Origin of the sequence: Kitasatospora sp. NPDC059747 (genome assembly GCF_042732955.1) — a bacterium.
Classification (GTDB): domain Bacteria; phylum Actinomycetota; class Actinomycetes; order Streptomycetales; family Streptomycetaceae; genus Kitasatospora.
In genome coordinates, this window is the sequence record NZ_JBHWGV010000002.1 from 136066 (window position 1) to 178242 (window position 42177).

The following is a 42177-nucleotide window of genomic DNA, read 5'->3' on the forward strand; positions in this document are numbered from 1 at the left end:
TGGTGTGTCTGTGTTCCCCCTTCCCCCCATCGGGTGGTGTTTCTCTCTCTCTCGTTGTGGGTGTGCTATCGTCCCCGGCCCCCCCTTTTTGGGGGGGCCCCCCCCCTTCACTTGTGAACATGGGGTGGTGGAGATGCCGGGAATCGAACCCGGGTCCAGTGGAGTTAATTCAGGGCTTCTCCGAGCGCAGTCCGCTGTGCTTTTCTCGGCCCTGGCGGTCACACGGACGAGCCGCCAACAGGCCCAGCTGCTGTTTGATTTCCCATCCACCCTCGCAGCCCGGGCGGACGGTTGAGTTCCCTAGATTATGCCAGGGTCCGGGTCGGGAACTCCCCGGTCTGACACCCAAGCGCTATCGGTGCTTATTAGGCAGCGAGAGCGAACTGCTGGGAATCGCGCTTAGAGTTGGCGATTATTTTTTTGCGACACGTGGTTAACGAGATCATTGCCGCGTTCCTCGGCTCGCTTCCCCTGTTTCAACATCCCCTGTCGAAACCGATCATCCCCATGTTTTTTTGAGAAACAGCTCGGACTGTGACCGTCCGTGTTGCTGGCGCCATAGTACGCGAGGCGACGGGCGAGGGTCCAGCGGATTAACCCTGGCGCCGTCGGGCGGCCGCCACGGCGCGTGCCGTCTCGCGGGTGTCCTGCTTCTCGCGCAGCGTCTGACGCTTGTCGTACAGCTTCTTGCCGACCGCGAGCGCCAGTTCGAGCTTCACCCGGCCGTCCTTGAAGTACAGCGAGAGCGGGATGAGGGTGTGGCCCGCGTCGCGCACCTTGGTCTCGATCTTGTGGATCTCCATCCTGTGCAGCAGCAGCTTGCGCTTGCGGCGCGCGGCGTGGTTGGTCCACGTCCCCTGGGTGTACTCGGGGATGAAGACGTTGTCGATCCAGGCCTCGTGGTTCTGGATGTAGGCGTAGCCGTCGACCAGGTTGGCCCTCCCCTCGCGCAGTGACTTCACCTCGGTCCCGGTGAGCACGAGGCCGCACTCGTAGGTGTCGAGGATCGAGTACTCGTGTCGCGCCTTCTTGTTCTGCGCGATCAGCTTGTGTCCGGTTTCCTTTGCCATAGCGCCGTCATTCTCGCACTTCGGGCCCGGCGGGGCAGCCCCTTTAGGCCCGGGTGCCGAGCCCGGCCAGGACGCGCAGGGCCAGGGCGTCGGCGTCCTCGGAGCCGGACGCGGGGACGTCGGGGGTGAGGCCGGTGCCGTCGAGGGAGCGGCCGGCCGGGGTGTGGTAGCGGCCGACGGTCATCTCCAGCACGGCGCCGTCGGCGAGCCGGCTCGGCTGCTGGACAGTGCCCTTGCCGAAGGTCCGCGAGCCCACCACGACCGCGCGGCTGCGGTCCTGGAGCGCGCCGGCGAGCAGTTCGGCGGCGCTCATCGTGCCGCCGTCCACGAGCACCACGAGCGGGGTGCGCTGGTCACCGCCGGCCGGGGCGGTCAACTCCCTGGTGTCGCCGCGCTCCTGGTACGAGCCGACCGCGCCGCCGTCCAGGAAGGCCCCGGCGGTGGCGACGGCCTCGTCGACCAACCCGCCGGAGTTTCCGCGCAGATCGAGCACCACGCCGGCGTGCGGGGCGCGCAGCGCGGCGCGCACCTGGTCGGCCACGCCGGTGGTGAAGGCCCGCACGACGATCCGCAGCACGCCCTTGTCCAGGTGCTCCGCGGTGACCTGCTGGCTGTCCAGGAGGGCCCGGCGCAAGCGCAGTTCGCGCACCTCGCCGTCGCCGCGCCGGACGTCGACGGTGACCTCGGAGCCGGCCCTGCGCTCGCCGTCGCGGCCGCGCAGCCGGGCGACGACCTCGGTGACCGGCAGCCGGTCGGCCTGGTCGGCGTCGATCCTCAGCAGCCGGTCCCCGGGGGCGATCCCGGCCGCGGCGGCCGGACCGCCCGGGGCGACCTGGGACACCTCGGTGACGCCGTCCTCGCCGCGGCCCACCGACAGCCCCACCCCTAGGTAGCGGCCGTCCAGGCCCTGGCTGAACTCCGCGTACTCCTGCGCGCTGTAGTACGCCCCCCAGCGGTCGCCGCTGGCGCCGAGCAGGTGCTCGGCCTGCTGCTCCGAGAGCGCGGTGCCGGCCGGGTCCGCGGTGACACCGGGGACGACGGACGCGGGCCGGACAACGTCCGCGGACGGGCGGCGCGGCGCTTCGCTCGGGTCCCCCCAGGCGCCGGTGGCGGCCCCGGCCAGCAGCACGGCGCCGAACACCAGGCTGAGGGTGGCCACCTGACGTGCCCTGCGCGGAGTTTCCAGCATGGCATCGGAGTGTAGACACCGCGCGCGGCGCCGCGGGCCGGAACGGCCGAGCGCGGAACGACGGCGGCCCCGGACGGCGCAGTGCCGTCCGGGGCCGCCCGGGGCCCGGAGGATCAGACCTTGAGGTACTTGCGCAGCGTGAAGAACGCCGCGACGCCGGCCATCGCCATGCCGACCACGACCAGCAGCGGGATCACCGCCAGCACCGAGCTCAGCCCGATGAAGTGGATGAACTGCACCCGGTCGGCCAGCCAGTTCTGGACGAAGAAGTGCCCGCCGAGCAGCAGTCCGGAGGCCATCACGGCCCCGAGCAGCGCGGAGAACGCGGCCTCGGCGATGAACGGCATCTGGACGTAGAAGTTGGAGGCGCCGACCAGGCGCATGATGCCGGTCTCACGCCGCCTGCTGTACGCCGACACCCGGACGGTGTTGACGATCAGCAGCAGCGCGACGAACAGCATCAGCACCATGATGACGAAGGCCGCCGTCTGCAGACCGTTCAGCAGGCCGAAGAGGTTCTCCAGGATCTTCCGCTGGTCCTCCACCGACTTGACGCCGGGCTTCCCGGCGAAGGCGCTCTGGATGACGTCGTACTTCGTCGGGTCGTTGAGCTTCACCCGCCAGGACTGCGGCATGGCGTCCGGACCGAGGACGGAGATGAGCGGGTTGTCCGGGTTCATCTCCTTCCAGTGCTTGTACGCCTCCGCGGAGCTCTCGAAGGTCGACGACTGGACCACCGAGTCCATCTTGTCCAGCTGGGCCTTGACGTCCTGCACCTGCTGGTCGGTGGCCGCGCCCTGCCCGCACTGCGGGGAGTTCCGGGCGTCGGACTTGGTGCAGAAGTAGATGCTCACCTCGACCTTGTCGTACCAGTACCCCTTCATGGAGTTCACCTGGTCGCGGACCAGGAGCGAGGAACCGGCGAGGGCGAGGGAGAGCGCGACGCTGACGACGACCGCGATGGTCATGGTCAGGTTGCGGCGGAGACCCACACCGATCTCCGACAGGACGAACTGGGCGCGCATGCGTGTAACAACTCCAGGGTCGGTACTGCTGGGTCGGACGGCTCGGGCCGGCGGCCCTACGGTTCAGCGGGGGTGGGTCAGTGCTGGTATCCGTAGACGCCGCGGGCCTGGTCGCGGACCAGCAGGCCCTTGTCGAGCTCGATGACGCGCTTGCGCATCTGGTCGACGATGGCCTGGTCGTGGGTCGCCATCAGCACCGTGGTGCCGGTGCGGTTGATGCGGTCGAGCAGCTTCATGATGCCGACCGAGTTCTGCGGGTCGAGGTTGCCGGTGGGCTCGTCCGCGATCAGCAGCATCGGCCGGTTCACGAACGCGCGGGCGATCGCGACGCGCTGCTGCTCACCGCCGGAGAGCTCGCCGGGCATGCGGTCCTCCTTGCCGCCGAGGCCGACCAGCTCCAGCACCTCGGGCACCACCTTGTTGATGGCGCTCTTGGGCTTGCCGATCACTTCGAGGGCGAAGGCGACGTTCTGCGCGACGGTCTTGTTGGGCAGCAGGCGGAAGTCCTGGAAGACGGTGCCCAGCTGGCGGCGCATGTGCGGCACCTTCCAGTTGGACAGCTTGCCCAGGTCCTTGCCGAGGACGTGCACCTCACCCGTGGAGGGGCGCTCCTCGCGCAGGCACAGGCGCAGGAAGGTGGACTTCCCCGAGCCGGACGAGCCGACCAGGAAGACGAACTCACCCTTCTCGATCTCCAGCGAGACGTTGTCCAGGGCGGGACGGTTCTGCTTGGGATAGGTCTTGGAGACGTTGTCGAATCTGATCACGGCTGCATCACGGAGGCCATCCTAGGCGGCGCCAGTCCTCGGTCGGTCCACCCCTGTGGGCCCGGTCCGGGGGCGGGCGAAGGGAACGGAAAGGGCCGCTCCCGGCTTGGGACCATACGCGAATCCACCGTCGGCCCGCAGGGCCCGGAGCGGACGGTTACCGGAGACTGGGGGACAATGTCCCCTTATGCCCCGAAAATTGCGAGGCATCTCACAGCCCGGGAGCCGGAACGGTCGGAACCTGGCAGAGTGGAGTGAGCGACCGTGCCCGGCCGCTCCCCCGCACAGGGCACGCGAAGGAACCAAAGCCCCGTCCGGTGCGTTGGTTCTAGCAGCGAGGAGGAGATCGCATGACCTGCGACCATCTGGTGTGCGCCAACTGCAACGGACGCGTGAGCGAGGGCCGTTGCCCGGTCTGCCGCGCCAACCGGGCCCGGCTGCAGGAGCAGCAGGGTCCGTTCGCCGCGCTCTCCCCCGCGGTGCTGCTGGCCCTGCTGGCCGGACTGCTCGCGGTGGCGCTGATCGCCCGGCAGGCGCTGGCCTGAGGCACGACGGGACGTACCGAACGCGAAGGGCCCCCGACCGATCCCGGTCGGGGGCCCTCCTGCGTCGTCGCCCGATTACTCGGCGCTGGTCTCGCGCTGCTTGCGCCGGCGGATCCCGGCCTCGATGCTGTGCTTGATTCTCATCGAGGCCGAGCTCCTCACGCCTCGTTCGCGGTCTCGCGCTGCTTGCGCCAGCGGATCCCGGCCTCGATGCTGTGCTTGATTCTCATCGAGGCCGAGCTCCTCACGCCTCGTTCGCGGTCTCCCGCTGCTTGCGCCAGCGGATCCCGGCCTCGATGAAGCCGTCGATGTCGCCGTCCAGGACGGCCTGCGGGTTGCCGGCCTCGAACGCCGTCCGGACGTCCTTGACCATCTGGTACGGGTGCAGGACGTAGGAGCGCATCTGGTTGCCCCAGGAGCTGCCGCTGTCCTTGAGGGCGTCCATCGCCGCGCGCTCCTCCTGGCGGCGCCGCTCCAGCAGCTTCGCCTGGAGGACGTTCATCGCGGAGGCCTTGTTCTGGATCTGCGAGCGCTCGTTCTGGCAGGAGACCACGACACCGGTCGGGATGTGCGTGATGCGCACCGCCGAGTCGGTGGTGTTGACGCCCTGGCCGCCGGGGCCGGAGGCGCGGTAGACGTCGATGCGCAGCTCGGACTCGTCGATGTCGACGTGGTCGGACTGCTCGACGACCGGGAGCACCTCGACGCCGGCGAAGGAGGTCTGGCGACGGCCCTGGTTGTCGAACGGCGAGATGCGGACCAGGCGGTGCGTGCCCTGCTCGACCGAGAGCGTGCCATAGGCGTACGGCGCCTTCACGGTGAAGGTCGCGGACTTGATCCCGGCCTCTTCGGCGTACGAGGTGTCGTACACCTCGGTCGGGTACCCGTGCCGCTCGGCCCAGCGCAGGTACATGCGCATGAGCTGCTCGGCGAAGTCGGCGGCGTCGACGCCACCGGCCTCGGCCCGGATGTTGATCAGCGCCTCACGGGCGTCGTACTCGCCGGACAGGAGGGTGCGGACCTCCAGCTCCTCGACAGCCTTCTGGAGCGACTTGAGCTCGGTCTCGGCCTCGGTGCGGGTGTCCGCGTCGTCCTCGGCCTCGGCCAGCTCGAACAGCACGCCCAGGTCGTCGATGCGGCTGCGCAGGCCCTCGACCCGGCGCAGCTCGCCCTGGAGGAAGGAGAGCCGGCTGGTCACCTTCTGCGCGTTCGCGACGTCGTCCCACAGGGTGGGGGCGGCTGCCTCCTCCTCCAGGACCGCGATGTCGGCCCGGATCTTGTCCAGGTCGAGGACGGCCTCGATCGACCCCATGGTCGATTCGAGGTTCTTGAGCTCTTCGGAAGGATCGACGGCTGCCACGCCCCCAGCGTAATGGTTCCGGGGGTGGTCATGACGACACCGGGGTCCCCCGGCCGCCCTGGAGCGGTTCTAGGGGGCCCGCGGGGCGGTGCTGTGGACGGCCGGACGGGCCGGGTGGCCGCGGTCCGGGGCGGTGGCCGCGAAGGCCGTCCAGGCCGCGGCGGCGCCCGCCAGCAGCAGGACGGTGGCCAGCACGACGGCGAGCAACCGGCGGCGGCGCAGCAGGGCCTGGCGGTCGCGGCGGTGGCCCGCGCCGGGGGCGGTGCGCTGGGCGCGGGACTCGGCGGCGTAGGCGGCCAGCTCGTCCGCGGACGGACGGCGCAGGCTGGTGTGGGTGTCCCGGGTGGAGTCCGGGGCGACGCCGGGCACCAGCGGGACGGCCGGGCCGCGGCGGCGCTTGTGGGCGCCGGGGGCGGCGTCCACCTCGGCGTAGACGGCCTCGCCGGGGGTGATCGCCTCCTCCGCCGGGGCGCGGCCCTGCGAGGGGACGGCGAGCACCGGCAGGCCCGCCAGCGCGGGCAGCTGCTCGCGCAGCCTGGCGGCCAGCTCGGCGGCGCGCAACCGGGAGGCGGGGGCCTTGGCCAGGCACTCGGAGATGATCCGCCACAGCCCGTCCGGCAGGCCGGGGATCGGCGGCACCTGCTCGGTGACGTGGCGGCGCAGCACGGCGCCGGTGTGGCCGCCGCCGAAGGGGGTGAAGCCGGCCAGCAGCTCGTAGAGCACGGTGGCGAGGGCGTAGATGTCGACGGCGGCGCGCGGCTCCAGGCCCTCGATGATCTCGGGGGCGAGGTAGTCGGGGGTGCCGATGATCCGGGTGGCCCGCGTGCGGCGCGGGGCGTCCACCAGGCGGGCCACGCCGAAGTCGGTGAGCTTGGCGCGCGGGGCTCCGCCGGGGCCGGGGGCGGCGGCGAGGTCGAGCAGGACGTTCTCGGGTTTGACGTCGCGGTGGACGATGCCGGCCGCGTGCGCGGCGGCCAGGCCGTCGGCGACGTCGGCGATGACCGAGGCGGCGGTCTGCGGGGGCAGGGCACCGTCGCGTTCGAGCCGGGAGCGCAGGTCGGTGCCCTGGACGAGCTCCATGACGAGGGCGAGGTCGCTGCCGTCCACGACCATGTCGCGCACGCCGACCACCCGGGGGTGGTCGAGGCTGGTCAGCGCGGCGCGCTCCTGCACGAAGCGGCCGACCAGCACCTGGTCGGCGGCCAGGTCCTCGCGCAGCAGCTTGACCGCCACCGGGCCGTCCGGCCCCTCGCCGAGCCAGACCGTCCCGGCCGAACCCCGGCCGATCACCTGGTGGACGGTGTACCGGCTGCCGATCTTGCGTGCCAATGCTGCTCCGTGGGCGGCGCGGGAGCGCGCCGGAAGGTCCGGTGCGCTCGGTGGGGCGGGACAACACCGACCAACCTACGCGCCCCGACCCCCCTCGCGGGCCGCCTGAGGGCCCCGGGGCGGCACTCGCGGGCGAGAAATCTTCCAAATTGTCGACACAGCGTCAATCCCGCCGTCCGGGCGGCCGCCGGGGGGCGGCCGGACCCGGCGGGGCGTCAGTTCCTCGCGCTGTCGAAGACGTTGGTCACCCAGTCGTAGGCCGTGTGGTACCAGCCCTGGACGTTGTCCCAGTAGTGCGGCAGCGGCGTGAAGTTCCACAGCGCCACGGCGGCGACCGCCAGCACCAGCAGCACCATCAGGCAGCCCTTGAGGCAGCCGAGCCCCGGGATGTACATCCGGTTGCGGCTGCGCGGGCGCCGCTCGCGCGGCGGGGCCGGCTCGCGGCGCGACGGCGCCGGCGGCGCCTCCCGGCGGGCCGGCGGCTCCTCGCGGCGTTGCGGGGGCTCCCGGTGCTGCGGCGCGGGCGGCTCGGCCCGGCGCACCGGGGCGGGCGGGGGCGGCGGCGGGTAGCCGGCCTGCGACCGGCCGTAGCCCTCCGGGGCCTGCCGGTAGCCGCCGGGCGGCTGCGGACGGCCGCCCTGGCCCGCCTGTCCCCCCTGGTTCGCCTGGTTCGCCCGGTAGGGCGGCGGGGCGACCGGCGGGCGCTGGGCGTACCCGGGCGGCGGCGGGCCCTGGCGGCGCTGGTCGGGCCGGGGGCCGCCGGGCTGCTGGGGCTGGTACGCCCCGGGGTGACCGCCCTGGCCCGGGTATCCGCCCTGACCCCCCTGGCCCGCCTGGTAGGGCTGCGGGGCGACCTGCGGCTCCTCGAAGTCCTCCGGGCCGAAGTAGCCGACCTGCGTCTGCTGGTTGCGGTCCCGCGCGGCGCGCAGCTGCGTCTGCCACGGGTGCGGCGCCTCCTCCTGCGGCGGGCCCGGCGGGGGCGGCGGCACCGCGGTGGGCGGCATCACCTGCGTGCGGTCCGCACTGCCGTACGGGGGCGCGGGCGGCGGCTGGGTGCCCATCACCCGGGTCGCCGCGGCCGGGTCGAACTGCGGGGCGCCGGGGCCGCCGGCGGGCAGCACCTGGGTGCGGTCCTCGCTCGCCGGCGCGAACGGCGCACCCGTGGCCGTGCCCGGCACCGAGGCGGGCTGCGGGTCCGGCTGCAGCAGCGCGCCGACCGCGATCGCCGCGTCCACGGCCGCCGGGGAGGCGTGCACGCCGACGCCCGCCGCCACCACGCGCAGCGCCCGCGCCAGCGAGGTCGCGGACGGCCGCTGCGCCGGGTCCTTGCGCAGGCAGCGCTCGATCACCGTCCACAGCGGCTCGGGCATCGTGCTGGGCCGCTGCGGCTCCTGGGCGAGGTGCGCCTGGAGGACCGCGAGCGCGCCGTCGCCCTGGAACGGCTGGCGGCCGGTGACCAGCTCGTACAGCATGATCCCGGCGCCGTAGACGTCCACGGCGGAGGTCTGGGCGCGGCCCTCGGCGGACTCCGGGGCGACGTAGGCGGGCGTGCCGACGAACTCGTGGGTGCGGGTGATGCCCGGGGAGTCGGCGAGGCGGGCGATGCCGAAGTCGGTCAGCATCGGGTGCATCTGCTCGGTGCCGTCCACCAGGACGGAGGCGAGCAGGACGTTCGCCGGCTTGAGGTCGCGGTGGACGATGCCGTCGGCGTGGCTGGCCGCGAGCGCGTCCGCGACCTGGGCCATCAGCAGGGCGCCGGCGATCGGGCTGAACGGGCCGTTGGAACGCAGGTAGCGGGCCAGGTCGGGGCCCTCGACGAGGTCCATCACGAGGGCCAGCAGCTCGCCCTCGACGACCAGGTCGCACACCCGGACGATGTTGGGGTGGGTGAGCCGCAGCAGCAGGGAGCGCTCGCGCAGGAAGCGCATCACGACGTCCGGGTCCGCGGCCAGTTCCTCGCGCAGCACCTTGATCGCCACGGCCTGCCCGGGCTCGCCGCCCGGCACGTCGGCGTCCGGGCGCACCCGCCCGCGCCAGACGGTGCCGGTGGCCCCCCGTCCGAGGGTCTCCTCAAGCACATACTTGCTGCCGACTGGCCGCACCTGTCGCACTCCTCGCCGTGCCGCCCGCGCGGGGCGCTCCTCCGCCGGTGCGGTGAGCCTGCCGGGCCCCTGTCTGCGGCCACTCTAACGGTGACCGTTCGGGTTTCGGAGGCGACCGGCAGGCCGTCCGACCGGTCTCGGGGACGGGTTGGGGGACATCCCCTAGGGAAGGGTCACGGGCACCGCCGGAGCACCGGTTGACCTGACCCTCCGCCACCTCCAACATGGCGATCATCGCAAGATCGTCAAATCCGGTACCGTGCGCGGACCGTCCGTGACGGATGGCAGGATGGACACTCGCCACCTTTGTGGCCCAGCGGCCGCCCGAGCCGCGAGGCAGCGGTACCAGGCTTCACATCAGCAGAAGGGACCCGCGGGCGAGATGCAGATCCGGCTGACCGTCCTCCGACCGCGCAGCGGCCCGACCGCCGCCGGCACCGCCATCCCCTACGTGGACGTACTGGTCACCGCGCCCGTGGGCACCGCGCTCGGCGCCCTCGCGGGCGCGCTCGCGGGCGCCGTGGGCGTGCGCGGGCCCCGGGCCGCCACCCACGTGCACCTCTACGCCGGGGCGCACCGGGTGGACGAACACACCCTGCTCGGCCATCCTCCGCTCCTCGACGGCGCCGTCCTCAGCCTCAACGAGCCGGACCCGACCGCCGACGACCCCGACGACGCGACGGCCGCCGCCGAACTGCGCGTGGTCGGCGGGCCGGACGCCGGCGGCGTGCACCGCCTGCACGGCCGGGAGATCCGGGTCGGCCGCTCCGGCGAGGCCGACGTCCCGCTCGACGACCCGGACGTCTCCCGGCTGCACCTGTCCCTGCACCTCGCCGAGGACGGCCGGGTCACCATCCGCGACCTCGGCTCCACCAACGGCACCACCCTGGACGGCCGGATCGTCCCGCCCGGCCCGCTGGAGGAGGCCGTCCCGCTCGACCCCGGAGCCCTGCTGCGGATCGGCGAGTCCACCCTCCAGCTCGCGGCCCCCGAACCCGGCGAGCCCGCCCGCGCCGCCGTCCCGGACGGCCACGGCCACCTCCAGCTCGCCGCCCCCGGCCCCGTCCGGCCCGCGCCGCCCGTCGCCGAACCGCCCGCCGCCCCCGAGCCCGCCGCGGGCCGCGGCCGCGGACTGCTCTCGCTGCGGCTCGGCCGCACCGCCGAACCGCCCGGGCAGGAGAGCGCCGAGCGCCACCACGCCGCCGTCCGGATCCGCCAGGCCGCCGCCCAGCGCGAACGCTGGCCCGACCTCGCCACCCTCCTGCTCAACGCCGTCGGCCCCGGCCCCCGGCTCTGGGAGCGCGGCCCCGGCCACCCCGACGCGCTCACCCTGCGCCTGGGCACCGCCGACCGCCCCGGCGGCCCCGGCACCACCCCCGGCACGACACTGCCCGCCGTCCCGGTCACCCTCGACCTGCAGACCGCCGGCAGCCTCGGCCTCAGCGGCCCGCGCGAGCGGCTGGACGCGCTCACCCGCGCCGTCGTCGCCCAGCTCGCCGCCCTGCACCCGCCGAGCGGCCTGAGCCTCGTCGTCGTCGACTCCGACCACGCCCGCACCCCGCAGGAGCGCGTCGACACCTGGGCCTGGGCCCTCTGGCTGCCCCACCTGCGCCCCGTCGAGGGCCAGGACTGCCGCCTGCTGCTCGGCCTGGACGACGAGCAGGCCACCGCCCGGCTCACCGAGCTCACCGCCCGGCTCAGCGGCCCGGTCGGCCTCGGCGGCCACCCCGCCACCGTCGTCGTGGTCGACGGCCGCCCGGCCACCGAGACCGCCCGGCAGGCGCTGGACCTGCTGCTGCGCCAGGGCCCGGCGGTCGGCATCTTCCCGATCTGCCTCGCCGAGCAGCCCGAACTGCTCCCCCGCGGCGTCGGCGCCACCGCCCTGATCACCGGCGAGGTCGGCACCCACCTCTCGCTCGACCGCCCGGTCGCCCGCGGCCGCGAGACCCTGCACGAGGTCTCGCTGGACGCCGTCTCCGACGCCTGGGCCGAGCGGCTGGCCCGGGTGCTCGCCCCGCTGCGCGAGGCCGCCCCGGCCGCCCGCGGCCCCCTGCCGGACGCCCTGCGGCTGCTCGACCTGCTGCAGCTCGACACCGTCACCCCCGCCAAGCTCTCCGCCCGCTGGGACGCCCACGCCGGCGGCATCGGCGCCGCCACCGCGCTGCTCGGCACCACCCGCGACGAGCTCTGCACGCTCGACCTCGCCGATCCCGAACTGGCCCTCCCCTCCCCCGACCCGGGCGGCCCGCACCTGCTGATCGGCGGCGCGCGCGGCTCCGGCAAGACGGAGCTGCTGCGCACGCTCGTCGCCTCGCTCGCCGTCTCCGAGCGGCCCGAGCGGCTGGCCGTCACCATCGTCGAGGGCCGGGCCACCGAGGACGGGCTGGACGGCTGCACCGAGCTCCCGCACGTCACCGGGCGGGTCAACGCCGCCTCCGACCCGCGCCAGGCGCTGCTCGCCGCGGAGGCGCTGGAGGACGAACTCGCGCTGCGGGAGCGGCTGTTCGACGGCCTCGACTTCGCCTCCTGGCATGCCGCCCGCATTCTTGACGGCCAGCACAGCCTGGACGGCCAGCACAGCCTGGACGGCCAGCACAGCCTCGACGGCCGACAGGGACCGGCCGGTCGGCAGGGCCTCGGCACAGGTGCGGACGCCCCGCAGGTACCGGTGCCCGCCGCCGTCGGAGCCGCCGCGACCCCCGCGCCCCGGGTCATCGGGCCGCGCGGCGCCGACGGCCCCCGGCCCGCCGCCCCGGGCTCCCCGGTCCCCGCCCGGCTGGTCGTCGTGGTCGACGACTACGACGCGCTGCTCTCCCCCACCTCCCCGGCCGGCCGCCCGCTGGCCCGCGCGCTCGCCGCCGTCGCCCGCCGCGGCGGCCCGCTCGGCGTCCACCTCGCGGTCACCACCGGCCGGCCCGAGGAGAGCGCCGGCACCGAGGTGGACGAGGCCGCCCTGCTCCGGATCGCCCTGCGCACCGAGGACCCGGCCGACTCCGACCTGCTGATCCACCTGGGCGACGCCGCCGCCCTCCCCGAGGACACCCCGGGCCGCGGCTACCTGCGGCTGCCGGACGGCGGCGTCTGCGCCTTCCAGGCCGCCCGGATCAGCGGACGCATCCCGCGCACCGCGACCCTGCGCCCGACGGTCGTCGCGATAGACCCGCTCCAGCTCGGCGCCCCGCCCGCCCGCCGCCCGGTCCGCGAACTCGGCAACGGCCCGACGGACCTGGCGCTCCTCGCCAGCGCCCTCCAGCGCGCGGCGACCCGCTGAGGGCCGGCGTCCCGCGGCACGTACGGAAAGGGGCAGGGCCCGCGTCCGAAGACGCGGGCCCTGCCCCTTTTGCCATCCTGACTTCCTAGCGCATCGAGCCGGTGCGCAGGAGGGTGCGGATGACGCGCATCGCGACCGACAGGCTGGACAGCTCGTAGTTGTCCGAACCCCTTATGTCGTCGAGCGTGCTCTTCGCGCGGTTCAGCAGCGTCCCGTTGAGCTCCGCCCAGGCGGTGTAGCGCTCCTCCGGGGTGGCGCCCTCCGGGCCGCAGACGAGGATGTCGGCGGTCAGCGCCGCGTGCGCCGCGAAGAGGTCCTCGCGGATCGCGGCCCGGGCCATCGACGACCAGCGGTCGGTGCGGGGCAGGTCGATGATGCGGTCCAGCAGGTGCGAGATCTGCAGGCGGTCGCCGAGGTCGTAGTAGAGCTCGGCGACGTCCGCGACGTCCTTGCCGGAGCGGTCCGCGACCTCGGTGATGTCCAGGGTCGGGAAGACCGAGGACAGGCCGGCGATCCGGGTGGCCAGCTCCTCCGGCACGCCCGCCGCGGCGAGCTCGCCGTGGATCGACTCGAACCACGCCAGGTCCTCGCCGCGCAGCGGCTTGGGCAGCGAGCCCCACACCTGGGCGATCCGGTCGCGGAAGAACGCGATCGTGGCGGCGATGTCCAGCGGCTGGCGGCGGTTGTTGAGCATCCACCGGGTGGCGCGCTCGACCAGGCGGCGCGAGTGCAGCCGCATCTTGGTCTGGACCCGGGCCGGGACCTTGTTGTCCAGGCCCTCGATCTCGCCCCAGATCTCCTCCAGGCCGAACACGGCCCGCGCGGCGGTGTGCGTCCGGGCGATCTCCTCGTAGGTCGCGCCGGTCTCCTCCTTCAGGCGGAAGGCGAAGGTGCAGCCACCGCGGTTGATCGTGTCGTTGACGATCAGCGTGGTGATGATCTCGCGGCGCAGCGCGTGGCCGTCGATCGCCTCGGCGAACCTGGTCCGCAGGGCGCTCGGGAAGTACTCGTGGAGCGCGGTGCGGAAGTACGGGTCGTCGGGCAGGTCGGTGGCGAGCAGCTCCTCGGCCAGCGTGATCTTGGTGTACGCGAGCAGGACGGACATCTCGGGCTGCGAGAGCCCGCGGCCGTTCTGCTGGCGCTCGCGGATCAGGCGCTCGGCGGGCAGGAACTCCAGCCCCCGGTCGAGCTGGCCGGCCGCCTCGAAGCGGTTGATCATCCGGGAGTGGACGTTGACCATGCTGTGCGCCTGGGCGACGGCGTTGGCCAGCACCACGTTCTGCGCGTAGTTGTTGCGCAGCACCAGGTGGCCGACCTCGTCGGTCATCTCGGCCAGCAGCGTGTTGCGCTGCTTGACCGTCATGTCGCCCTCGGCGACGACCCCGTTGAGCAGGATCTTGATGTTGACCTCGTGGTCCGAGGTGTCCACGCCGGCCGAGTTGTCGATGGCGTCGGTGTTGATCCAGCCGCCGGTGCTCTCCGGGCCGCCGGCCGCCGCGTACTCGATGCGGCCGAGCTGGGTGCAGCCGAGGTTGCCGCCCTCGCCGATGACCCGGGCCCGGACCTGCTCGCCGTTGACGCGGATGGCGTCGTTGGCCTTGTCGCCGACCTCGGCGTTGGTCTCGGTCGAGGCCTTGATGTAGGTGCCGATGCCGCCGTTCCAGAACAGGTCGACCGGCGCCTGCAGGATCGCCTTCATCAGCTCGGCCGGGGTGAGCCGGGCCTCCTGGATGCCGAGCGCGGCCCGGACCTGGGCACTGACCTGGATCGACTTGGCACTGCGCGGGAACACCCCGCCGCCGGCCGAGATCAGCGACTTGTCGTAGTCGTCCCACGAGCTGCGCGGCAGGTCGAACAGGCGGCGGCGCTCGGCGTACGAGAGGGCCGCGTCCGGGTTCGGGTCGAGGAAGATGTGGCGGTGGTCGAAGGCCGCGACCAGCCGGATGTGCTCGCTGAGCAGCATGCCGTTGCCGAAGACGTCGCCGGACATGTCGCCGATGCCGATGACGGTGAAGTCCTCGGCCTGGGTGTCGACGCCGAGCTCGCGGAAGTTGCGCTTGACCGACTCCCAGGCGCCGCGGGCGGTGATGCCCATGCCCTTGTGGTCGTAGCCCGCCGAGCCGCCGGAGGCGAACGCGTCGCCCAGCCAGAAGCCGTAGGACTCGGCGACGCCGTTGGCGATGTCGGAGAAGGTCGCGGTGCCCTTGTCGGCGGCGACGACCAGGTAGGTGTCGTCCTCGTCGTGGCGGACCACGTCGGCCGGGTGGACGACCTCGCCGCCGACCAGGTTGTCGGTGATGTCGAGCAGCGCCGAGATGAACGTCTTGTACGAGGAGACGCCCTCGGCCAGCCACGCGTCGCGGTCCACCGACGGGTCCGGCAGCTGCTTGGCGACGAAGCCGCCCTTGGCGCCGACCGGCACGATGACGGTGTTCTTCACCATCTGCGCCTTGACCAGGCCGAGGATCTCGGTGCGGAAGTCCTCGCGCCGGTCGGACCAGCGCAGACCGCCGCGGGCGACCTTGCCGAAGCGCAGGTGCACGCCCTCGACCTGCGGCGAGTAGACCCAGATCTCGAACGCCGGGCGCGGGGCCGGCAGGTCCGGGATGGCCTTCGGGTCGAACTTCATCGACACGTAGGAGTGCCACTCCCCGGAGCCGTCGTGCTGGAAGAAGTTGGTCCGCAGGGTGGCCTTGATGAGGTTCAGGAAGGAGCGCAGGATGCGGTCCTCGTCCAGCGAGACGACCTCGTCGAGCGCGCCGGCCAGCTCCTCCAGGATGCCCTCGGTCAGCTCCAGGGCGCCCGAGCGGTGGCTCGGGCTCAGCCGGGCCTCGAAGAGGTTGACCAGCAGGCGGGTGCTGTGGGTGTTGTTGCGGAGCGCGTCCTCCATGTAGTCCTGGGAGAACGTGGAGCCCGCCTGGCGCAGGTACTTGGCGTACGCGCGCAGCATCATCGCCTGGCGCCAGGTCAGCCCGGCGGTGAGGACCAGCTCGTTGAAGCCGTCGTTCTCGGCCCGGCCGGTCCAGGTGGCGGCGAAGGTCTCCTGGAAGCGCTCGCGCGCCTCGTCGGTGAGCTCGGTGGCCTCGCGCAGCTTCAGGCCGAAGTCGTACACCCACGCGGTGGTGCCGTCGGAGCGGCGCAGCGCGTACGGGTGTTCGTCCAGGACCTCGACGCCCAGGCGCTGGAGCACCGGCAGGACCTCGGTGAGCGAGATCGGGCCGCCGACCCGGTAGATCTTGAAGCGGCGCTCGTCGTCGCCGGCGCCGACCGGCTGGTACAGGTTGAGGCGGAAGTCGCCCGCGCCGTGCAGCGACTCGATCTGCTTGATGTCGGAGACGGCGGTGCGCGGCGGGAAGTCGGCGCGGTAGCCGTCGGGGAAGGCGTTGGCGTACTTGTGGCCGAGCTCGGCGGCCTTCTCCTCGCCCAGCTCGGTGTGCAGCTGGTCGTGGAAGCCGTCCATCCAGAACCGGGCGGCCTCGGCCAGGCGGTTCTCGATCCGCTCGATGTCGGTGTCGGTGAGCTGCGGCAGCTCGGTGCCGGGGGCCACCCGGACGACGAAGTGCAGGCGGGTCAGCACCGACTCGGTGGCGTACACCGTGTAGTCGATGGCGTCGCCGTTCAGCTCTTCCTTGAGGATGTCGGTGAGCAGCAGGCGGATCCGGGTGGTGTACCGGTCGCGCGGCAGGTAGATGAACGCCGAGTAGTAGCGGCCGTACTCGTCCTGGCGCAGGAAGAGGCGCAGCTTGCGGCGCTCCTGCAGGTAGAGCACGCTCGTGGCGATCGAGAGCAGTTCGGAGGCCGCCGTCTGGAACATCTCGTCCCGCGGGAAGGTCTCCATGATCTGCAGCAGGTCGCGGCCGTCGTGGCTCTCGCTGGAGAAGCCGGAGCCGTCCAGGACGGCCTGGACCTTGCGGCGCACGACCGGGATCCGGGTGACGGACTCGGTGTACGCGGCGGAGGAGAACAGGCCGAGGAAGCGGCGCTCGCCGATGGGCTCGCCGGCGGCGTTGAACTTCTTCACGCCGACGTAGTCCAGGTAGGCCGGGCGGTGCACGGTGGCACGGCTGTTGGCCTTGGTGAGGACGAGCAGCTTCTTCTCGTGGGCCTTGGCGCGCACCGGCGCGGAGAGGCGGCCGAAGGCCTCGCTCACGGAGTGGTGGCGGTCGTCGTGGCTGTGCGGGTCGGCGCGCAGGATGCCGAGGCCGGTGCCGGCGACGGCCTTGAGGACCTCTTCGCCCTCGTGCTCGACGAGGTCGTACTCGCGGTAGCCGAGGAAGGTGAAGTGGTCGTCGCCGAGCCAGCGCATCAGCTCCCAGGCCTCGCCGACCTCCTGCTCGGGCAGGCCGGCCGGGGGCTCCTCGGCCAGCTCGTCGGCCAGGCGCAGCGCGCTGTCGCGCATCTTGGTCCAGTCCTCGACGACCTCGCGGACGTCGCCGAGCACGCGGCGCAGGTTGGACTCGATCGAGCGCAGGTCCTCGCGGTCGGTCTCGCGGTCGATCTCGATGTGCATCCACGACTCGACGGTCGCGTCGGCGGGCCACTCGGCGCCGGCGGCCTGGCTGCGCGCGCACGCGTCGACGTCGAGGATCTCCAGGAGCTTGCCGGTGATGTCACGGCGGACGACCAGCTGCGGGTGGATCACGATGTGGATGCCGCGGTCCTGGCGGGACAGCTCGTTGGTGACGGAGTCGACCAGGAAGGACATGTCGTCGGTGACGACCTCGACGACCGTGTGGCCGCAGGACCAGCCGTTCTCCTCGACCGAGGGGGTGTGCACCCGCACCTCGGCGGTGCCCTGGGGGCGCTTGAGGCCCAGGCGGTAGTGCGAGGCGGCCGCGCCGTAGACGTCGACCGGGTCGAGGTCGACCAGGTCCTCGGGCGCGGTGTGGAGGTAGTAGTGGTGCAGGTACGCGGTAAGAGCGCCGTTGCTCAGACCCTCCCCCGGCGCCGCTCCCCCCACCTGGCTGTTCTCAGCGGCTGCGGCGGCCTTCTTGAGCAGGTCGGCCTTGGCTGCGTCCAGCTTGGTCTGCATGACTTCTTGGCTCCTGTCGCGCGCCGTTGCGTGACTCGGTCGTGTGTGGATGAACACCGACGGGTCTACCGCAATCCTGCCGCACCATCCGACTGAAAAGGGTTCATGGCGCGCATGAAACGCCTTCGCAGTGGGTAGGACGATTCGTCCTGCGGAGCCACCCGACGACGCCAGCCAGCCTAACCGGATCAATCGAAGGTGGACAGGGACAGGGAGGCGCAAAGGTGCCGGGTGACCGGTCCGTCCTGGACACCATGTCCAAACCGGAACCGGATGTTCGCTTTCAGCCCATATGCGGGTACGCATGGTGCGTCGGCGGCACGAAGGTTTCCTTGATCGAACGGGCCGAGGTCCAGCGCAGCAGGTTCTGGGCGGCGCCCGCCTTGTCGTTGGTGCCGGAGGCACGGCCGCCGCCGAAGGGCTGCTGGCCGACGACGGCGCCGGTCGGCTTGTCGTTGATGTAGAAGTTCCCGGCGGTGAAGCGCAGTTCCTCCACCGCACGGGCGATCGCGTAGCGGTCCTGTGCGATGACGGCACCGGTCAGGCCGTACGGGGCGGCGGCGTCGATCCTGGCGAACACGTCGTCCCAGCGGGAGTCCTCGTAGACGTGGACGGCGAGGATCGGGCCGAAGTACTCGGTGCGGAAGATCTCGCCGCGGTGGTCGGAGGAGACCAGGACGGTGGGCCGGACGAACCAGCCGATCGCGTCGTCGTACTGGCCGCCGGCCGCCAGTTCGATCGTGGGGTCGCGCTTGGCCCGCTCGATGGCGTCCCGGTTCTTCTCGAAGGCCCGCCGGTCGATGAGCGCGCCCATGAAGTTGGAGAGGTCGGTGACGTCGCCGACGGCGAGGGCGTCGACCTCGGCCAGGAAGTCGTCCTTGATCCGCTGCCAGAGGCTGCGCGGCAGGTAGGCGCGGGAGAGCGCCGAGCACTTCTGGCCCTGGTACTCGAACGCGCCGCGGATCAGCGCCGTCTTCAGGATCTCCGGGTCGGCGGAGCGGTGGGCGAGCAGGAAGTCCTTGCCGCCGGTCTCGCCGACGATCCGCGGGTACGTCCGGTAGCCGCCGATGTTCGCGCCGATCGTCTGCCACAGCGACTGGAAGGTCGCGGTCGAGCCGGTGAAGTGCAGGCCGGCCAGCGCCGGGTCGGCGAGCGCGACCGGGGACACCTGGAGGCCGTCGCCGGTCACCAGGTTGATCACCCCGGGCGGCAGGCCGGCCGCCTCCAGCAGCCGCATCAGGTGGTGGGCGGCCAGCGCCTGGGTCGGCGCGGGCTTCCAGACCACCGTGTTGCCCATCAGCGCGGGGGCGGTGGGCAGGTTCCCGGCGATCGCGGTGAAGTTGAACGGCGTGATCGCGTAGACGAAACCTTCCAGCGGGCGGTGGTCGGTGCGGTTCCACACCCCCGGGGACGAGACCGGCTGATCAGCCAGGACCTGCCGGGCGAAGTGGACGTTGTAGCGCCAGAAGTCGATCAGCTCGCAGGCCGAGTCGATCTCCGCCTGCTGCGCGGTCTTGGACTGGCCGAGCATCGTGGCCGCGTTGAGCGTCTCCCGCCAGGGCCCGGCGAGGAGGTCCGCGGCGCGCAGGAACACCGCCGCGCGGTCGTCGAAGGACAGCGAGCGCCACTCCCGGGCGGCCGCCAGCGCCGCGTCCACCGCCGCGCGGGCGTCCTCCCGGGTGGCGTTGCCGAGCACGCCCAGCTTGGCCGCGTGGTGGTGCGGCTGGACGACGTCGATCCGCTCGCCGCCGCCGAAGCGCTGCTCCCCGCCGATCGTCATCGGCAGCGGCACCTGCTCGGCCGCCAGCTCGTCCAGGCGCCGCACCAGGCGCTCCCGCTCGGCGCTGCCGGGCCCGTACGCCCGCACCGGCTCGTTGACCGGCTCCGGCACCTGGGTCACTGCGTCGATGGGCATGGCGGCTCCGTCCTGCTGCTGTACCGATGTCAGTCCAGCCTGACCAGCCCCCGGCGGATCCGCCCGTCCAGACACGCCAACGGCGGACGTGGCGCGCGCCACGTCCGCCGTCAGGACGGCGGCATCGCCGCAGCTCAGGCCGTCAGCCGTCCGGCCAGCTCGACCGCCTCCGCGAGGGTGTCCACGACCGGCACGCCGACCGGCTCCAGCTTCTCCCTGGTGTGCGAGCCGCCGGTGTACAGCACGGCGTGCGCGCCCGCGCCGATCGCCGCGAGGGCGTCGTCCGCGGCGTCCCCGATGAGGACCGTACGGGCGGGGTCCACGCGCTCGCCGAGGGCCGCCAGGTGGCGGACCAGCTGCTCGCCCTTCTGCCCGCCGGAGGGGCCGCTGCGGCCGTCCACGCGCAGGAAGGTGCCGGTCAGGCCGAAGGCGTCGACCAGCGGCACGAGCTTGTCGTGCTCGTACATCGACAGCAGGGACTGGCTGTGCCCCGCCTCCTGCCAGCCCGACAGCAGCTCGCGCACGCCGTCGGTCAGGCCGCAGGCCGGGCTCAGCTCGCGGTAGCGGTCGTGGAAGGCGTCGTCGAGGCGGAGCCACTCGGCCCGGGACGGCATGCGGCCGAGCAGGCGCTCGTAGAAGCGGGGGATCGGGATCTCGTACTGCTCGCGGTACTCCTGCATGGTCATCGGCCCGACGCCGATGGTCGCGAACGCGGCGTTGCTCGCTCCGAGCACCGCCTCCATGTCGTGGAAGAGCGTGCCGTTCCAGTCCCAGACGATGTGATTACGCACGATCCGAACGGTAACTCCGGGCACCGACGGGCCGGTAGGACGGGGCTCACGCAGGGGCGGCCGCGGGCGGGCAGGCGGGTGATCAGGCGAGGAGCCCGGGGATCTCCTGGGTCGCGAACCAGAGCAGGTCGTGGTCCTCGGCGCCGTCCACGGTGAACTGGGCGTCCTGGTCCCCCTCGTCGGCGGCGGCCACCGCGGCCACGGCCGCCGTCACGTCCGCGAGCACCTCGTCGTCGGAAACGTCCGCGTGCACGGCCGCCGCCTTCGCGAGCTTCACCGGGCCGGCCAGCACCACGCGGCCCAGCGAGGCCTGGTCCTGGTACTCGTCGCCGGGGAAGGGCCGCACGGCGGAGTCCGCCACGTCCAGCGCCACCACGACGCGCCGGCGCGGCGCGTCGGGATCGGCGGCCAGCAGCCGCAGCGAGGACTGCGCGGCCCGGTTCAGCGCCGCGTACTCCAGCTCCTCGATGTCGTCGCTGACGTACCACTCGCGCAGCGCGGGCGTCACGGCGTACGCCGCGGTCTCGTCCAGGACGCCGCCCGGGTGCGCCGCCGCCAGGCCGGTCAGGGTGGTGGGCACGTACACGCGCATCGGTGGCACTCTCCGGTTCGTCCAGCGTTCGTCCAGCGGCACAGCTTCCAGCGCCCCCAAGAATAAGCGCCGGGCGCCCGCCGTGATCACGTCCCGCCGGATCGGCGGGCCGCGGATCAGCGCGCCGCCGCCAGCGCCTCCCGGCTGGTGCGCAGCGCGCTCTCCAGCACCGCGCCGCGGCGGGCCGGGTCCATCATGTTCGGACCCATCGCTGCCAGGTCCGCCGGCGTCGGCGCGAGCAGCCGCACCCGCACGCCCTCCGCCCGCAGCAGCGCGGCCTCGCGCAGCAGCTGCCTGGTCACCGCGCGGCGGTAGCGGCTGACCACCTGGGCCAGCACGCCGCGCGGGCGGTCGCGGGCGCGCCACTCGTGCAGCGCGGCGAGGGTGCCGCGGTCGGCGCGCCCGGCGCGGGGGTGCAGGCGCAGGGCCATCGGGGCGAGCACGTACGCCTCGTCCAGACCGCGGCCGAGCAACAGGTCGGCGTTGGTGGCCGACCAGCAGCCGCCGTCCACGTACGCCGAGCTGTCCAGGCGGACGGGCGCGAACCAGCCGGGGATCGCGCAGGAGGCCATCACGGCGTCCGCGATGGCGACCGCCGGGGCGTCCGGGTCGCCGAAGACCACCCGGTGGCCGCTGCGGTAGTCCACGGCCGCGACCCGCAGCGCGGAGCCGGCCGGCCAGCCGCCCGGCCCGTGCAGGTCGCGGACCAGCGCGCCGACCGGGGCGAGCGAGCCGCGGCCGTGCGGCGCCACCGCCGACACCATGGTCAGCAGCGGGTACTCGCGCGGGTGGCGGACGGCGTCCCGCAGGAGGCCCGGCGAGCCGATCCCGGCCCGCGGCCGGGGCGGCAGGGCGCCGCCGACGGCCGTCTCGTAGTCGAAGGCCACGCCGGCCAGCGGGCCCTCGGTGAGCGGCAGTCCGCGCTGGTGGTCGCGCAGCTGGTCGACCGGCACGCCGGCGGCGAGCAGCGCGCCGAGGATGGAGCCGGCCGAGGTGCCCAGCAGCACGTCGGCGTCGCCGGGGCGCCAGCCGGTCGCCTCCTCGACGGCGCACAGCGCGCCGACCGTCCAGGCCGCGCCGAGCATGCCGCCGCCGCCCAGGACCAGCCCGCGCCGGGGTGCTCCCCGGGCGGCACCCGTCCGGGCCGGGGACTGCGCCGCTGCTGCCCGTGTCGTCATGCCGGGTGTCGTCATGCCGGCCGCCTGTCGTCGTGGGGCGTCGCGCCCGCTCCCGCGGTTCCCGGTCAGGATCCGATCCTGCGCGCCGACCGCGGACCGCCGCAACGCGTGACCCCGCCCGCACCACCCGGACCGGCGAACGCGGCCGTCCCCTTTCGGGCCTACCCGCCCGTCGTCGCACGTCAACCGCGTGCCTCCGGGACGGCCCGGGAGGCCGCCGCCGCAACGGGCTGTTCGCCCGGATAGGTGAACTTCACCCTCCGCTCCCCACGGTTGCGCAATCCCCTTGCCGCCCCCTCCCGACCGCCGCTACCAAGGACCCGTCCGTACCCGCACCACTCGCTCACCACTCGCCCGAGGAAGTACCCCCCGACCCGTCCGCGCCCACCCCCGCCGTCCAGCCCTGCCGTCCACCCCCGCCGTCCACCCGAGGAAGCACCCGTGACCACGCCCCGGAGCACCACCGCCCGCCCCCCCGGCCCCGAGGAGACACCCGTGACCCCACCGCTCGCCGCCCGCCCCCACCGCCACCTGCACGACGGCGCACCGCACCCCGCCGGGCGGCGGCCCCGGCACCCCCGGGCCGACTGCGCCGGCGCCCCGCCCGGGCACGACCCCCGCGCACTCGCGGCGCGCTTCGCGCACCGGCTCGTCGAGGTGCTCACCGGCGCCCGCCCGTCCGGCCAGCTGATGCGGCACACCAGCCTGGACGGCTACGGCCAGCTCGCCTCCCTCGTCCGCACGGGCGCCCTGCGCCGCGCCGGCGCCGGCGCCCGGCCGCGCCTGGGCCCGGTGCACGACAGATCGCCCTCGCCCGACGCCGTCGAGGCGTGCGTGCGGGTCGACCTCGGCCGGCGGCACCACATGGTGGCCTTCCGCCTCGAACAGCGCGGCCCGGCCGGTCAGTGGCAGTGCACCGCCGTGGAGGCCCGGTGACGGCGCAGGGCGCCGCCCCCGTACGGGAACGGCGCCCTGTGCTGTGGCGCGGTGGCGGCTCAGGCCTTGCGGCGGCGCCCCTTGGCCGACTTCGCGGCCTTGCGGCGCTCGGCGCGGGTCAGGCCGTCGCCCTCGTCCTCCGCCGCGAGGTCGTCGAAGTCGCCCTCGACCACGCCGCCGCCGATCTCGTCCGAGGGGGCCGTGTAGTGCAGCCGCTGCGGCTTCGGGGCCTCCAGGCCCTTGGCCTTGATCTCCGGGCGGGCGGCGTCCTTCTCCAGCTTGTCGAGCACCACCTCGGCGTCCTCGACCGGGACCTCCTCGACCTGCTGCTCGACCTGGACCTCCAGGTTGAACAGGTAGCCGACGGACTCCTCCTTGATGCCCTCCATCATCGCGGTGAACATGTCGAAGCCCTCGCGCTGGTACTCGATCAGCGGGTCGCGCTGCGCCATGGCCCGCAGGCCGATGCCCTCCTGGAGGTAGTCCATCTCGTAGAGGTGCTCGCGCCAGCGGCGGTCCAGCACCGACAGGACGACCCGGCGCTCCAGCTCGCGCATGATCTCCTCGCCGAGCTGGTCCTCGCGGGCGCCGTACTGCGCCTGGATGTCCTCCTGGACGACCTTGGTGAGGAACTCGGAGGTCAGGCCGCCGGAGCCGCCCGCCTCCTCCTCCAGCTCCCCGAGGTCCAGGGCGAGCGGGTAGAGCTGCTTGAGCGCGGACCAGAGCTTCTCCAGGTCCCAGTCGTCCTCGAAGCCCTCGCCGGTGGCCGCCTTGACGTAGGCCTCGACGGTGTCGTCCATGAAGTGGCCGACCTGCTCCTGCAGGTCCTCGCCCTCCAGGACGCGGCGGCGCTCGCCGTAGATGACCTCGCGCTGGCGGTTCAGCACCTCGTCGTACTTCAGGACGTTCTTGCGGATCTCGAAGTTCTGCTGCTCGACCTGGGTCTGCGCGGAGGCGATCGCCCGGGTGACCATCTTCGACTCGATCGGCACGTCCTCGGGCACGTTGGCCATCGAGAGCACGCGCTCGACCATGCCGGCCTTGAACAGGCGCATCAGGTCGTCGCCGAGCGACAGGTAGAAGCGGGACTCGCCCGGGTCGCCCTGACGGCCGGAGCGGCCGCGCAGCTGGTTGTCGATCCGGCGGGACTCGTGCCGCTCGGTGCCGAGGACGTAGAGGCCACCGGCCTCCTTGACCTCGTCCTGCTCGGCCTTGACCGAGGCCTTGGCCTTCTCCAGCGCGGCCGGGAACGCGGCCTCGTACTCGTCCGGGTTGTCCCCGGCGGAGAGCCCGCGCTGGGCCAGCTCGGCCGCCGCGAGGTGGTCCGGGTTGCCGCCGAGCATGATGTCGGTGCCGCGGCCGGCCATGTTGGTGGCGACGGTGACGGCGCCCTTGCGGCCGGCCTGCGCGACGATCTGCGCCTCGCGCTCGTGGTGCTTGGCGTTCAGCACCTCGTGCGGGATGCCGCGCTTGCGCAGCTCCTGCGACAGGTACTCGGACTTCTCGACCGACACGGTGCCGACCAGCACCGGCTGGCCCTTCTCGTGCTTCTCGGCGATGTCCTCGACGACGGCGGCGAACTTGGCCGGCTCCGACTTGTAGATCAGGTCGGGCTGGTCGATGCGCAGCGGCGTCTTGTTGGTCGGGATCGGCACGACGCCGAGCTTGTAGATCTGGTGGAACTCGGCGGCCTCGGTGGTGCCGGTACCGGTCATGCCGGAGAGCTTGTCGTACAGGCGGAAGAAGTTCTGCAGGGTGATGGTGGCCAGGGTCTGGTTCTCGTTCTGGACCTCCACCCCCTCCTTGGCCTCGATCGCCTGGTGCATGCCCTCGTTGTAGCGGCGGCCGGCCAGGATGCGGCCGGTGTGCTCGTCGACGATCATGACTTCGCCGTTCATGACGACGTAGTCCTTGTCCGCCTTGTACAGCTCCTTGGCCTTGATGGCGTTGTTCAGGAAGCCGACCAGCGGGGTGTTCACCGACTCGTAGAGGTTGTCGATGCCGAGGTAGTCCTCGACCCGGGTGACACCCTCCTCCAGGATGCCGACGGTGCGCTTCTTCTCGTCGACCTCGTAGTCGCGGTCGATCTTCAGGCGCTGCACCAGCTTGGCGAAGTCGGCGTACCACTTGGTCGCCTGGTCGGCCGGGCCGGAGATGATCAGCGGGGTGCGGGCCTCGTCGATGAGGATCGAGTCGACCTCGTCGACCACCGCGAAGTTGTGGCCGCGCTGGACGAGTTCGTCCTTCGACCAGGCCATGTTGTCGCGCAGGTAGTCGAAGCCGAACTCGTTGTTGGTGCCGTACGTGATGTCCATCGCGTACTGGCGCTTGCGCTCGGCGGGCGTCATGTTGCCCAGGATCACGCCGACTTCGAGGCCGAGGAAGCGGTGCACCCGGCCCATCCACTCCGAGTCGCGCTCGGCGAGGTAGTCGTTGACGGTGATCAGGTGGACGCCCTTGCCGGTGAGCGCGTTCAGGTACGCGGGCAGGGTGCCGACGAGGGTCTTGCCCTCACCGGTGCGCATCTCGGCGACGTAGCCGAAGTGCAGCGCGGCGCCGCCCATGAGCTGGACGTCGTAGTGCCGCTGGCCGAGGACGCGCTTGGCGGCCTCGCGGACGGTGGCGAACGCCTCGGGGAGGATGTCGTCCAGGGACTCCCCGTCGACGAGCCGCTGCTTGTACTCGTCGGTCAGTGCCCGCAGCTCCGCGTCGGTGAGGTTGACGAAGTCCTCTTCGATGGAGTTGACCTGGGCAGCAATCCGCTGCAGCTTGCGAAGGATCTTGCCTTCGCCGGCGCGCAGGATCTTGTCGAAGACGGACACTAGAGCGGGCTCCTTGCCTGTATTGGCACTGGACGACTGCACGACGGGTTCACCCCACCGCACGGGCCATCGTATGCGAGGAGTCCAATGCCCCGGGAGGTGCGTCAGCACGGTATTCCCGTGTCACTCGCGCGGGCGCCCGACCGATAGCACCGCCCACCGGGGCAAAACGGTCCCGGCCCCGCCGAGTTGGCGGAATATTCGGATGTCCGCCCTCCGCTTGGCGCGGAATAATCCGGGTATGGAAGAACTCCGGACCACGCCCGTCACCCTCACCACCGAGCGCCTCGTCCTGCGCGCCCCGCAGGAGTCGGACATCGACGCGGTCCTCGCCGCCTGCCAGGACGAGGAGATCCAGCGCTGGACGGTGGTGCCGGTCCCCTACCGGCGCGAGGACGCGGAGTTCTTCGTCCGCACACTGGCCCCGAACGGGCTGCGCGACGGCTCCGAGTACATCTGGTGCGTGACCGACCGCGCCACCGGGCGCCTGGTCGGCACCCAGTCGGTGTCCCGCTTCGCCGCCGACCCGGCCGCCGCCTCCGTCGGCTGGTGGACGGCGAAGGAGCAGCGCGGCCGCGGCTACACCGTCGAGGCGGCCCGCGAGGTCGCCCGCTGGGCCCTCACCGAGCTCGGCGTCCGCCGCCTCCAGTGGCTCGCCTACGTCGGCAACGACGGCTCCCGCGCCGTCGCCGAGCGGGTCGGCTACCGCTTCGAGGGCACGCTGCGCTCGTACGCCGAGCAGCGCGGCGTCTTCCACGACTCCTGGGTCGCCTCGCTGCTCCCGTCCGACCTGGCCTGAGCCGGCCCGCCGCCGGCCGCGCCACCGGGCCCGGCCGGGCCCGGCCGTTGTCGGTGGTGGGCGTTACGCTCCCCGGCATGAGCTCCGCGCCCGCCCCCAGCTCCCCCGTCGCCGTCCTGAGTGCCGACGACGCCCGCCGGATCGCCCTGCGCGCGCAGGGCCTGCTCGGTGCGCCGGACCGGCGGGCCGGGGTGCGCGGCGTGCTGCGGCACCTGGGCGCCGTCCAGTTGGACACGATCTCCGTGCTGGCCCGCTCGCACGAACTGGTCCCGTACGCCCGGCTCGGCGCGGTCGGCCGGCCCGCCGTCGAGGCCGCGTACTGGGGCCACGGCACCAGCTTCGAGTACTGGTCGCACGCGGCCTGCGTCCTGCCGGTCGAGGAGTGGCCGCTGTTCGCGTTCCGCCGCCGCCGCTACCGCGACCGCGGCCACCTCTGGGGTCACCAGGTCTCGCCCGAAACGTACCGGCACGTGCTCGACAAGCTGCGCGCCGAGGGGCCGTTGACGTCCACCGAGCTGGGCGGCGCGAAGAAGACGGCCGAGTGGTGGGACTGGTCCGACACCAAGATCGCGGTCGAGCGCGCCCTGGCCTTCGGCGACGTGGTCTGCACCGAGCGCCGGAGTTGGAAGCGGGTCTACGCGCTGGCCGAACAGGCCGTCCCCGACGCCCTGTTCGGGCAGGATCCGACCGACGCGGACTGCGTCCGCACCCTGGTCGCCCAGGCCGGCGCCGCCCTCGGCGTGGCCACCCGGGCCGACCTGCTGGACTACCACCGGCTGCGCGCCGAGGAGTTGGACCCGGTCCTCGCCGACACCGGCCTCGTCCCGGTCGAGGTGGCCGGCTGGGGCCCCGACGGCACCGCGGCTCCCGCCTGGGCCGATCCCGCCGCGCTGGCCGCCGCCCCGCCGCGCGGACGCCACCGCACCACGCTGCTCTCGCCGTTCGACTCCCTGGTCTGGGACCGCGCGCGCACCGAGCGCGTCTTCGGCATGACGCACCGCCTGGAGGCCTACACCCCCAAGCACAAGCGGGTGCACGGCTACTTCGCCATGCCCCTGCTCGCCGGCGGGCGCCTGGTCGGCCGGGTGGACCCGGCCCGCGAGGGGCGCACCCTGGTCGCCCGCCAGGTCTCGCTCGACTCCGCCCGGCACGTCGGGGCACTGGCGACGGCGCTGCGCGAGGCGGCCTCCTGGGTGGGCTGCGACGCCGTGCGGGTGGAGGCGCTGCACGACGAGCGGCTGCGCCCCGCGCTGGAGAAGCTGCTCGCGGCGTGAGCACGCCCGGTGGCCGGGGGGAGCCCCGGCCGCCGCGCGCCGCGTCACCCTATTTCGAGGATCTTCTCGCGCATCGCGTAGACCACGGCCTCCATCCGGGAGTGGAGCTGCAGCTTCTCCAGGATGTTGCGCACGTGGTTCTTGACGGTGTTCTCGCTGATGAACAGCTCCTTGGCGATCTCCCGGTTGTTCATCCCGGTCGCCACCAGTTTGAGCACCTCCAGTTCCCGGTCGGTGAGCCGGGGCGCGGGCACCAGGTCCCGGTCGTCGGAGCGGCGCTGGATCATCGACTTGAACTCGGTGAGCAGCTTGGAGGCCATCGACGGGCTGATCTGCGACTGCCCGTCGGCGACGGCGCGGATCGCGGTGGCGACCTCGTCGGTGGAGATCTCCTTCAGCAGGTAGCCGGTGGCGCCCGCCTTGATCGCCTCGTAGAGGTCGGCCTCCTCGTCGCTTATCGTCAGCATGATGATCTTGGTGCTGGGTGCCACGTCCTTGATCGCCGTGCACGCCTCGATCCCGCTGCGGCGCGGCATCCGGACGTCCATCAGGATGATGTCGGGCAGCAGGTCGGCGGCCTTCAGCACGGCCTCGGCGCCGTCCCCCGCCTCGCCGACGACCTTGATGTCCGGCTCCTCGGCGAGCACGATCTCCAGCCCGCGGCGGAAGAGCGCGTGGTCGTCCACCACCAGCACGCGGATCGGCTCACCCCGGCGCGGTGCGTACGCGAGCTCCTCGCCCGCTCCCGGGGACAGTCCGGCAACCGGCCCCCCAGCGGGCCCCAGCCCGAAGTGATCCCCCATCCGCTCCTCCCCCTTCGCGGGACGTCGTGCGCCAATCATTCCACGCCGCGGCCACGCAACGGTCACCCTCCGATGCCGATTCCCCCGCAACGAGTGACCCCTCCACCACGGCCCGCGACCGCGCTCGACCGACGTTCGACCGCGGACGGCCCCCGGAACGCCGGTGACCCCGGCGGCCGCGGCCGCCGGGGTCACCCGTTCATCGCTCCGGACGGTCAGTCCTCGTCGTCGTCGGCTCCGCCGATCGCGCCACCCGCGCCGCCGCCCGCCGACTGGGCGGCGGGGTCGGTCTGCAGGTGGATCACACCGTAGTGGTAGCCGTGCCGGCGGTAGACGACGCTCGGCAGGCCGCTGTCCTTCTCCACGAACAGGTAGAAGTCGTGGCCGACCAGCTCCATCTCGTAGAGCGCCTGGTCCAGCGCCATGGGGGCGGCCGGGTGGGTCTTCTCCCGGACCACCAGCGGGCCTTCGCCCTCCACTTCCAGGGATCCCATCATGGTCTTGCGGACGGCCCCGTTGGTCTCGCTCTCCGGCGCCGCCGGCTCCGGCAGCCCGGCGAGGGCCGCGGTCGCCTCGGCGACGCTGATCGGGGTGCGGCCGTTGCCGCCCTTGTGCACCCGACGCCGGTCCGCGGACTTGCGCAGCTGGGCGTCGAGCTTCGCCGAGGCCAGGTCGAGCGCCGCGTACGGGTCCCCGGCGGCGGCTTCGGCCCGGATCACCGGCCCACGGGTACGGAGGGTGATCTCCACCCGCTCGGACCGGTCGGCCTGCCGCGGGTTGTGCTCCTTGGACACCTCGACGTCGAGGCTGATCACCTTGCCGTCGAACTTCTGGACCTTCTCCAGCTTCTCGGCCACGTGCTCGCGGAACCTCTTGGGCACCTCGGTCTTGCGGCCCTTGACGACGATGTCCACGCAGAACTCCGATCCCTCGTGCTGACGCCGATCCGGGTGCTACCGGACCGGACTGAGACCCAGCTGGACCAGCCCATCCACTGCCGGCCCCCCGCCCCCACCGCCAGCGGCGGGAACGACTGGCCCTCACCTCACTTCCTCCCCACCAGGGACGGTTGAAACCCCTTGAAGCTTTATCGAACACCTCACACGGGGTTTTCGCCTCCCCAGGCTCGGTCGTGGGCATGGGCCAGGAGCGGTGGGTGAACGGTCAAGCTGTTGCACCCTGTTTACCCTCCTAGGAGTGAAGCATGGGTGAATACCTGGACAACACCCCCCGTACGGCGCATCCTTTGCTCACTCTTCGTGCCTGCCGCCGCCAGGAGCAGTCGTGCCACCCACCACCGGACCCGTCCACCCGCCCTCCCCGCACGGGCCGTTCGGCCACGCACTGGCCGACCTTCTGGACGTCCTGCTGCCCACGCGCTGCGCCGGCTGCGGCACCGACCGCACCCAGCTCTGCCCCGCGTGCCGGCACGCCCTGGGCGCCTCCCGGCCCGGCCCCACGCTGCTGCCCTGGGCGCACGCCGCGGCACCGTACGCCGACCCGGTCCGGCAGTTGCTGCTCGCCCACAAGGAACGCGGCGCCCTGCGACTGGCCGGCCCCCTCGGCGAAGCCCTCGGCCGGGCGGTGCGCTCGGCGCTCGGGCCGCGCGCCGGGCTCGCGCCGCTGCTGCTGGTGCCGATGCCCTCCACCCGGGCCGCCGTCCGCGCCCGCGGCCACGACCCGACGCTCCGGCTGGCCGCGGCCGCGGCGCGCTCACTGCGCCGGACCGGCCTGGACGTCAGGGCCGCACCGCTGCTGCGCCACACCCGCCCGGTCGCCGACCAGGCCGAACTGACCGCGGCCGAGCGCCGGCGCAACCTGCACGGCGCGCTCACCGTCCTGCCGCGCGCGCACCGGAGCCTGGCGGGCCGTCAACCGGTCCTGGTGGACGACCTGGTGACCACCGGCGCCAGCCTCGCCGAGGCCGCGCGGGCACTGGCCGCGGCCGGTCTGCCGGCCGGCGCGGCGGCCACCGTCGCGGCGGCCGGCCCGCTGCGCGCCCGGGAGGGCCCGCTCTGAGGCCCGCCCGGCGGCGGCGGCCCGGGGCTCAGCCCGGGTAGAAGAAGGCGCTCGCCCGGTCCGACAGCGTGACTTCCCGCCACTGACTGTTGGTCAGCCGGTAGATCCGGCCCTCGGTGGCCTGCAGCGCCAGCACCGGCGGAGTCAGCCCGTTCGCCCGGGACTCCGAGGCCTCGGCGGTCGCCATGCCCTCGCCGCCCTGCGCCGGGGCGTCGGTGCTCGGCGAGCCGTCGGTGCTGATGTAGTGCAGCTGCGGGAGGCGGTCGGCCTCCTTGCCCAGCACCAGCAGCTGGTCGGACTCCGCCCAGGACAGCGACGCGACGTCGGTGATCGCCGGGGCCGCCGTGTGCAGCCCGACGATCCGCACGGTCGGCGCCTCCGGGGTGCCGCCGTGCACGATCGCGCCGAACATCAGCGACCGGCTGGACGAGCTCGGCCCCTTCACCACGAGGGCGATCCGGGCGCCGTCCGAGGAGACCCGGAGCATCTGCACGCTCTGCCCGTTCAGCTTCTCGACCGGAACGGTGTACGTCCGGTTGCCGCGGACCATCACCACGCGCGGGTCCTCCGGGCTGCGGTCCACCACCCAGAGGTCGCCGCGGCCGTCCCAGCTGGGCGAGGCCAGCCCGTCGTCGCCGGTGTGCGCCGAGGTCAGCACCGGTTCGGGCAGCGCGACCGCGTTGTCGGACAGCGGCACCGAGTAGAGCTGGTGGTGGTCGCGGCCGAGCACCGCGGCCTGGGAGCCGTCCCGGCGGACGGCGACGGGGCCGAGCGGGGTCTTGCCGGCCGGCTGCGGCTTGCCGAGCACGCCGCGCACGGAGCTGGTGGTGGTGTCGTTGACCAGCATCAGGGCGCCGTTGTCATTGCGCTGGAGGTACTGCTGCGCGCCGTCCGACCCGGACAGCGCCCCGGGGCCGGTGGACGGCGAGTCGTTGCGACCGGCCGTGCACCCGCCCCGCTGCCCCTTCAGCTCCACCTTCTCGACCTGCCCCTTCCCCTGCTCGGCGAGGGTGTAGAAGAGCTGGGTCGCCATCCGTCGGCAGGACACCGTGTCGGCGAGGTCGGCACCGCCGAGCTGCACATGGGCGACACGGCTGTCGTCGACGCCGACCCGGTCGATGCTCGCTCCGCCGGGGAAGGCCGTCCGCACAGCCGGTCCGAGCCAGGACGACGGCCCGCCGACCAGCGCCTTGGCGGCCGCCGTCAGCGGGTCCGTCCGCCGCCGCAGGTAGATCGGGTCGGCGACCAGCACGTCCGGGGCCGGCCCGAAGCCCGCCGCCGACGGGTCGGGCGCGGTGTAGAAGTACCGGTCCACCTGGCGGTAGCTGTTGCGGAAGTTGGTCTCGTTCATGATCAGACCGGGCGGCAGCTTGTCGATGCGCCACTCCCCGTCCTTCTGGCGCAGGAAGGTGAAGTCGGACGACTTCGTGCTCTGCCCCGTCACCAGCTCGTAGGTGTGCCTGGGGTCGACGTCCGCGACGACCTGCCCGGTGATGGACAGCGTGGTGCTGATGTCCGCCTCCGGGAGGTCCGCACCGGCCGGCGGAATGGTGGCCGAGAGCACCGTGATGCCCGCGTCCGGGTTCCAGGCCGCGGCGGCCTCCTCGGTGAGGTACTTGCGCGCCGTGTCGTAGCCCTCGTCGGCCGTCACCGCGTCGAGGAACCCGGCCAGCAGGTCCTGCGGCTTGGCACCCTTGGCGGGCCCCACCGGGAAGACCCGCACCTGCAGGTTCTTGTCGGCCGAGCCCTGGGAGAGCTCGACCTTGGTGATGCCGCCCGAGTCCGGCATGGCCGCGCACCCGCCGGCCAGCAGGGCGACGAACACCCCGCCGGCCACCGCCGCGAGCCGCGGATCAGGCCTGCCGCTGGTCCTTCGCACGCTGCGTCCCCTCCGTGTCCGTCCCGCCCGTCAGATCCGGCTCCGCCGTGCGCTGCGCCACCGACGGCCGTCCGGGCGTGGGGTCCACCATGACCTGGGCACCGGTGGCCAGGTAGCCGGCCCCCGCCGCGCGCACGTCGGACGGGTCCGCGCGCGGCCCCTCCGGCAGCCGGGCCTTGCCGAGACCCGGGCCGATGTTCAGCACCCCTCCGAGACCGCTGCCCAGGCTGCTGCCGACGGCGTCCGGCGTCTCGGCCTGCTCCTCGGCCGCGGTGAGGGCCGTCGCCCCGGCCGGGGTGATCGCCCGCCGGTACGGCGTCCCGTACGTGCCGAGGCCCCGGTTGTTGCGCGAGTCCTCCGGCTCCAGCCGGAACGGCGCCCGGCTGATCTCCCCGCCGCGCGTGCGCGGCAGCGTGAGCCGGAAGTGCGAGCCGCCGCCGGGCTCGCCCCAGGCCTGCAGCCAGCCACCGTGCAGGTGCGCGTCCTCCACCGCGATCGACAGGCCGAGGCCGGTGCCGCCGGTGGTCCGCACCCGGGACGGGTCGGCCCGCCAGAAGCGGTGGAACACCCGGGACGCCTCGCCCGGCTTGAGCCCGATGCCGTAGTCGCGCACGCCGACGGCGACCGCGCCGTCCGCCGAGCCCAGCCGGACCACGACGTCGCGGCCCTCGCCGTGCTCCAGCGCGTTGACCACCAGGTTGCGCAGGATGCGCTCGATCCGGCGGGAGTCCACCTCGGCGACCACCGGCTCGCCGTCGCCGCGGATCACCACGGCGCTGCCCTTGGCCTGGGCCAGCGGGTCGGCGGCCTCCACCACGCGGGCGACGATGTCGCGCAGGTCCACCGGCTCGGCGTCCAGGATCGCGGCGCCGGCGTCGAAGCGGCTGATCTCCAGCAGGTCGGCGAGCAGCGACTCGAAGCGGTCCAGCTGGCCCTGCAGCAGCTCGGCCGAGCGCGCCGCCATCGGGTCCAGGTCCTCGCGGCTGTCGTAGATCAGGTCGGCGGCCATCCGGACCGTGGTCAGCGGGGTGCGCAGCTCGTGCGAGACGTCCGAGACGAAGCGCCGCTGCACCCTGGACAGCTCCTCCAGCTGCCGGATCTGCGCCTGGAGCGCGTTGGCCATCCGGTTGTACGACTCGCCGAGGCGGGCGATGTCGTCGGTGCCGGTGACCTTCATCCGCTCTTCCAGGTGCCCGTCGGCCAGCCGCTCGGAGATCCCGGCGGCCATCCGGACCGGGGTGACCACCTGGCGCACCACGACCCAGGCGATGCCGCCCATGAGGATCACGACGAACACGCCGGCGGTCGCCAGGGTGCCGGTGACCAGGTTGAGGGTGTCCGTCTCCTGCCCGAAGGAGAAGACGTAGAAGAGCTGGTAGCTCGTGTTGTTGGTCGGGCCGTCGAACTGCATGCCGAGCGCCAGCCCGGGCTCGGTGTGCCCGCCGCTCTCGGCGGAGCGGTGGATCCGGGTCGGCTGGTCGAACATCTGGCCGGGCTCGGCGTACACCTTGGCCCGCAGCGTGTCGGGCACGCTGATCGGCAGGATGTCGCCCGAGTAGCGCGGGCCGAAGCCGACCGCGTCCGGCAGCACGGTCTGGCCGGTGCCGGGCATCGTCGCGATCACCGAGTAGACCGTCTGCCCGCTCGCGGCCAGGTCGTTGACCTGCCGCAGCAGCCAGGACCCGACCTCGTCGGTGCTCGGGTCCGCCGTCGCGCCGACCCGCATCCGCTGGTCCTTGGCCTCGTCGATCTTCTTCAGCTCGGCCTGGAAGCCGATCCGCGCCTGCTCGCGCGCGGACGCCAGCTTGGTGTCCAGCAGACCGGTGCGCACCTGCGCCACGACGACCACGCCCAGCACCAGCACGACCGCGATGGACGCCAGCAGCGACACCGCGACGACGCGCAGCTGGATCGAGCGGCGGTACAGCGCCGTCACCCGGTGCGCGGGCCGGCGCAGCTGACGGGTCACCAACGCGAGCATCGCGGCCGGGCCACGCCGGCGGAGGGTGGTCGAACTCAGCACGTCCCCGCGCACGGCGCCCGCCCCGTCGGTCGCGGAACCCGACGGGGACTCGTCAGCCCGGTGCGTCACGTCAGCTGGGTCCGGCCTTGTAACCGACGCCGCGGACGGTCACCACGATCTCGGGGCGCTCCGGGTCCTTCTCGATCTTCGACCGCAGGCGCTGCACGTGGACGTTGACGAGCCGGGTGTCCGCCGCGTGGCGGTAGCCCCAGACCTGCTCCAGCAGCACCTCGCGGGTGAACACCTGCCACGGCTTGCGGGCCAGCGCCACCAGCAGGTCGAACTCCAGCGGGGTCAGCGGGATGCCCCGGCCGTCCCGCTTCACCGAGTGACCGGCCACGTCGATCACCAGGTCGCCTATGGTCAGCTGCTCGGGCGTGGGCTCCTCGGCGCGGCGCAGCCGGGCACGCACCCGGGCCACCAGCTCCTTGGGCTTGAACGGCTTCGTGACGTAGTCGTCGGCACCCGACTCCAGGCCCACCACGACGTCGACCGTGTCGGTCTTCGCGGTCAGCATGACGATCGGGATCCCGGACTCGGCACGGATCTGGCGGCAGACGTCGATGCCGTCCCGGCCGGGCAGCATCAGGTCGAGCAGCACGAGGTCGGGCTTGGTCTCCCGGAACGCGGCTAGTGCCTTGTCCCCGTCTGCGACGAAAAACGGCTCAAAACCCTCACCACGCAACACGATGCCGAGCATCTCGGCCAGTGCGGAGTCGTCATCAACGACGAGGACGCGTCCCTTCATGGCTCCATCCTCTCATTACCGGATTGTGACCTGCCGCACAGCAGTGCCAATGCTCCACAACGGCCAACTCGACCAGCCGGGAATTCCGGCCATACCGGGCGAATGCCCCCCGGTGGAGCGTCTCCGAACCGTCCCGGAGCCGTGCCCGGACCCCCGTCACGCCCCCGTATCCGTTCCGCGACCGGATACCCCTGGGGCCTGTCGGCGCCCCATGGCACGATGGGCCTGCGCGCGGGTGGAAGATCCACCCGGCACCGCGCCCCCAGGACGCCCTCCGAGGAGCAGTGATGACCGACACTCCGGGCTGGGCCTCGCCCGGCTCGTCCGAGCCACCCCGCGACGACGCCCGGCCCCCGGCCGACGCTCCCGCCGGCGTGCCCGGGCCGTCGGCACCGCCCCAGGGCGCCCCCGTCCCGCCGCCCGCCTGGGGCGGCCCGCAGGTCCCGCCCGCCCGCAACGGCTGGGGCGGCCCGCCGCCCGGCCCGCAGGGCCCGTACGGCCCCTACGGCTGGGGCGCCCCGCCGAGCCCCAAGCCCGGCGTCATCCCGCTGCGCCCGCTCGGCCTCGGCGAGCTCCTCGACGGCTCCGTCTCCACCATCCGCAAGCACTGGCGCACCGCGCTCGGCCTGTCGCTGGGCATCGCCGTGCTCCAGCAGGTCGGCGGCGTCGGCGCCCAGCTGCTGGTCGGCGGCAAGACCGGCGACTTCACCGCCGTCCTCGTCGTGCTCGCCAGCCTGCCGCTCAACCTGCTGCTCGGCGTCATCGCGACCGCCCTGCTCACCGTGGTGGTCAGCCGCGCGATCCTCGGCCAGAGCGTCACCATCCGGGAGGCCTGGCGCGGCGCCCGCGCCCAGCTGCTCCAGCTGCTCGGCCTCACGCTGCTGACGGGGCTGATCACCGGCGGCGTCATGGTGCTCGGCTTCGGCCCGCTGATCGGCTACGCGGCGGCCGGTGCGGCCTCGCCCGCGATCGTCGGGCTGCTGGTGATCGTCGGCCTGCTCAGCCTGCCCGTCGTGGTCTGGCTCTGGATCCAGCTCAGCCTCGCCGCGCCCGCCCTGATGCTGGAGAAGCAGGGCGTCATCACGGCGCTCTCGCGCTCCCGCCGGCTCGTGCGCGGCTCGTGGTGGCGGATCTGCGGCATCACCGTGCTCAGCCAGATCATCGCCTTCATCGTCTCGGGGATCATCGCGGTCCCGTTCACGGTCATCGGCCTGGTGCTCGGCCTCGGCGACCTCCAGCAGCAGATGGAGAGCGGCGGCGCCACGCAGCAGCCGGTCGCCCTCCTGATCGCCACGGCGATCGCCGGCGTCATCGCCTCCACCCTCACCGTGCCCTTCACCGCGGGCATCGGCGTTCTCCTCTACGTCGACCAGCGGATCCGCCGCGAGGCCCTCGACATCGAGCTCGCCCGCGCCGCCGGCCTGCCCGAGGACGGCGGCACCGGCTGGGGCGGCCAGGCCGGCGCCGACCCGACGAGGCTCTGAGCCGGATGCCGATCTGGGGGGAGAGGCTCCTCGCCGCGGGCGGCGCCCCGGTCACGGTCCCGCGTGACCCGGCCCGCGACGCCGCCCGCGACGAACTGCTCGACGCCGACTACCACCGGCACGACCCGAGCCTCGTGAAGCGGGTCCTGGACTGGCTGAACCAGCACCTCTCCGACGCGCTCGACGCCATCTCCGGGAACGGTACGAGCGGCACCACCGGCCTGGTCTTCTTCCTGATCGTCGCCGTCCTGGTCGCCGCCGCGCTGTGGTGGCGCCTCGGCGCACCCAAGCGGGCCGCCCGCACCGCCCTGGACGTGTACGGCACGACCGGTCCGCGCACCGCCGCCCAGCACCGGGCCGACGCCGAACGCCATGCCGCCGCGGGGCAGTGGGCCGACGCCGTCCGCGAGCAGATGCGCGCCCTCGTCCGCGCCCTGGAGGAGCGCACCGTCCTCGACGCCCGCCCCGGCCGCACCGCCGACGAGGCCGCCGCCGAGGCCGGCCGGGCCCTGCCCGAACACGCCGCCGCGCTGGCCGCCGCCGCCCGCTCCTTCGACGACATCGCCTTCGGCGAGCGCACCGCCGACCAGGCCGCCTACCAGTCGCTCCACGACCTCGACCGGGCGCTGGAACGCACCCGCCCGACCCTCGACCCGGCCCCGGGAGGCGCGGCATGACGACCACCGCCCCCGCGCCCGCCACCGAGCCGCCGGCACCGGCCCACGCCCCCAGCAGCCTGGCCCCCACCGGCCGCGGCCTGTGGCACCGCTACCGCTGGTACCTCGCGGCGCTCGCATTCCTCCTCACCGGCACCGTCGTCATCGCGGGTCTGAGCCAGGACCGCCGCTACCCGCCGCTCGACCCGCGCTCCTACGACGGGGACGGCGCCCACGCCGTCGTGGCCCTGCTCGACCAGCGCGGCGTCACCGCCACGCTCACCGGCGATCCCACCGTCCGCCCCACCGGCGACGACACCCTCGTCATCCCCGAGCCCGACCTGCTCGACGCCGGCCAGCTCCACGCCATCGCCGCCGCCCGGCACAAGCGGCTCGTCCTCATAGCCCCCGGCCCGGCCGCCCTCAGCGCCCTCGTCCCCGGCGTCCGCGCGGGCGACGAGCGCGGCGCCCCGGCCTGGGCCACCGTCCGCAGCACCGACCCGGGCTGCGACCTCCCCGAGGCCGAGCGGGCCGGAAGCGTCGGCATCGGCGGCTTCGTCTACACCAGCGGCAGCCGCGGCACCGGCTGCTACCCGCGCAACCACGGATTCCCCCTGGTCAGCGCCCCGACCCCCAGCGGCGACGCGATCGTCCTCGGCAGCGCCGACCTCCTGCAGAACCACCTGCTCGGCAAGGACGGCAACGCCTCCCTCGCCCTCGGCCTCCTCGGCTCCCAGCCGCACCTCACCTGGCACCTGCCCGACTACAGCTCGCCGGCCGCCGACACCACCGACCGCCGCAGCTTCACCGACCTCATCCCGGCCGGCTGGCACTGGGCCACCCTGCAGCTCGCGATCGCCGCCGCCCTGGCCGCGCTCTGGCGCGCCCGCCGCCTCGGCCCGGTGATCAGCGAGAACCTGCCCGTCGTGGTCCGCGCCGCCGAGACCACCGAGGGCCGCGCCCGCCTCTACCACCGGGCCAAGGCGCGCGGTCGCGCCGCCGACGCCCTGCGCCGGGCCGCCGCCCACCGCCTCGCCCCCGCCCTGGGCGTCCCGCTCAGCGCCGGCGCACCCGACCCCGAGGCACTCTGCGCGGCCGTCGCCGTCCGCCTCACCACGCGCCCCGCCGGGGACGTGCGGGCCCTCCTCTACGGCCCCGACCCGACCGACGACGCCGCGCTGCTGCGGCTCGCCGACGACCTCGACGCCCTCGAAAGGCAGGTACGGAAGCCGTGACCGAACAGGCCACCGCCCAGCTCCACCCCACCTCCGGCACGGCACCCGCCACCCCCGGCGCCACCATCGACCCGCGCCAGGCCCTGACCGCCCTGCGCACGGAGATCGGCAAGGCCGTGGTCGGCCAGGACGCCGCCGTCACCGGCCTCGTCGTGGCCCTGCTCTGCGGCGGCCACGTCCTGCTGGAGGGCGTCCCCGGAGTCGCCAAGACCCTGCTGGTCCGCACCCTCTCCACCGCACTCAGCCTGGAGACCAAGCGCATCCAGTTCACCCCCGACCTGATGCCCGGCGACGTCACCGGCTCGCTGGTCTACGACGCCCGCACCGCCGAGTTCTCCTTCCAGCCCGGCCCGGTCTTCACCAACCTCCTGCTCGCCGACGAGATCAACCGCACCCCGCCCAAGACCCAGGCCGCCCTGCTGGAGGCCATGGAGGAGCGCCAGGTCACCGTCGACGGCGAACCGCGCGCGCTGCCCGTCCCGTTCCTCGTCGCCGCGACGCAGAACCCGGTCGAGTACGAGGGCACCTACCCGCTGCCCGAGGCCCAGCTCGACCGCTTCCTGCTCAAGCTGATCCTGCCGCTGCCCGACCGCGACCAGGAGTTCCAGGTCCTCTCGCGGCACGCCGCCGGCTTCGACCCGCGCGACCTCGCCGCCGCCGGCGTCCGCCCGGTCGCCGGGCCCGAGCACCTCGCCGCCGCGCGCGAGCAGATCGCCGAGCTGACCGTCTCCCCCGAGGTCCTCGCCTACATCGTCGACCTCTGCCGGGCCACCCGGCAGTCCCCGTCCCTGTCCATGGGCGTCTCCCCCCGCGGCGCCACGGCCCTGCTGGCCGCCTCCCGGGCGTGGGCCTGGCTGGCCGGACGCGACTACGTCACCCCGGACGACGTCAAGGCACTCGCCCTGCCCACCCTGCGGCACCGCGTCGCGCTGCGCGCCGAGGCCGAGATGGAGGGCGTCACCGCCGACTCCGTCATCCAGGCCGTCCTCGCCCAGACGCCGGCCCCCCGCTAGAGCCACCCCGCCCGCACCGGGTACCCGAAGGAGCGCACCGCATGGCCCTCACCGGGCGAACCGCCCTGCTCGCCGCGATCGGCGCGCTCGTCGTGGGCCTGCTGCTGCCGTCCTGGACCGGGATCGGCGTCGTCACCGGCGCCGTCCTGCTCGCCGTCGTCGCCGACCTGGTGCTCGCCGCCCCCGTCCGCAGCCTCCGGCTCGGCCGCGGCGGCGCCACCACGGTCCGCCTCGGCGAGCCGGCACCGGTCGAACTGACCGTCACCAACCCCTCCGGCCGCCCCCTCCGGGCCCGGATCCGCGACGCCTGGGCGCCGTCCGCCTGGCGCCCCGGCACGGCCGGCGCCGCCTCCCGGCACACCCTGACCGTCCCCGGCGGTGAACGGCGCCGCGCCACCACCGTCCTCGTGCCGACCCGCCGCGGCGACCACCACGCCCACCGGGTGACGATCCGTTCCCTCGGCCCGCTCGGCCTGGCCGGCCGTCAGAGCTCGCACCTCGCCCCCTGGACGGTCCGCGCGCTGCCGCCCTTCGCCGGCCGCAAGCACCTGCCCTCCCGGCTCGCCCGCCTGCGCGAACTCGACGGCCGCACCTCGGTGCTGACCCGCGGCCAGGGCACCGAGTTCGACTCCCTGCGCGAGTACCTGCCCGGCGACGACGTCCGCTCCATCGACTGGCGCGCCAGCGCCCGCCGCCACACCGTCGCCGTCCGCACCTGGCGCCCCGAACGCGACCGCCACATCCTGATCGTCCTCGACACCGGCCGCACCTCCGCCGGCCGCGTCGGCGACGCCCCGCGCCTGGACGCCTCGCTCGACGCCGCCCTCCTGCTCACCGCACTCGCCACCCGCGCCGGCGACCGCGTCGACCTGCTCGCCCACGACCTCCGCCCGCGCGTCGCCGTCGCCGGACGCTCCCCCAGCGAGGTCCTGCCCGCGTTCACCAACGCCATGGCCTACCTGGAACCCGCGCTCTACGAGACCGACATGCGCTCGCTGGTCGCCACCGCACTGCGGATGGCACCGCACCGCTCCCTGATCGTCCTGCTGACCGGCCTCGACGCGGGCCCGGTCGAAGAGGGTCTCCTCCCGCTGCTTCCGCAGCTCGTGAAGCGCCACGAGGTGGTGCTCGCCTCGGTCGCCGACCCCCGTCTCGACGAACTCGCCGCCGGCCGCGGCACCGTCGAGGCCGTCTACGGCGCCGCCGCCGCGGAGCAGACCCGCGCCGACCGCCGCCGCATCGCCGAGCGCCTCACTCGACGCGGCGTCACCGTCCTCGACGCCCTGCCGAGCAGGATCTCCCCGGCCCTCGCCGACACCTACCTCGCCCTCAAGGCCGCCGGCCGCCTCTGAGCCCGGACCCGGACCCGGTCGCGGTCCGGTCGCGGCTCCGGCTCCGGCTCCGGACCCGGCGGAAACCCGGGTGGCACGGACGCCCCGGACGCATAGAGTCGGGCGATGCCCGAGCTGAAGCGGCTGCACGCCGAACACTCCCCCGCCGTCCTGGCCTTCGAGCTGGCGAACCGCGCCTACTTCGCGGCGTCGATCTCCGACCGCGGCGACGACTTCTTCGATCAATTCACCGCCCGCTACAGCGCCTTGCTGGCGGAACAGGAATCCGGCCTCTGCGCGTTCCACGTGCTCCTCGCCGAGGACGGGTCGGTCCTCGGCAGGTTCAACCTGGTCGACATCGAGCACGAGGAGCACTCGGCAGAGCTCGGCTACCGGGTCGCCCGGCACGCCGCCGGCCGCGGCCTGGCGACGGCCACGGTGCTGACGCTGTGCCGACTGGCGGCGTCACAGTACGGGCTGCGGACACTGCGGGCGGCCACTTCACACGAGAACACCGCGTCGCAGAAGGTCCTGACGAAAGCCGGATTCGTCCCGGTCGGACCGGCCGGCCCGGCGGACCTGGGCGGCAAGACCGGCACCTGGTACCAACGCGACGTCATCCAGCAGCCGTAAGAACGTCCCGGAAAAGTCCCCGGACATGCGAAAAGCCCCTGATCCGAATGGATCAGGGGCTTTTCTTGAATGATTGTTCGGCGGCGTCCTACTCTCCCACAGGGTCCCCCCTGCAGTACCATCGGCGCTGTGAGGCTTAGCTTCCGGGTTCGGAATGTAACCGGGCGTTTCCCTCACGCTATGACCACCGAAACACTATGAAACTGTCGACCCGCCGGCAAGGCGGTCGTTGTTTCAGAACAACACAGTGGACGCGAGCAACTGAGGACAAGCCCTCGGCCTATTAGTACCGGTCAACTCCACCCCTTACAGGGCTTCCATATCCGGCCTATCAACCCAGTCGTCTACTGGGAGCC

30 protein-coding genes, 2 rRNA genes and 1 other RNA gene are annotated in these 42177 nt (G+C 73.3%); 12 read left to right on the plus strand and 21 right to left on the minus strand.

The genetic code is table 11. The features are described 5' to 3' along the window. Positions 1 to 125: 125 nt before the first annotated feature. The 5 genes from ssrA to ftsE all read right to left on the minus strand — a co-directional run bounded on the left by ssrA (position 126) and on the right by ftsE (position 4051). Positions 126 to 507: a transfer-messenger RNA gene (gene ssrA / locus ACFV4G_RS01735) on the minus strand. 86 nt (positions 508 to 593) lie between these two features. Further along, entirely contained in the window at positions 594 to 1070 is a 477-nt protein-coding gene (smpB, locus tag ACFV4G_RS01740; RefSeq protein WP_380435422.1) for an SsrA-binding protein SmpB, read from the minus strand. Between the two features lie 43 nt (positions 1071 to 1113). Further along, the gene (locus ACFV4G_RS01745) at positions 1114 to 2259 is read right to left on the minus strand and encodes a S41 family peptidase (protein WP_380435423.1); all 1146 of its coding nucleotides are present in this window, start codon (positions 2257 to 2259) and stop codon (positions 1114 to 1116) included. A 113-nt stretch (positions 2260 to 2372) separates the two neighbouring features. Continuing rightward, on the minus strand, positions 2373 to 3284 hold the full coding sequence (ftsX, locus tag ACFV4G_RS01750; RefSeq protein ID WP_329929190.1) for a permease-like cell division protein FtsX: 912 nt from the start codon (positions 3282 to 3284) through the stop codon (positions 2373 to 2375). Between the two features lie 77 nt (positions 3285 to 3361). Next, positions 3362 to 4051, minus strand: a complete 690-nt coding sequence (gene ftsE / locus ACFV4G_RS01755; RefSeq protein WP_063349173.1) for a cell division ATP-binding protein FtsE — start codon at positions 4049 to 4051, stop codon at positions 3362 to 3364. Between the two features lie 350 nt (positions 4052 to 4401). On the opposite strand from ftsE, the gene ACFV4G_RS01760 reads away from it, so the two are divergent. Next, a complete protein-coding gene (locus tag ACFV4G_RS01760; RefSeq protein ID WP_359960365.1) occupies positions 4402 to 4596 on the plus strand; it encodes a hypothetical protein in 195 nt (64 codons plus the stop codon). 244 nt (positions 4597 to 4840) lie between these two features. On the opposite strand, the gene prfB is transcribed toward ACFV4G_RS01760, so the two are convergent. From prfB to ACFV4G_RS01775, 3 genes are all read right to left on the minus strand, one after another. Further along, positions 4841 to 5956 carry a peptide chain release factor 2 gene (gene prfB / locus ACFV4G_RS01765; RefSeq protein WP_380435424.1) on the minus strand — a complete coding sequence of 372 codons (1116 nt, stop codon included), beginning with the start codon at positions 5954 to 5956 and terminating at the stop codon, positions 4841 to 4843. A 69-nt stretch (positions 5957 to 6025) separates the two neighbouring features. Continuing rightward, on the minus strand, positions 6026 to 7285 hold the full coding sequence (locus tag ACFV4G_RS01770) for a serine/threonine-protein kinase (protein ID WP_380435425.1): 1260 nt from the start codon (positions 7283 to 7285) through the stop codon (positions 6026 to 6028). A gap of 215 nt (positions 7286 to 7500) precedes the next feature. Next, on the minus strand, positions 7501 to 9387 hold the full coding sequence (locus ACFV4G_RS01775; RefSeq protein ID WP_380435426.1) for a protein kinase: 1887 nt from the start codon (positions 9385 to 9387) through the stop codon (positions 7501 to 7503). Between the two features lie 382 nt (positions 9388 to 9769). Here ACFV4G_RS01775 and ACFV4G_RS01780 point away from each other — a divergent pair, with 382 nt between their 5' ends. Continuing rightward, positions 9770 to 12658: an FtsK/SpoIIIE domain-containing protein gene (locus tag ACFV4G_RS01780; protein ID WP_380435427.1), complete on the plus strand. Its 2889-nt coding sequence runs from the start codon at positions 9770 to 9772 to the stop codon at positions 12656 to 12658. 85 nt (positions 12659 to 12743) lie between these two features. Here the strand turns inward: ACFV4G_RS01780 and ACFV4G_RS01785 are convergent, their stop codons facing one another. From ACFV4G_RS01785 to ACFV4G_RS01805, 5 genes are all read right to left on the minus strand, one after another. Further along, on the minus strand, positions 12744 to 17690 hold the full coding sequence (locus ACFV4G_RS01785; protein WP_380435428.1) for an NAD-glutamate dehydrogenase: 4947 nt from the start codon (positions 17688 to 17690) through the stop codon (positions 12744 to 12746). 283 nt (positions 17691 to 17973) lie between these two features. After that, positions 17974 to 19599 (minus strand): L-glutamate gamma-semialdehyde dehydrogenase, encoded by a 1626-nt coding sequence (gene pruA, locus ACFV4G_RS01790; protein WP_380435453.1) that lies wholly within the window; start codon positions 19597 to 19599, stop codon positions 17974 to 17976. Positions 19600 to 19739: 140 nt separating this feature from the next. Further along, positions 19740 to 20396, minus strand: a complete 657-nt coding sequence (locus ACFV4G_RS01795; RefSeq protein WP_380435429.1) for an HAD family hydrolase — start codon at positions 20394 to 20396, stop codon at positions 19740 to 19742. Between the two features lie 82 nt (positions 20397 to 20478). Next, entirely contained in the window at positions 20479 to 20988 is a 510-nt protein-coding gene (locus ACFV4G_RS01800; protein ID WP_380435430.1) for a DUF6912 family protein, read from the minus strand. A gap of 116 nt (positions 20989 to 21104) precedes the next feature. Then, entirely contained in the window at positions 21105 to 22166 is a 1062-nt protein-coding gene (locus ACFV4G_RS01805) for a patatin-like phospholipase family protein (RefSeq protein ID WP_380435431.1), read from the minus strand. 495 nt (positions 22167 to 22661) lie between these two features. Here ACFV4G_RS01805 and ACFV4G_RS01810 point away from each other — a divergent pair, with 495 nt between their 5' ends. Then, positions 22662 to 23102 (plus strand): Rv3235 family protein, encoded by a 441-nt coding sequence (locus ACFV4G_RS01810; RefSeq protein WP_380435432.1) that lies wholly within the window; start codon positions 22662 to 22664, stop codon positions 23100 to 23102. A 59-nt stretch (positions 23103 to 23161) separates the two neighbouring features. Here ACFV4G_RS01810 and secA read toward each other — a convergent pair whose 3' ends face one another. After that, complete coding sequence (gene secA, locus ACFV4G_RS01815; RefSeq protein ID WP_380435433.1) at positions 23162 to 25924, minus strand: preprotein translocase subunit SecA; 2763 nt, start codon at positions 25922 to 25924, stop codon at positions 23162 to 23164. 241 nt (positions 25925 to 26165) lie between these two features. On the opposite strand from secA, the gene ACFV4G_RS01820 reads away from it, so the two are divergent. Continuing rightward, positions 26166 to 26723, plus strand: a complete 558-nt coding sequence (locus tag ACFV4G_RS01820; RefSeq protein ID WP_380435434.1) for a GNAT family N-acetyltransferase — start codon at positions 26166 to 26168, stop codon at positions 26721 to 26723. 77 nt (positions 26724 to 26800) lie between these two features. Beyond that, positions 26801 to 27997 (plus strand): winged helix-turn-helix domain-containing protein, encoded by a 1197-nt coding sequence (locus ACFV4G_RS01825; protein ID WP_380435435.1) that lies wholly within the window; start codon positions 26801 to 26803, stop codon positions 27995 to 27997. 44 nt (positions 27998 to 28041) lie between these two features. Here the strand turns inward: ACFV4G_RS01825 and ACFV4G_RS01830 are convergent, their stop codons facing one another. Next, positions 28042 to 28800, minus strand: a complete 759-nt coding sequence (locus ACFV4G_RS01830) for a response regulator (RefSeq protein ID WP_380435436.1) — start codon at positions 28798 to 28800, stop codon at positions 28042 to 28044. A 215-nt stretch (positions 28801 to 29015) separates the two neighbouring features. Further along, on the minus strand, positions 29016 to 29714 hold the full coding sequence (gene hpf, locus ACFV4G_RS01835; RefSeq protein WP_380435437.1) for a ribosome hibernation-promoting factor, HPF/YfiA family: 699 nt from the start codon (positions 29712 to 29714) through the stop codon (positions 29016 to 29018). Positions 29715 to 30084: 370 nt separating this feature from the next. Here hpf and ACFV4G_RS01840 point away from each other — a divergent pair, with 370 nt between their 5' ends. Next, on the plus strand, positions 30085 to 30819 hold the full coding sequence (locus ACFV4G_RS01840) for a ComF family protein (protein ID WP_380435438.1): 735 nt from the start codon (positions 30085 to 30087) through the stop codon (positions 30817 to 30819). Between the two features lie 28 nt (positions 30820 to 30847). On the opposite strand, the gene ACFV4G_RS01845 is transcribed toward ACFV4G_RS01840, so the two are convergent. The 3 genes from ACFV4G_RS01845 to mtrA form a co-directional block, all read right to left on the minus strand. Beyond that, on the minus strand, positions 30848 to 32698 hold the full coding sequence (locus tag ACFV4G_RS01845) for an LpqB family beta-propeller domain-containing protein (protein ID WP_380435439.1): 1851 nt from the start codon (positions 32696 to 32698) through the stop codon (positions 30848 to 30850). Next, positions 32673 to 34667: an MtrAB system histidine kinase MtrB gene (gene mtrB / locus ACFV4G_RS01850; protein ID WP_380435440.1), complete on the minus strand. Its 1995-nt coding sequence runs from the start codon at positions 34665 to 34667 to the stop codon at positions 32673 to 32675. The genes ACFV4G_RS01845 and mtrB overlap by 26 nt, the downstream gene beginning before the upstream one ends. A 124-nt stretch (positions 34668 to 34791) precedes the next feature. After that, the gene (gene mtrA, locus ACFV4G_RS01855; RefSeq protein WP_030061806.1) at positions 34792 to 35469 is read right to left on the minus strand and encodes an MtrAB system response regulator MtrA; all 678 of its coding nucleotides are present in this window, start codon (positions 35467 to 35469) and stop codon (positions 34792 to 34794) included. 287 nt (positions 35470 to 35756) lie between these two features. On the opposite strand from mtrA, the gene ACFV4G_RS01860 reads away from it, so the two are divergent. The 6 genes from ACFV4G_RS01860 to ACFV4G_RS01885 all read left to right on the plus strand — a co-directional run bounded on the left by ACFV4G_RS01860 (position 35757) and on the right by ACFV4G_RS01885 (position 41821). Continuing rightward, the gene (locus ACFV4G_RS01860) at positions 35757 to 36953 is read left to right on the plus strand and encodes a hypothetical protein (protein WP_380435441.1); all 1197 of its coding nucleotides are present in this window, start codon (positions 35757 to 35759) and stop codon (positions 36951 to 36953) included. Between the two features lie 5 nt (positions 36954 to 36958). After that, positions 36959 to 37630: a DUF4129 domain-containing protein gene (locus ACFV4G_RS01865; protein ID WP_380435442.1), complete on the plus strand. Its 672-nt coding sequence runs from the start codon at positions 36959 to 36961 to the stop codon at positions 37628 to 37630. Further along, positions 37627 to 38844: a DUF4350 domain-containing protein gene (locus ACFV4G_RS01870; protein ID WP_380435443.1), complete on the plus strand. Its 1218-nt coding sequence runs from the start codon at positions 37627 to 37629 to the stop codon at positions 38842 to 38844. Before ACFV4G_RS01865 ends, ACFV4G_RS01870 begins: the two co-directional genes overlap by 4 nt. A 65-nt stretch (positions 38845 to 38909) precedes the next feature. After that, a complete protein-coding gene (locus ACFV4G_RS01875; RefSeq protein WP_380435454.1) occupies positions 38910 to 39857 on the plus strand; it encodes an AAA family ATPase in 948 nt (315 codons plus the stop codon). Between the two features lie 41 nt (positions 39858 to 39898). After that, the gene (locus ACFV4G_RS01880) at positions 39899 to 41209 is read left to right on the plus strand and encodes a DUF58 domain-containing protein (RefSeq protein WP_380435444.1); all 1311 of its coding nucleotides are present in this window, start codon (positions 39899 to 39901) and stop codon (positions 41207 to 41209) included. Positions 41210 to 41314: 105 nt separating this feature from the next. Then, positions 41315 to 41821 (plus strand): GNAT family N-acetyltransferase, encoded by a 507-nt coding sequence (locus ACFV4G_RS01885; RefSeq protein ID WP_380435445.1) that lies wholly within the window; start codon positions 41315 to 41317, stop codon positions 41819 to 41821. A 75-nt stretch (positions 41822 to 41896) separates the two neighbouring features. On the opposite strand, the gene rrf is transcribed toward ACFV4G_RS01885, so the two are convergent. Beyond that, a 5S ribosomal RNA gene (gene rrf, locus ACFV4G_RS01890) occupies positions 41897 to 42013 on the minus strand. 71 nt (positions 42014 to 42084) lie between these two features. Beyond that, positions 42085 to 42177 (minus strand): 23S ribosomal RNA (locus ACFV4G_RS01895); the annotation flags it as partial.

What these genes read in the sequence shown, in the direction of transcription:
- smpB (WP_380435422.1), bottom strand. Translation starts at nt 1,070, where the DNA reads ATGGCAAAGGAAACCGGACACAAGCTGATCGCGCAGAACAAGAAGGCG.
- ACFV4G_RS01745 (WP_380435423.1), bottom strand. Translation starts at nt 2,259, where the DNA reads ATGCTGGAAACTCCGCGCAGGGCACGTCAGGTGGCCACCCTCAGCCTG.
- ftsX (WP_329929190.1), bottom strand. Translation starts at nt 3,284, where the DNA reads ATGCGCGCCCAGTTCGTCCTGTCGGAGATCGGTGTGGGTCTCCGCCGC.
- ACFV4G_RS01760 (WP_359960365.1), top strand. Translation starts at nt 4,402, where the DNA reads ATGACCTGCGACCATCTGGTGTGCGCCAACTGCAACGGACGCGTGAGC.
- ACFV4G_RS01780 (WP_380435427.1), top strand. Translation starts at nt 9,770, where the DNA reads ATGCAGATCCGGCTGACCGTCCTCCGACCGCGCAGCGGCCCGACCGCC.
- ACFV4G_RS01785 (WP_380435428.1), bottom strand. Translation starts at nt 17,690, where the DNA reads ATGCAGACCAAGCTGGACGCAGCCAAGGCCGACCTGCTCAAGAAGGCC.
- ACFV4G_RS01800 (WP_380435430.1), bottom strand. Translation starts at nt 20,988, where the DNA reads ATGCGCGTGTACGTGCCCACCACCCTGACCGGCCTGGCGGCGGCGCAC.
- ACFV4G_RS01805 (WP_380435431.1), bottom strand. Translation starts at nt 22,166, where the DNA reads ATGACGACACGGGCAGCAGCGGCGCAGTCCCCGGCCCGGACGGGTGCC.
- ACFV4G_RS01820 (WP_380435434.1), top strand. Translation starts at nt 26,166, where the DNA reads ATGGAAGAACTCCGGACCACGCCCGTCACCCTCACCACCGAGCGCCTC.
- ACFV4G_RS01825 (WP_380435435.1), top strand. Translation starts at nt 26,801, where the DNA reads ATGAGCTCCGCGCCCGCCCCCAGCTCCCCCGTCGCCGTCCTGAGTGCC.
- ACFV4G_RS01830 (WP_380435436.1), bottom strand. Translation starts at nt 28,800, where the DNA reads ATGGGGGATCACTTCGGGCTGGGGCCCGCTGGGGGGCCGGTTGCCGGA.
- mtrA (WP_030061806.1), bottom strand. Translation starts at nt 35,469, where the DNA reads ATGAAGGGACGCGTCCTCGTCGTTGATGACGACTCCGCACTGGCCGAG.
- ACFV4G_RS01860 (WP_380435441.1), top strand. Translation starts at nt 35,757, where the DNA reads ATGACCGACACTCCGGGCTGGGCCTCGCCCGGCTCGTCCGAGCCACCC.
- ACFV4G_RS01865 (WP_380435442.1), top strand. Translation starts at nt 36,959, where the DNA reads ATGCCGATCTGGGGGGAGAGGCTCCTCGCCGCGGGCGGCGCCCCGGTC.
- ACFV4G_RS01870 (WP_380435443.1), top strand. Translation starts at nt 37,627, where the DNA reads ATGACGACCACCGCCCCCGCGCCCGCCACCGAGCCGCCGGCACCGGCC.
- ACFV4G_RS01880 (WP_380435444.1), top strand. Translation starts at nt 39,899, where the DNA reads ATGGCCCTCACCGGGCGAACCGCCCTGCTCGCCGCGATCGGCGCGCTC.
- ACFV4G_RS01885 (WP_380435445.1), top strand. Translation starts at nt 41,315, where the DNA reads ATGCCCGAGCTGAAGCGGCTGCACGCCGAACACTCCCCCGCCGTCCTG.